34 protein-coding genes and 2 pseudogenes are annotated in these 48173 nt (G+C 41.1%); 22 read left to right on the top strand and 14 right to left on the bottom strand.

The genetic code is table 11. The features are described from left to right. The first annotated feature begins 414 nt into the window (after positions 1 to 414). From EKM81_RS05950 to EKM81_RS05965, 4 genes and pseudogenes are all read left to right on the top strand, one after another. Positions 415 to 876: a hypothetical protein gene (locus tag EKM81_RS05950; RefSeq protein WP_125649791.1), complete on the top strand. Its 462-nt coding sequence runs from the start codon at positions 415 to 417 to the stop codon at positions 874 to 876. A gap of 982 nt (positions 877 to 1858) precedes the next feature. Beyond that, positions 1859 to 3193 (top strand): TPM domain-containing protein, encoded by a 1335-nt coding sequence (locus tag EKM81_RS05955; protein ID WP_125649794.1) that lies wholly within the window; start codon positions 1859 to 1861, stop codon positions 3191 to 3193. A gap of 162 nt (positions 3194 to 3355) precedes the next feature. Beyond that, positions 3356 to 4201: an aldo/keto reductase gene (locus EKM81_RS05960; protein WP_125649878.1), complete on the top strand. Its 846-nt coding sequence runs from the start codon at positions 3356 to 3358 to the stop codon at positions 4199 to 4201. A gap of 20 nt (positions 4202 to 4221) precedes the next feature. Further along, positions 4222 to 5083, top strand: a pseudogene (locus EKM81_RS05965) (aldo/keto reductase). Between the two features lie 914 nt (positions 5084 to 5997). Here EKM81_RS05965 and EKM81_RS05970 read toward each other — a convergent pair. Beyond that, positions 5998 to 7455: an NCS2 family permease gene (locus EKM81_RS05970; RefSeq protein ID WP_125649797.1), complete on the bottom strand. Its 1458-nt coding sequence runs from the start codon at positions 7453 to 7455 to the stop codon at positions 5998 to 6000. Between the two features lie 270 nt (positions 7456 to 7725). Continuing rightward, a complete protein-coding gene (locus tag EKM81_RS05975) occupies positions 7726 to 8412 on the bottom strand; it encodes a YjjG family noncanonical pyrimidine nucleotidase (RefSeq protein WP_164509223.1) in 687 nt (228 codons plus the stop codon). A 523-nt stretch (positions 8413 to 8935) separates the two neighbouring features. Here EKM81_RS05975 and EKM81_RS05980 point away from each other — a divergent pair. The 8 genes and pseudogenes from EKM81_RS05980 (at position 8936) to istB (ending at position 19654) form a co-directional block, all read left to right on the top strand. Then, positions 8936 to 11062, top strand: coding sequence for a glycoside hydrolase family 3 N-terminal domain-containing protein (locus EKM81_RS05980; protein WP_125649803.1), 2127 nt, complete (start codon positions 8936 to 8938; stop codon positions 11060 to 11062). 71 nt (positions 11063 to 11133) lie between these two features. Then, positions 11134 to 12045, top strand: coding sequence for an ABC transporter permease (locus EKM81_RS05985; RefSeq protein WP_225420197.1), 912 nt, complete (start codon positions 11134 to 11136; stop codon positions 12043 to 12045). A gap of 17 nt (positions 12046 to 12062) precedes the next feature. Further along, positions 12063 to 12932 carry a carbohydrate ABC transporter permease gene (locus EKM81_RS05990; RefSeq protein WP_125649810.1) on the top strand — a complete coding sequence of 290 codons (870 nt, stop codon included), beginning with the start codon at positions 12063 to 12065 and terminating at the stop codon, positions 12930 to 12932. A gap of 30 nt (positions 12933 to 12962) precedes the next feature. Beyond that, positions 12963 to 14597, top strand: a complete 1635-nt coding sequence (locus tag EKM81_RS05995; RefSeq protein WP_125649813.1) for a type 2 periplasmic-binding domain-containing protein — start codon at positions 12963 to 12965, stop codon at positions 14595 to 14597. 951 nt (positions 14598 to 15548) lie between these two features. Further along, positions 15549 to 16565, top strand: coding sequence for a LacI family DNA-binding transcriptional regulator (locus tag EKM81_RS06000; protein ID WP_125649815.1), 1017 nt, complete (start codon positions 15549 to 15551; stop codon positions 16563 to 16565). A gap of 38 nt (positions 16566 to 16603) precedes the next feature. Continuing rightward, positions 16604 to 17545 carry an ROK family protein gene (locus EKM81_RS06005; protein WP_125649818.1) on the top strand — a complete coding sequence of 314 codons (942 nt, stop codon included), beginning with the start codon at positions 16604 to 16606 and terminating at the stop codon, positions 17543 to 17545. A 142-nt stretch (positions 17546 to 17687) separates the two neighbouring features. Beyond that, positions 17688 to 18907: pseudogene (gene istA, locus EKM81_RS06010) on the top strand (IS21 family transposase). Positions 18908 to 18916: 9 nt separating this feature from the next. Next, the gene (gene istB, locus EKM81_RS06015) at positions 18917 to 19654 is read left to right on the top strand and encodes an IS21-like element helper ATPase IstB (protein ID WP_031263932.1); all 738 of its coding nucleotides are present in this window, start codon (positions 18917 to 18919) and stop codon (positions 19652 to 19654) included. A gap of 292 nt (positions 19655 to 19946) precedes the next feature. Here the strand turns inward: istB and EKM81_RS06020 are convergent, their stop codons facing one another. Next, positions 19947 to 21035: a DUF871 domain-containing protein gene (locus EKM81_RS06020; RefSeq protein ID WP_125649820.1), complete on the bottom strand. Its 1089-nt coding sequence runs from the start codon at positions 21033 to 21035 to the stop codon at positions 19947 to 19949. Between the two features lie 31 nt (positions 21036 to 21066). Continuing rightward, positions 21067 to 21966: an N-acetylglucosamine kinase gene (locus EKM81_RS06025; protein WP_125649823.1), complete on the bottom strand. Its 900-nt coding sequence runs from the start codon at positions 21964 to 21966 to the stop codon at positions 21067 to 21069. Positions 21967 to 22186: 220 nt separating this feature from the next. Between EKM81_RS06025 and EKM81_RS06030 the strand changes: the two genes are divergently transcribed. The 6 genes from EKM81_RS06030 to EKM81_RS06055 all read left to right on the top strand — a co-directional run bounded on the left by EKM81_RS06030 (position 22187) and on the right by EKM81_RS06055 (position 28428). Continuing rightward, on the top strand, positions 22187 to 22945 hold the full coding sequence (locus EKM81_RS06030; RefSeq protein ID WP_125649826.1) for an alpha/beta hydrolase: 759 nt from the start codon (positions 22187 to 22189) through the stop codon (positions 22943 to 22945). Next, a complete protein-coding gene (murQ, locus tag EKM81_RS06035; protein ID WP_125649829.1) occupies positions 22945 to 23841 on the top strand; it encodes an N-acetylmuramic acid 6-phosphate etherase in 897 nt (298 codons plus the stop codon). Before EKM81_RS06030 ends, murQ begins: the two co-directional genes overlap by 1 nt. A gap of 1044 nt (positions 23842 to 24885) precedes the next feature. Next, positions 24886 to 25746, top strand: coding sequence for a MurR/RpiR family transcriptional regulator (locus EKM81_RS06040; protein ID WP_125649832.1), 861 nt, complete (start codon positions 24886 to 24888; stop codon positions 25744 to 25746). A 200-nt stretch (positions 25747 to 25946) separates the two neighbouring features. Then, positions 25947 to 27269 carry a PTS sugar transporter subunit IIC gene (locus tag EKM81_RS06045; protein WP_125649835.1) on the top strand — a complete coding sequence of 441 codons (1323 nt, stop codon included), beginning with the start codon at positions 25947 to 25949 and terminating at the stop codon, positions 27267 to 27269. Positions 27270 to 27285: 16 nt separating this feature from the next. Beyond that, on the top strand, positions 27286 to 27549 hold the full coding sequence (locus tag EKM81_RS06050; RefSeq protein ID WP_125649838.1) for a diacylglycerol kinase: 264 nt from the start codon (positions 27286 to 27288) through the stop codon (positions 27547 to 27549). A 402-nt stretch (positions 27550 to 27951) separates the two neighbouring features. Continuing rightward, positions 27952 to 28428, top strand: coding sequence for a hypothetical protein (locus EKM81_RS06055; protein ID WP_125649841.1), 477 nt, complete (start codon positions 27952 to 27954; stop codon positions 28426 to 28428). A 260-nt stretch (positions 28429 to 28688) separates the two neighbouring features. On the opposite strand, the gene EKM81_RS11580 is transcribed toward EKM81_RS06055, so the two are convergent. The 4 genes from EKM81_RS11580 to EKM81_RS06075 all read right to left on the bottom strand — a co-directional run bounded on the left by EKM81_RS11580 (position 28689) and on the right by EKM81_RS06075 (position 34815). After that, on the bottom strand, positions 28689 to 30050 hold the full coding sequence (locus EKM81_RS11580) for an EndoS/ChiA family endoglycosidase (protein ID WP_125649844.1): 1362 nt from the start codon (positions 30048 to 30050) through the stop codon (positions 28689 to 28691). Positions 30051 to 30546: 496 nt separating this feature from the next. Beyond that, positions 30547 to 31494, bottom strand: a complete 948-nt coding sequence (locus tag EKM81_RS06065; RefSeq protein WP_164509225.1) for a polysaccharide deacetylase family protein — start codon at positions 31492 to 31494, stop codon at positions 30547 to 30549. A 177-nt stretch (positions 31495 to 31671) separates the two neighbouring features. Next, entirely contained in the window at positions 31672 to 34215 is a 2544-nt protein-coding gene (locus tag EKM81_RS06070; RefSeq protein ID WP_125649850.1) for a YhgE/Pip domain-containing protein, read from the bottom strand. 33 nt (positions 34216 to 34248) lie between these two features. Continuing rightward, the gene (locus EKM81_RS06075; RefSeq protein WP_125649853.1) at positions 34249 to 34815 is read right to left on the bottom strand and encodes a TetR/AcrR family transcriptional regulator; all 567 of its coding nucleotides are present in this window, start codon (positions 34813 to 34815) and stop codon (positions 34249 to 34251) included. A 284-nt stretch (positions 34816 to 35099) separates the two neighbouring features. Here EKM81_RS06075 and EKM81_RS11175 point away from each other — a divergent pair, with 284 nt between their 5' ends. Continuing rightward, entirely contained in the window at positions 35100 to 35324 is a 225-nt protein-coding gene (locus tag EKM81_RS11175; RefSeq protein ID WP_164509226.1) for a hypothetical protein, read from the top strand. Between the two features lie 599 nt (positions 35325 to 35923). Here the strand turns inward: EKM81_RS11175 and EKM81_RS06080 are convergent. The 6 genes from EKM81_RS06080 to EKM81_RS06105 form a co-directional block, all read right to left on the bottom strand. Further along, positions 35924 to 37021, bottom strand: a complete 1098-nt coding sequence (locus EKM81_RS06080) for a cysteine desulfurase family protein (protein ID WP_057822824.1) — start codon at positions 37019 to 37021, stop codon at positions 35924 to 35926. 53 nt (positions 37022 to 37074) lie between these two features. Then, a complete protein-coding gene (gene nadA / locus EKM81_RS06085) occupies positions 37075 to 38169 on the bottom strand; it encodes a quinolinate synthase NadA (RefSeq protein ID WP_125649856.1) in 1095 nt (364 codons plus the stop codon). After that, positions 38166 to 39002 (bottom strand): carboxylating nicotinate-nucleotide diphosphorylase, encoded by an 837-nt coding sequence (gene nadC, locus EKM81_RS06090; protein WP_125649859.1) that lies wholly within the window; start codon positions 39000 to 39002, stop codon positions 38166 to 38168. The genes nadA and nadC overlap by 4 nt, the downstream gene beginning before the upstream one ends. A gap of 2 nt (positions 39003 to 39004) precedes the next feature. Further along, entirely contained in the window at positions 39005 to 40486 is a 1482-nt protein-coding gene (nadB, locus tag EKM81_RS06095) for an L-aspartate oxidase (RefSeq protein ID WP_125649862.1), read from the bottom strand. 240 nt (positions 40487 to 40726) lie between these two features. Continuing rightward, positions 40727 to 41482, bottom strand: coding sequence for an NUDIX domain-containing protein (locus EKM81_RS06100; RefSeq protein WP_125649864.1), 756 nt, complete (start codon positions 41480 to 41482; stop codon positions 40727 to 40729). A gap of 62 nt (positions 41483 to 41544) precedes the next feature. Beyond that, positions 41545 to 42372, bottom strand: a complete 828-nt coding sequence (locus tag EKM81_RS06105) for an AraC family transcriptional regulator (RefSeq protein WP_125649867.1) — start codon at positions 42370 to 42372, stop codon at positions 41545 to 41547. Between the two features lie 598 nt (positions 42373 to 42970). Here EKM81_RS06105 and EKM81_RS06115 point away from each other — a divergent pair. The 3 genes from EKM81_RS06115 to EKM81_RS06125 all read left to right on the top strand — a co-directional run bounded on the left by EKM81_RS06115 (position 42971) and on the right by EKM81_RS06125 (position 48038). Continuing rightward, complete coding sequence (locus EKM81_RS06115) at positions 42971 to 44728, top strand: ABC transporter ATP-binding protein (protein WP_125649869.1); 1758 nt, start codon at positions 42971 to 42973, stop codon at positions 44726 to 44728. Next, positions 44709 to 46502 carry an ABC transporter ATP-binding protein gene (locus EKM81_RS06120; protein WP_125649872.1) on the top strand — a complete coding sequence of 598 codons (1794 nt, stop codon included), beginning with the start codon at positions 44709 to 44711 and terminating at the stop codon, positions 46500 to 46502. The genes EKM81_RS06115 and EKM81_RS06120 overlap by 20 nt, the downstream gene beginning before the upstream one ends. 906 nt (positions 46503 to 47408) lie before the next feature. Further along, a complete protein-coding gene (locus EKM81_RS06125; protein WP_164509227.1) occupies positions 47409 to 48038 on the top strand; it encodes a WxL domain-containing protein in 630 nt (209 codons plus the stop codon). Positions 48039 to 48173 lie beyond the last annotated feature (135 nt).

Raw genomic sequence — 48173 nt, forward strand, 5'->3', positions numbered from 1 at the left:
AGATAAATCAGTTTTTGCTAGGCCCAGAATAATATCTAATTTCTGTGCGGCCGTATATTTAGTTCTAGGCATAAAAAATCCCCTTAAAATTGACAAATGAATTATATTATTTCAATTGTCAACCTTAAAGGGACTATAGCAACCAGTTCTGTTTCAACACCTTCACCAGGGTTTTAAAGGTTTTGAATTTTTCGGTTTTCAATTGGTTCAAATCAATGCCGGCAGCGTTCCACAACCAGCAAGCCCGCAATGGCGTCAGAACCAGTTTCGTTTCAACACCCATACTAAATTTTAGCAATTTCGAATGTTTAACTAACAAAAAGTAAAAGTTTTTGAACTGGAAACCATTAATTTTGGCCTAGTTGCGGTAAAATGAAAGTGCGGGAAACGGTACCAAATACTGAGGAGGTTGTTATGATGCTTGATACAGATCCTAAATTAGCCGTCACTGGTTGGCTAGCAAAAGAAGATCCAGAAATGCTAGCTGAAACTGATCGACTATCATTCTTTTTATATTTATATGAATTATTGGCTAAAAATGATGGCATTGCCAGTGATTTCACTGGCTTCACTTTAGAACCACTTTTGAATCAGCCACAAATCTTAGGTTATCGGGATGCTTATCGCGCCGATCCGGAAGGTTTCGAGAAGAAAGTCTTGGCTGCTTATCAACAGCAAGAATTGCGAGTTAATAAGAGCTTAGCGACGATGGCTTATGTGCTAGTTAAAAATAATCCTTTAGCTTATTTACAAGATTTTGTTCAAGGGTTTGATTTCTGGAAGAATTGGCAGAAAAATCATCGGCCAAGTACGAATTTCTTGTTATCAAACCACGACCAAGAACGGATTACCCAGTATTTCCTGAAAAATAAATAAATTCTAGCTGATGGAGTGTCCAAACAGTCTTGGCATTTGCTGGGCGATTAAAATTTGAATTGGTTTTAGGCGGAATGGCAGATAACTTCGTTTCGGCCGGCGGGGTGTGGAACGGTGTGGGCGTTGATTTGAGCTTATTGCTCGCGCAACAATCTCAAATACAAGCCTTATTGTAAGTGCTAAAGCACCAACAATAATTTCACGCCTGACACCCCGGCGGGCCTGCACTACGTTTTGAGCTAAACTGGTTCAATTTAGATTAGTTCGATTAAACGGCAGGACTAGCAAAGTTAGTGTTGCCCAGCAACCAACTGTGGAAATTGACAAATTCAGTACCATTATCAGAGAAATAGATTGTAGAAACTGACTAAGCTTGTTTGACAAAATTTCTGGTTAATTCAGAGACTGTCAAGCAAGCTTATTTTTGTGCACTGTTTAGTTGTCGCCACAATTCGAATTTAGTTGATTTAACCCATAATAATTGCCTTAACATCTAGCAATGATGAAAAGCACTAACTCAACTCCAGACGGAATGGAGGGCGTGGTTGTCAGCCAATCGGGTTTTATTTGCGTAGGAGCTTGCGAGAAGCAGTCAAATTTGACTTGCCGCTTTAGCGGTTAGACAAAGGCTCGTATTTGAAACAATTGCGGTTTTCAATTGGTTCAAATCGATGCCGGCCGCGTTTCACAACCAACAAGCCCGCAATGGCGTCAGAACCAATTCTGTTTCGACGCCTTCCCCAAGGGTTTAACGGTTTTGAACTGCGGTTTTCAATTGGTTCAAATCAATGCCGGCAGCGTTCCACAACCAGCAAGCCCGAAATGCAGTCAGAACCAATTCTGTTTTTACATCTCTACTGGTTTTGAACTTTGTACTGCAATCGTAAAGGAAAGGACATTTTTTGCGGGTATCAGTTGTCTTAACAGATTTTCCAGGCGATAATATGGGTAGCAAGTATCTGCGTGATAAGGGGGAGTAGCTATGTTAGTTAGACGGAAAATTAACTGGTTGGTGCTGTTATTGGGTCTAGTTGGTTGCTGGTTGTGGTTGGCACCCCAACCAGTGGCGGCGGCGAATCAGACGGCTTGGGTCAATGATCAAGCTAAGGTTTTGTCACAACGGACAGTCGCTGAAATTGACCAAATCAATCAGGAGACTTTTGCTAAGGTTAAGGGCCAGCCGCAGTTGGCAGTGATAACGGTGGACCATTTGCCTGATAACCAAGACATCGACGATTATGGGGTCGCGATGTTTGAGAAGTACCAAGTTGGCCGTCGCGACTGGGACAATGGCCTGTTACTAACTGTGGCAATCGCAGACCATAAATATCGCTTAACAGTTGGGTATGGCTTAGAAGCAGTGATTCCTGATGGCAGTAAGCAAATGATCGTCACAGCTAAAATTAAAGCTGAGCTGAAAGATGGGCGTTATGACGCCGCTATTCGACACATGATTGAAAAAATCAGTCGTCGAGTTGTGACCCAAGAAGCCGCTATTCGCACCCCAGCTGCCATTCAAGAAAAACGACAACGTGACCAGCGTATTAAGATAGGTGTCTTTATTGGCTTAATACTCTTGATTATTTTAGTGGTGGTGGGCATTGTTGCTTATATTCGTCAGAAGCGGCGGTGGCAAGCCTATGCTTTAACAACCTTGCAGGATGAACACTTTTTACAAAAACATCCTTTGGTTCGTTTCATGCCGTGGCCGGAACGAGTGAAATTAGTCAAGACCACATCATTACCAACAAAATTTACTGACGTTCAATTACTACAGCTAGTTTTTATACCTTATTTGCGCGAACATATTAGCGAAATCTTGGCCGCCAATCCAGTGGCCTTAGAATATCCGGCGGCCGATTATCAAGTAGCAATTAAAGCCGTGACCGATCGACCGTTATATACTGCCAAAACGCTGACTAAATTAGTGACACTACTAAATCCAAAAATTCGGCAGATCAAACCGATGATGTTGCGCTATCAACGGGCCTTTGAAATTTATAGCCAGCAAAAAAAGCTCTCTGCTAAACGTCAACAACAATTATGGGCAATTTTGACTGCTAATGTGGATTACTTTGAGACGGTTACTGATGATGAGGCTTTAACCTTGTTTGCTAAAATGGACCGTTATGTCGATCAAAACGGCCAATTGAAGCCGGTTAAAGATCAGGCTGATTTAATGTTACTACCAGTTTGGTGGACGACTTATCATGACGCCACGCTGAATAGTGGTTCCAGTTCTAGCAGCAGTAGTAACTTTGGTAGCGGTTTTGGTGGTGGTAGTACCGGCGGCGGTGGCTTCAGTGGTGGCTGGTAATTGCATAAAACACATACTTCCAGTAAGCTTAAACAAATCTCGTGACAATTCGTGAATATTTTTGTAAATTACAAGTGATAATGAACCAGTTATTGGGTTCGGCGTCACTTGTTTTTTTGTGGCGTCGTTGATCGACAAAATGGAGGGACTCGCATGACGACAATTAAAAATATTAAATTGAATAACGGTGTGTTAATGCCAATGGAAGGTTTCGGCGTGTACCAAATTAAGGACTTGGCTAAAGCTCAAGACGCGGTGCAATCGGCCTTGAAATTAGGCTACCGTTCAATTGATACCGCCCAAGTTTATGGCAATGAAACGGCTGTGGGGGCAGCGGTTAAGGCCAGTGGGATTCCGCGGGAAGATATTTTTCTGACTACCAAAGTGTGGATTTCCAATGCTGGCGAGAAGCGTGCCTATGCTTCAGTGCTTCAGTCATTGAAAAATTTGCAGACAGATTATCTGGATTTGGTGTTGATCCATCAACCTTATGATGATTACTATGGCACTTATCGCGCTCTAGAGACGTTGTATCACGAACATAAAATTCGCGCGATTGGCGTTTCCAACTTTGCCCCGGATCGCTATGTGGATTTCGTGAAACACGTCGGCGTGACGCCAGCAATTAATCAAGTCGAAACACATGTCTTCAACCAGCAGAAGTTTGCCCGAAAATGGCTGCAAAAATATGGCACGCAAATCGAGGCCTGGGGACCATTTGCGGAAGGTAAACATGAGTTCTTCACCAACCAAACCCTGACCAAAATTGGCGAAACTTATGGCAAATCGGCTGCGCAAGTGGCGTTACGCTTCTTGATTCAAGAAGATATTATTGTGATTCCTAAATCTGTGCATCCGAAGCGCATGGCGGAAAATTTAGCTATCTGGGATTTTGAATTAAGTGACGAAGACATGGAGAAGATTGAGAATATGGATGAAGATCAAACTTTCTTCAATGATCATCGTGATCCAGCCTTTGTCGAAGAACTAAACGATCTTAAATTGTAATGATTTCTGGGGGGATAATCATGACGGCAATTAAAAACGTGAAGTTAAATAATGGTGTGTTAATGCCAATGGAAGGTTTTGGCGTTTATCAAGTAACTGACTTGGCCTTGGCTGAAAAGTCGGTCAGCGAAGCTTTGGCTCTGGGCTATCGCTCAATTGACACTGCCCAATTTTATCAGAACGAAACAGCTGTTGGACAGGCGATTTTAAAAAGTCCAGTGGCCCGTGAGGATGTTTTCCTGACGACGAAGGTTTGGCTATCAAATGCGGGCGAGGAAAAGGCGCGCGCTTCAGTCATGAAGTCTTTGCAAAACTTGCAAACTGATTATTTGGATTTGGTGCTGATCCATCAGCCTTATGGTGACTATTATGGGACTTACCGCGCCTTGGAGCAGCTGTATCATGAGGGGGTCATTCGGGCCATCGGTGTGTCAAACTTCTTGCCAGATCGCTATGTGGATTTGGTCAAGAATGTGGAAATCATGCCCGCAGTGAATCAGTTGGAAACTCACGTCTTCTATCAGCAAACGGTAAACGGTGGCGCGGGAATGGTTGCATAAATATGGTACTCAGTTGGAAGCGTGGAGTCCTTTTGCAGAAGGGGAGCACGGCCTGTTCACCAATCCAACCCTGACCAAAATCGGCCAACAATACCGCAAGACGGCGGCCCAAGTAGCACTGCGTTTCTTAGTTCAAAGTGGTATTGTGGTCATTCCGAAATCCGTGCACCAAGACCGCATGGCCGAGAACTTGGCGATTTGGGACTTTGAATTAAGCACTAACGATATGGTCAAAATTCAAGCCCTTGACGAAGAAAAAACGGTTTTCGAAGATCATCGCGATCCTAAATTTGTGGAGCGAATTAATGGTTTCCACATTTAGTTACTGGCTGAGTTAGCAGCTATTTTGAAATTGTACTCAGACTACCCTGATTAGAGTGGTTGCTACTGGGCGATTTTAAGTTGCAAGTACAGCAGTTTTATGAATCTTTATCTGAATTGGCTTTAGGCAGTATGGCGAACAACTCCGTTACGGCCGGCGGGGTGTGGAACGGTGTGGGCGTTGATTTGAGCTCATTGCTAACGCAACGATCTCAAATACAAGCCTTATCCTAAGCGATAAATCGCCAAGGATAATTTCACGCCTGACACCCCGGCGGCCTACACTGCGTTTTGAGTTAGGATAGTGCGATTTAGATTAGGTAGATTAAACGGCAGTGCTGGCAAAGTTAGTTATCGCCCAGCAACCGACTGATGAAACTAACAAAACTCAGTATCACTATTTGGAAAAACAAATCGTAGGAACTAACAAAGCCTACTTAGCATTTTATCTGGAAAATGCCAAGTAGGCTTATTTTTGTGCTCTATTTAGCTGTTACGACGATTCGAATTAAGTTGATTAGTCTCACTGTAATGGCGTCAACATCTAACAATGATGAAGTGCACAAACTCAACTCCAGACGGAATGGAGGGCGTGGTTGTCAGCCGCCAAATTTGTCTTATTGCTTTAGCAATTAGACAAAGGCTCGTATTTGAAACAATTGCGGTTTTCAATTGGTTCAAATCGACGCCGGCAGCGTTCCACAACCAGCAAGCCCGCAATGGAGTCAAAACCAATTCCGTTTCAACGTCTTCACCAGATTTTAATGGGTTTTGAACTTTTCAGCTTTCAATTAGTTCAAATTGATGTCGGCAGCGTTCCACAACCAGCAAGCCCGCAATGGCGTCAGAACCAATTCTGTTTCAATACCATCACTAGTTTTTAACGGCTTTGAACTTAATTTTAAGATCAGAAATTTACAGCAAAGCCAACAGGACAAAGTTGACCACAAACAGCAACGAAACAATCCACAGAATTGGATGAACTTCTTTGCGCTTGCCCGTCACTAACTTGATCAAACAATAAGTGATAAAACCAGCAGCAATGCCGTAAGAAATGTTGTAGCAAAGCCCCATAAAAATCGACGCCATGAACGCCGGAATTGCTTCGGCCAAATCGTCCCAGTCAATATTTTTGAACGCACCCATCATCATAATCCCCACCGCAATCAAGGCTGGCGCAATCGCCTGAGTTGGGACAATGGCAATCAATGGCGCAAACAAACTGCTGAGTAAGAACAAGATAGCAGTGACGACACTGGTCAAACCAGTCCGACCACCGGCACCAATCCCAGCGGTACTTTCCACATAAGTCGTGGTGTTACTAGTACCGACAATCGCGCCGATCGAAGTGGCAATCGAATCAGCGAACAAAGCTTTATCCATTTTTGAAGAAAAACCATGGCCGTTTTCCAGAGCTTGCTCATCGGCATCGGAGAAAATGCCAGTGCGGCGGCCAGTTCCAATGAAAGTACCCAGCGTGTCAAAAGTGTCAGAAAAACTAAAAGCAAAAATGGTCATTAAAACTAATGGCAAGCGGTCCAAACTACTGAAGAGTGAACCCATGCCCTTACTACTGAAAGCCGCGCCAAAAGTCACGCCAAGTTGTTGGAATGAGTGGGCCAATGAATCGGCCGAACTGATTTTTAAATTAGTAATGCCGAAAGGAATGCCTAATAAAGTAATCGCAAAAATACTGATCAAAACGGCACCGGGCACTTTTTTGACGAGGAGGACAATAATTAAGGCTAAACCAATGAGCGCCAATAAAGCACCTGATTGCGAAAAGTTAACCAGCGCCGGAACGATCCCACCGCCAGAAACGATGCTTTGAATGCCACCTTTGTAAGTGGTTTGCGCCGCATTAAAAGCCTGCCCATTAACGCTAGTAATACTGTTGGCATCACTAGTAAATTGCAGAAAACCAGCGTTCTTAATACCAATGTAGGCAATAAAAACGCCGATCCCGCCACCCATGGCATGTTGCAACGATTCAGGAATTGCGGTGATAATCAATTTTCGCACCCGAGTAATCGTAATCAAAATATTGATCAAGCCACAAATGAAGACTAAGGCTAAACCTTCCTGCCAAGTAAAGCCTAAAGCAAAACAAACCGTGTAAGTAAAGAAGGCGTTCAGGCCCATACCTGGCGCCAACGCATAAGGTACGTTAGCGAAGAGCCCCATCACCAAAGTCCCAATACTTGCAGCAATAATTGTCGCTAGAAAAACTGCCTGGCTCGGCATGCCCGTCAACGACAGAATTTGCGGATTAACAAATAGAATATATGACATTGCAAAAAATGTCGTGACCCCAGCCATGATTTCGGTGCTAACTTTCGTTCGGTTTTCCCGTAACTTAAAAAAGCTTTCCATGAATAATGTTCCCCTTTTTCAAATGATAGACTTATTCTAACGAAGAAAAAGAAAATAATCAACACGATAAACGAACTATTTATTCTAATGATGATTTTTTGTTCTGAAATTAATGAAGAAAAAGTTAAACAGTACTATTGCAGGAGAATTCAGTTGATTCATAAATAATTGCTAAACACTATCAATACCAAGCAAAAAGCTCGTTGACATAATAAAAAATGTCAACGAGCTTTTGTGAGTCTAAGCGACCAATTTATTAAATCACGAACATTATTTGTTTAACAAACGTGGCAGCTGGTCCAGTGAATTGACCTCATAAGTCGGTTGGTAGGCCGAGTGGTTGCTCTGATGTTCCGCGTTTAACCACAAACTGTCCAGATGCGATAAATTGGCGCCGCGAATATCGGCAGTCAAGGAATCGCCAATCACTAACATTTCTGCCGGGTCAACTTCCGGCAACGTTTGTTTAACCGCATTAAAAAATAACGGATCAGGTTTACTATGGCCGATGTCTTCGGACAAAAAGACATGTTCAAAATAGGGTGTTAAGTGGGAGCCGGCCAATTGTTGGAATTGTTTGAAACGCGAACCATTGGAAACCACGAAGAGTCGATAATTGGGAGCCAATGCTGCTAGAACTTCCTGGGCGTGAGGCAATAAGGCGTGCTCCTTGGCAAATAACACTTCAAAGGGATCGGCATACAGCGCATTGTCAGTGGTGATGCCATAGTGGGCAAAGTATAAGCGGAAGCGATTAGCCAATAATTCTTCAGTGGTAATCTGTTTGTTTTCCAGCTCTTCCCACATTTCGTTGTTTAATTGGTGCCAATAATTAATTTGCTGATCAGTAAAGGCAAACTCAAAATTCACCGGTAACTTAGTTAAGGCCACTTTGGCGTTCAATTCAGTGTCAAATAGCGTTTTATCAAGGTCAAATAATAGAGCAGAATAATTCATGAGCAGCCTCCCAGCAAAAATTAAATTGATATTCATTCGATTGTATCATAATCAATTAATTGCGCCTATCGAATCTGGTAATTTAAATTCACTTAGTCTTTCCTAGTAAAGGATTGGTTTCAGTCATAAAATTGATGGTTTCAAATAGTAAATCGACTTTTGGTTGTTGGTCAGAATCTAATAAGTTTAAATTCGAGAAGTAGCACGCATAGGAGAAGTGTCATCTGTGTGGAGTTATGTATTAATTATGCTATAAACTGTTTTTTTATAATAATTTAAACGTATTAATTGTCATTTTAAAGGCAATGATGAGGAATAAATTCTTTCATTTTATATTTTTTTTATTTTTATTGTTGCTAATTAAGCTAATGGATGATATTATTTGTTTTGGAAAGCGCTTCCTGGATAAATTTTTTGACGTCATAATATGTATTTTTGCGCTATTATCATACATTCCGTAGTGATGGATGTTTTTTTTGAAAATAATTAAAACGTTTTAATAAATAACTAAAGGAGAATATGTTTGGATAAAAGCAAGCTGAACCAATTACTCGTTCAAATGTCGCTGGAAGAAAAAATTGGGCAGTTAACTCAGTTTACTCCTCAGTATTTAGGAAGAGAAAACGGCGAATTGACTGGGGTTTTAGGCGATTTTGAGGTCGAACAAGTTTATTTAGATAGTTTAGGATCTATTTTAAATGCGGATAGTTTTGAAGATATGGTTGAAATTCAACGGGAACATCTTAAACATGATCGCTTAAAAATCCCCTTGGTTTTCATGAGAGATATTATTCATGGGTACCGAACTATTTTTCCAATTCCTTTGGGATTGGGTGCGACGTTTGATCCTGATTTGATTGAGGAAATGGCTCATCAATCCGGATCAGAAGCTGCTAGTGAGGGTGTACAGGTTACCTTTTCGCCAATGGCGGACTTGTCTCGTGATGCTCGATGGGGACGCGTTATGGAGGGTACTGGTGAGGACTCCTTTTTAAATGCCAAAATGTCAGCTTCCATGGTCAAGGGCTACCAAGGACAACCTGGAATTTTAGCGCATGATCCATCTAGAATTGCAGCCTGTGTCAAGCATTATGCTGGATATGGAGCCGTTTTAGCAGGCCGGGATTATAGTACTGTTGATTTTTCAAGAATAACGCTCTATCAAGACTATCTACCTGCATTTCAATCTGCGATTGAGGCTGGAGCAAAGTTAGTGATGCCAGCATTCACTTTGTTTGAAGGTGTTCCTGCAACTGCTAGTAAGTATTTACTTAAAGAAGTTTTACGTGAATATTTGAAATTTGACGGTGCAACAATCTCTGATTGGGGATCTGTTGATAAATTCATTACCATGCATATTGCTGGCAATCAACAGAGAGCATCTGAACTGGCTCTTAATGCAGGTCTTGATATGGATATGATGTCCGGGGCTTTTGTTCGTGGGCTAAAACAAGCCGTTGCAGAGGGCGCAGTTGATGTAGCTGACATAGACACAGCAGTTTATCGAATGCTGGAATTAAAGAATGATTTGGGCCTGTTCGAGGATCCCTACCGGCAGTTTGGTGAAAATCATGCTACCAATGAAGTTTTTGGAGAGAAAATACGAGCCAATGCACGCAAAGTAGCAACTAAAAGTATTGTGCTTCTGAAAAATAAAAACGTTTTGCCTTTGGATACTAAAATACGAATTGGTGTTACTGGGCCGTTAGGAGATTCTCAAAAAATTCTTGGTGCCTGGAGTTCTCTTGGAAAGCATAGTGATGCAGTTTCACTAGCGACTGGGTTGCAAAAGCAATTTGATCATGTAGAACTAATTCCACTGCCAACTTCAAGTGATCCTGCAGATTATGCGAATATTGATGTCATTGTAGCTGGTCTTGGTGAACGCGAGGATGATACCGGTGAATCAGCTTGTAAAACAAATATTGAATTACCAGAGGATCAAGTAGTCCTCCTGAAAAGATTACAACATACAGGAAAAACTATTGTGGGCGTCATTTTTGCTGGCCGGCCACTAGTTCTGACTAATGTTGTTGGTTTACTAGATGCAATATTATATGCTTGGTTTCCAGGAACTGAAGGTGGTAATGCATTGGCTGATTTGATTAGTGGAGTAAGTTTACCACAAGGAAGATTGCCAATGACTTTTCCGAGAGCAAGTGGGCAAGTTCCAATTTACTATAATACGCCAAGAAATGGCTCACCAGCTAATGATCAAAACCCTTCAAAATTTACGTCTCGATATGTTGATTGTGAAAATGCACCTCTATTTTCTTTTGGCTACGGCTTGGGTTATGGGGATGTTCATTATGGTACTCCAACAATTGATAATAAAGTGTTAACGGATAATCGTGATATTAAAATTGAAATAGCGCTTAACAACACCTCAATGTATGGATCAATTGAAACGATTCAATGTTACGCTGGATCGTCAATCACTGAGATTGTTCGCCCAGAGGTCGAGCTGAAACATTGGCAACAAGTTGAAATACCCGCTGGTAGTACTAAAAAAATCACTTTTACGATTAGTTCCGACGATTTGGCATATGTTCATAGTGATTTAAACCGAGAGGCCGACAAAGGAGCATTTATCGTCAGAATAGGAAGTAGCGCTACTAATTATCAAGAACTTTCATTGGTTTATCGCTAACTGAAATAAAGGTGTCGAATTTGTATAGAGGAGTGAGTTAAATGGAAAATTTCCCGTTAGAAGAACAGCCAATGAAAAAAAGCCTTTTTAAAAGATTACACGACCAAATATTCTACCAATCAATGATTTGGCCAGCAGTAATTTTAATGATCCTATTTAATTTTATACCGATGTATGGCCTGATTATTGCCTTTAAGGATTATACAGTGTTAGACACAATTGGTGGTGCACCGTGGGTAGGACTTAGCTATTTTAAGGAGTTTTTCAAAGATCCCTTATTTTGGAGCGTGATGAAAAATACTGTTGGGATTGCCTTTTGGAAGTTACTGATTGGTTTTCCCGGTGCTATTATTCTCGCAATTTTAATCAATGAAGTTGCCAATGCACATTTCAAAAAATTTGTTCAAACGATTTCTTATTTACCGCATTTTCTTTCATGGGTAATCTTGGGTGGCATGGTAATTACTTGGTTATCGGATTCAGGGTTCATTAATAGTTTACTGATGGATTTAAATTTAATCAGTAAACCTATTGAATTTATGGCCGACACTCATAAATACTGGGGAATTGCGGTGCTCTCAGACTTTTGGAAGGAAGTTGGCTGGGGTACAATCTTGTATTTGGCGTCTATGACTGCTATTGACCCATCACTGTATGAAGCCGCTAAGATGGACGGCGCAACAAAGTTTCAGCAGGTTATCCATATTACGATTCCAGGTATTCGACAGATGATTTCATTGAACCTAATTTTGTCAATTGGCGGATTATTAGGATCGAATCTTGATCAAACCTTAGTATTACAAAACTCACTAAATTATTCATCCAGTGAAGTATTGAATTCGTATGTCTATAAAATGGGTATCAAACAGGGAAACTTTTCATATGCAACAGCGGTAGGAATCTTTGTTTCGATTATTTCATTATTATTAGTTCTTTTAAGTCGTTGGGGTACACGTAAAATTTCCGATAAAAGTGTCTTTTAGAAAGGGGATGCACCTAAGTGAGAAAAACAAAAGAGGAAAAGGTTTTTAATATTATCAATTTGGTTTTTATGGTTTTCTTTACGGTTATTATTGCATTCCCATTGATTAACATTGTGGCACTGTCTTTTAATGACCCTATGGATGCTTTAAAAGGTGGCATTTTTCTTTGGCCCAGGAAATTTACTTTCGAGAGTTATCGAACAGTTTTAGAGAATCATGCAATCTATCTTGCATTTGCAGTATCTATTGGTAAGACGATTGTGGGCGTTTTGTTACACACTTTTATTACTGCTATTACGGCATATGCACTAACTCGCGAGGATTTGATAGGTCGTAAATTCTTTGAGGTTATGGGCATTTTAACAATGTTCGTCAGCGGTGGAATGATTCCAACATTTCTTGTTTATAAATCATATGGTTTGTTAAATAATTTTTGGGTTTATATTTTACCGGTATTATTTAGTTTTTATGACGTTATTATTATGATGAATTTCTTCCGCGGTATTCCACGATCATTAGAAGAGTCGGCCGAAATTGATGGTGCAACACCATTTGTAATTTTTGCTAAAATCATTATTCCATTATCTTTACCGGTTATTGCTACAATCGCGTTATATCATGGTGTTTATCAATGGAACGATTATATGACGGCCAATATTTACGTAAACAATGAAAAACTATTTCCGTTACAACAATTATTGTTTAAGATTGTTTCCGAAAACTTATCACCGACAGTAGCCACCGGCACAGCAGTTGTTCGCGATACGACATCGCAGTCTATGCAGCTTGCCACTATGGTAATCACCACAATTCCTGTCGTTGCCGTATATCCGTTCCTCCAGAAATACTTTGTTAGTGGTTTGACTTTAGGAGCAGTAAAAGAATAAAAAATAAGCAGTTTAAGGGAGCAGAGACAAATGAAAATGAAGAAGATTTTGGTTGCCAGCATTGCTGCATTAATGGGTGTTACAGTATTAACGGCATGTGGCAAGAGTAATGAGTCGGGTTCAGGAGATAATCTGCCTAAAGCGAGATTTAAAGCAGATCCCAAAACACCTAGCTGGAAGAAAGATAAAAAGCATCCTGCATCATTGACTTGGTACGTCAATTTTGATTGGTACAAACGTGCGGAATGGGGAAAAGATACGGTTTCTGCGCAGATAAAAAAGGATATGAATATCGATGTTAAGTTTGTTGTGGGTAACGATGACAAACTAAACACAATGATGGCATCTGGGAAATTACCTGATTTGATGACTTTTGATCGTAATTTAGCTGTTGCCAAAGATGCTAAGAAATTTGCGCTACCATTGAACAAATTATCAGATAGATATGATCCATATTTTGAGAAGAGTGCTGCAAAACCAGGAACGCTAAAATGGTATACGGAATCAGATGGTAATATTTATGGATATCCAAGCTTTTCAACGGATGCGGCTGACTACAAGGCAGGAAATGTTGTGGGAGATCAGGCATTTATCGTTCGTAAAGATATTTATGAAAAGATCGGCAAGCCAGATATGACTACACCTGAGGGCTTCTTAGATGCACTTCGTCAAGCAAAGGAAGTTTCACCAAAAACTGATAATGGGACTGCGGTCGTACAGTTTGCAGCAACGGCCTTAGATATTCAAAATGGCGGTGATGGTGCTTTTGGGAATACGCTACAAGACTTTTTGAATATTCCAGTCACAAAGAATGGTAAATGGTATGATCGCGATTCTGATCCACAGTATATAGCTTGGTTAAATATATTCCGGCAAGCATATAAAGAAGGATTAATGTCTAACGGTCAGTTTGCAGATAATGACAATACGATGAAAGAAAAATTAAGCCAAGGAACATATTTCGCCTATCTACACTCAAATGTTAAAGGCTTGAATGAATTTATGGGTGATAATAACACGCGTAATGCCAAAGAAACATATATTGCTGTTGATGGGCCTAAGAACAGCAAAGGCCAAGATCCAAAATTCGCCGGTGGTTCTATTAGTGGTTGGACGAATACATTTATTACTAAGAATACCAAGGAACCACAAAAAGCAATGGAATTATTAACATACCTTGCATCAAAATATGGCACAATGGTCACTACATTTGGTGTTGAAGGCAAGACTTATGAAATGAATAATGGTAAGGCTCAATTTACTGAAGATATTGAAAAATTACGAAATACTGATGTTGCTACTTATGATAAGAAACAAGGTATGGGTAGTTATTGGGAAGTTTCTAACGATCCTTATGCAATTTCAAAGGGTGAAACGCCAGCAAATACGATTTTACAAATGGTTCAATGGTCAAGTGATAAACTAGCACCACGTTTTGAAATTGAAAATATTGATCCAACACCAGGGACATCTTTAGCACGTAATTTAACGGCACTTAACACGGATCGGGTTCAAACAATGGTTAAGGTCTTAAAGGCTTCTGATGACAAGGAAGGTCAAAAAATTTGGAAAGAGTATTTAACCCGTCGCAAGAATAATAACTGGGATAAAATTGTTCAAACGCGTAATGATCAAGTTGCAAAGAACATTAAAAAATTAAAATAAGAATTAAGTAGAGGTATTAGTATGTTGCGAATAGACAGTAAATTTTATAATGGGATGGTCGCAATTTATCGGTTACTAGTTCTAAATGTGCTAGTTATAGTTTTTAGTTTACCTGTTATAACAATCGGTGCTTCGTTGAGTGCATTCTATACGGTCTTATCTGCTGATCAGGCACGAGGATTTATTCGATTATTTATTGAATCATTTAGAGAGTCCTTTGCCAAAACGTTGCTACCATTTGGATTTACCTTGATGTCTATTATTTTTGCAATTTTACTTTATCACTCTACCACGCAACAAAGTAATTTTTTTAATTTAATGCGGATGATTTTTATCAGCTTCCTAATTTGCTATAACTTGAATGTTTATATTATTCAAAGCTATCTAAAGACGAGATATGTGTACCAACTTTTAAGAACTAGTTTCGTTTTTACTGCGCTAACTCTAATGAGAACGATTTTGTATCCGGCATTGATCACAATTGCTGCATGGCTGATGGTCAAATATCTTGGAGAGTTTATTATCGTTATTATATTTGCGGCGTTCTTGGCAATCTATTTTCAACTTATTAAGAAGCCCTTAGTAAAATATTTAAGTATATCGTAATGAATAATTTTTAATACGTATTGAATCTGATAATAATTATGAATGTTGAAAGCTCTATATAATTCAACCTTGAATTATATAGAGCTTTTACTAAAGTTTCGATCATTATTTTAGTGAAAGTATATTTGTGAAAGAGATTATGTAGGAAACTATATTCTGTTGGCGATAATTACTATAAGTTGGTGGTTGGTTTGCCGAATGGTGGAATTGACGGTTAGCGAATGGTAGTATTAATAGGTGGATGACGGCCTATTGGCTGTCATTTTCTATATTTATTGGTTACTTTCGGATCCAAAAAATAAGGGTCATGAATAGTAGGATATTATACAGAATGAGTGATGTTTAGTGAATAATTTAAATAGAAAAATAACGATTAAAGATGTTGCTAAACGAGCCCAAGTTTCTATTGCAACTGTCTCAAATACTTTGAATAATGCAGAAATAGTGAAACCTGAAACTCGTGAAAAAGTCGTACGAGCGGCTCAAGAATTAGGTTATATACCTAATTTAATGGGAAGGCAACTTCGATCTGGTGAAACTAAGATGTTGGGAATATTTACCGACAGTATTAGTGGACCATACTTTAATACGCTGATTGGTGCAATTGCTAATGAAGTGGATAGATTAGGCTATGGGATGCATGTAATTGTGACGAATAGCCATAATGCAGTGATGGATTCCGTTTTAGGTGGAATCGTCGATGGTGCCATTATGTTTGAGCATCGAATTGGGCAAATGGATATTACCCAAATAAAGAATCATGGTCTGCCAACAGTTCTAATTGATCGAGTTGACTCTGGTAAGAAGATGAGTAGTATTACATTTGATTCGATGAAGATGGGACATGATGCTACCAAGTATTTACTAAACCTTGGTCATAAAAGAATTGGATATGTTGACGGTTTTAGTAATAATTATGATAGTAATATGCGTAAAGCCGGATTTCGACAGGCTATTAATGAAGCAGGGCTTGATATTAATGATATGCCAATTCTACACGGAATGTATGAAGAAGAAATAGCGTACAATGCCGTTAAAATGTATTTATATCAGACTAAGGGACAATTGGTAACAGCATTTATTGCTAGCAACGATCAAATGGCGCTAGGCATCATAAAGGCTATCCAATCATCAGGCTATCAGGTGCCAGATGACTTCAGTGTTATTGGTTTTGATGATATCGAGTTAGCTCAATACTTCCGTCCTTCTCTGACGACGGTTCGTAATTCAATTGAACGTCAGGGTGTTATGGCTGTTCATGAACTGATAGATATGATTCATGGCGTCGACGGTGGTAAAAAAGAAATTCTGCCAGGTAAATTAATTATTCGGGAATCAACCTCAATAGCTAAATCAGATTGAAGATGTACTTCGTCAAATAATAATTTGGTGGTAGTACTTTGAATGAATATGTAAGTTTTGATATTGGTGGCACAACGATTAAATATGCAATGGTAAATGATACGGGGCAGATTTTTGAAAAGTCGTCATTTAGGACAGTTGATGATGCTTCCGTCTTAATAAAGCAAATGCTTGAGGTAATTAATCAATTTAAAAAGAGACATCAAATTAGTGGTATAGGTATTTCAGCACCAGGGATTATTCGAAAGGATGGCTATATGATAACTGGTGGTTCAATTTCCAGTTTAAATAATTATCATCTAGCGAAGGTTCTGAGCGACAAGGCCAAGTTAAAAGTCACAGTTGACAATGATGCGAATGCTGCGGCAATTGCAGAAAGTTGGCTTGGCGCTGCCCAAAATATTGATAATTATCTTACGATTGTGCTGGGTACCGGAATAGGCGGTGGAATTGTAATAAATGGTCAAGTATACCGTGGTGCGCATGGTATGGCAGGAGAATTTGGGTGGAATATTATTACTCAGCCTGATTTGACTCGTAGTCTTGAAAGCTATTCTCTGAATTGGCGAGCCTCCGTTGTTAATGGCTTAGTCCGCCGGTTCAATGAAAGCCAAAAACAATTTGATGACAGTCATGATGATATAAAAGATGCTCGAATTATTTTTGATTTAGCTCTAACCGGTAATTCTGTAGCCAAAAGGGTTGTTTCTGAATTCGTAGAGGATGCAACGCTGTTGATTATTAACTTATTTGCGAATTTTGATCCAGATAAAATCTTAATTGGTGGTGGCATAAGTTCGAATCCACAATTTATGAATATTTTGCAAGCGTCAGTGGATGAATTTATTCGTCGCCATGAAAGTCTGAATCGTATCAAAAATGATGCTCTTGGAAGGCTGGAAACTGCGAAGTTGCACAATGATGCGGGGCTTATCGGGGCTGCGTATCAAATCAAACAACAAGTACTAAGTGATAAATAAGGGGGTCTTTGTCAAGTCGTATTGGTGAAGATAATATGTGTGCATGGCGGTTATAAAATGTAGGAAAATGGCGGCGTAAAAATGTCGGTTTTCCTACATTTTTTGATATTATGAATCACATTGACTTTAGGAGGTTTTCAATGTGAGACATGATGTCCGCGAAGGAGTGAAACAGTACGTGAATAATGATATCAAGCCTAATTTTACGGCTCTTGGAAGACAGTTTGGGTAGATTATCGTACAGCTAAGAGAGCATATGAGGAGGCCCAAGGGAGTATGACCCTGCCCTTGATCAAATATAAACGGCCTAGCTTACTGGATGGCTATAGAAGCATTATCGAGGAAAAACTAGAGCTACATTGTTCTGCCAAGGCCATTTACAAATTCATTCAGAAACGGGGCTTTCAGGGAAAGTACACTATCGTTCGAGAATACTGTGCCAGTATTCGTAAGGAACGAACTCATAAAGCAACTATTCGTGTTGAACATACGCCGGGCCTATCGGCCCAAGTCGATTGGAAAGAAGAAATGACTTTATACGACAGGAATGGGCAGCCGCACCGTTTCAACATTTTTCTTTACGTCTTACCCTTTTCTAAATTGAAATATGTCACTTTGGTCTTTGAACGCAGTCAAGATACGTTGTTTCAATGCTTAAATGACGCGTTTGAGGCAACTGGTGGTGTTCCTTCCGAAATTTGGTTTGACAACATGAAGCAAGTTGTTGATCATACCAAATCAAGCTTTGGCAAAGCGATATTTAACGAGCGTTTTCGCCAATTTAGCCACGATGCTGGCTATAATCCAATTGCTTGTCGAGTATTTCGTCCACAGACTAAGGGTGTCGTCGAAGCATTAGCAAGAACAATGGAGCGACTTCGCCCGTACAATTATGAGTTTGAAGACGGTGTAGAACTCATTGGTCTGGTCAATGATCTCTGTGAAGATTTAAATTATGAGGTTTCGCAAGCCACCAACCAGGTTCCAATGGATAAGTGGCAGAACGAAGAAAAAGAGTACCTACATGAACAGCCAGCCAACCTGTTAAATCCATTCTTTGAGGAAGATATTACCCGTATCGTCTCTAAAGAATCGATGGTTAACTTTCGTAAATGTAAGTACTCCGTTGATCCACGCTACATTGGTCGCACAGTCGATATCGAGCTGACCGATAATGAGCAGCGTATCCAAATTTATTATAACGGAGAAATGATCCGTTCGCACAATATAACGACCAATCAATTTAATTACGATAAGCAAGATCGTGTCCGCATATTGGGGTCCGACCTCTTAAAGGGACAAAGTGAGCAGGATATACAGGCATACATCGCAGAGCATCTTAGCGAATATGACCAGGTTTAGGTGATGATAATGACTAGTAAATTTCAGGAGCTACTAACTAACTTAGAGTCCCTAGGACTCACCAAAATGGTTGCGTATCTACCAGAATATGTTGACCAAATTAATCAACAACAACTATCGTTTACTGAGGCAATGCTTACACTGACGAGCACTGAGCTTGAATGGAATCAAGAACAATCGATAGAACGAATCGTAAAGCGGGCACACTTTCCGCAGAAAAAGACACTAAAGGGATTTGATTTTAACTTTCAACCCAGCATTAACCAGCAGGAAGTAGTTGGGTTTCAAGATTTGGCGTTTTTAGAAAAGAACGAGAACTTGATTTTTATTGGTAGTCCAGGGGTCGGTAAGACCCATTTAGCCATTAGTATTGGAATTGAAGCCTGTCGCCAAGGAAAAAGAACGCTCTTCATCAACTGTCATGAGCTTCTCCTTAGGTTGCGAACAGCTAACGAGAAGGGCACCTTAGAGCGCTGCATTAACCGTTATGCTCGTTATGACCTTTTGGTCATTGATGAGATTGGTTACCTACCCATTGATCACGATGAAGCTAACCTATTCTTCCAGCTTATCAACGCACGATATGAGCGTCATTCGACCATTATTACTAGTAATAGTGATTTATCTGGCTGGGTAGAAATCTTTCAAAATCCGACCGTAACGGCGGCGATTCTTGACCGCCTAGTTCATCATGTCCATGTCGTCAAGATTACCGGAAAGTCTTATCGACTAAAAGGCGTCGGTTGACCGCCCAAAACCTACATTTTTAAACCGCCATAAACCTGCATTTTATCACCGCCCTTGACATATGGAACACATTTACTTCGGTAGATGTGTTTTTTATTTGTAAAATGTTCAGGTAATTCATGCTTAGTGGCCTTGAATGAAAAGAGAATTTACAAAACGAGTTCTTTGATTTTTACCTATAGTCTTTAATAAACTTGTTCCCAACAAAAAAGCCAGCATCACTGCTGACTTTTAACAATAAATTATTTAGTTTAATCGTGCTCCGACCAACAAATGGCTAGGCGTAACTAATCTAGTCCAAGAACTTGAACTTGCTCCAAGGCTTGATGAAGTCGAGTAAGATCAATTCGTCTTTGCTAATGCTACCGATCTTGTTCTTACGAGTATCAGCATGAGGTTCCAGAACTAATTGCAATTCGTTCTTGTAGATGCCGAAATCATCGTTGCCAATGACCACATCACCACGTTTGAATTCGTGGGTGTTGTCATGAGGCTTGTTAGGAACAGCCTTGTAAGTGACCCGTGGCATCGTTGAGCGAATAACCAAAGTGTTCATATCGCCACGACGGAAATGTTGTGGTGTCAGCGCAATGGTCTTTTCAATATCATTCACTTCTGGTACGAAGTCGATATGGAATTGAACTTGGTAACGGTTCAAGGCAGCCATGGCCGCTAATTCAGCTTCAGAAGCATAAGCATTGCCGATAATCACATCGTCGATCATGCCGGTTGCAAATAAATGTTTCGTTTGAACTTCGATTGGTAAACGGCGATCCATTTCCAAAGTAGGTAAGCCATCGTTCACGTTCCAAGGACCCATGTTCCCAACTTGGCTAGCAACGAAAGCAGCCGTGTGAATGCCAAAGTCACGGAAACGTTTGCTACATTTCATGAAGAAATCATATGGCAAAGCCGTCCCAACTTGGGGATAGAAGTTGTGGCAACCATAAATAAATGGTGTGTTTGCTTGGTAGCTAATAATATTGTTTAAATAATCAACGTTGTTACTCATGTTTAATTCAATGATCAAGCCATATTTGTTATAAGAAAGCATGGCCTCAGTGGCACCGTCGAATCCTTGATCCAAACGAATCCCAGCCACATGTAAATCGTGGAAGAATTCAAGATCATCATAGCTGATTCCTAATTGATCAAAAATCCGTGGGGAAACATCAATGATTGTTTGGTAGCCTAAAGCATTACCAACATCAACAATCTTTTGATATTTGGCTTTCGTTGCTTCTACCGAATCTTGAACCTCAAGCATACTCATGAAAATCCGAGTAAAACCATATTTGTGACCTAATTCGAGGTATTCTTTATTTGCCTCAAAGTCACTGTGGTCAGGATAAATTGATAAACCTAATTGCCGCATTGTCATAAATGACACGCTCCTTTAATATTTTTTGAATCTAAGCATTAACTTGATGCCAGCGAGACCAAAAGATTGCCCCACGTCCATTATTAGTCGAAACGACGATTGGTTCAAGCTTAGAATGAACATTTTGCAATTTCTTTAGCAAAGTTTCGCGGTAAAATGAATTATGCACCAAAACCGAGCCAGAAAAAGCGATTTTTTCCGGAATTGGCTGTTGGTAACGAGAAATTAAACCGAGCACTTCATCAGCTAACGCATTGGCTTGCGTAACCAAAGCATTAGTGGCGGCTTGATTGCCAGCCGCGGCTGCTTGGGCGATTTTAACTGCGACGGCCGCAATTTCCTTACGGCTAAGTTGGTAATAATGTTTCACGGCCTGTTTAGGATCAGTGGCGCTAAAAGCTGGCAATAAAATTGCAGCTAATTCGCTGTCGCGGCCTAAATCGTAATCCTTTAGCAGCATTTTCATGGCTTCAGCGACGATTTGGTAAGCACTGCCAGTGTCACCGAGCAGTTGACCCCAACCGCCATAACGCCACATTTGCTGATTTTGGCGGCCGTAAACAACTGAACCAGTCCCAGCAATCACTAAGGTACCATCGTGGCCTTCCAGACCATTGAGCAATGCTAACTGCGCGTCACTGATGACATAGGTAGGAAGTTGCCACTTGGCTGTAAAATCAGCAGCAACTTGGGCGCCATTACCAGTCGTTTCAACGCCAGCAATGCCCATTAAAATGTATTGACAATCGTCGCGCCCTAATTTTTGCAGTAGGGTGGTAACGACGGTGGTCAAATTACTAATTGTTTGTGGTTGGTCGAGGAAAATATTACCTGGACCACTTTGCGTTTGCGCGAGGATTTCACCGGCCAATGTGAGCGCTTGCCCGACAATGTGGGTGCCACCGCTATCGACGCCAATGACATAGGTCATAATTAAAGTCTCCCTTGCAGAAATGAAATAAAATTTCTAAAAAATTGCTGACTTTTAAAAAGAAAAATAATTGTAATTCGGTCTGATTCCGATAATAAAAGGAATCCCACAAAGTTAATTATAAAGTTTTGGAAAAAATTTTCAATAAATAATTGAAAAAAGTGAATTTTTGTTTTATAAATATAACTAGGATAGATGAATGATAATAAGAGGATAAAAGATGGCATTTTTAAATTTGTATCGATCATCGCAAAAACTGGCTAACCAAATTGGTGTGCAAGCTATTTTACCCGATCAAATTCAAGCTGATGAGAAATTACCAGTGATTTGGTTATTTCATGGGCTGGGTGACAATGGCACGACTTGGCAACGGAAAACAAATATTGAACAGCTAGTTGGGCAGCAACGTCTGGCAGTGATCATGCCAGATATGGCCCGTAGCTTTTACACGAACATGGCTTATGGTGGGGCTTACTGGGATTATCTAACTGAGGAGTTAATGCCACAAATGCGTCACTATTTACCATTAAGTGCAGCACCGCAAGATAATTATCTCGTTGGTAATTCAATGGGTGGTTATGGTGCGCTGAAATTAGCGTTCACTTATCCAGAAAAATTTCGAGCTGTCGCGGCAATTTCACCAGTGGTTGATTTGAGTGTGGTGCCCAGCATTATGCCTGATTACCAGGCAGTTTTTGATGCGGAAGGCATTACGGCGCCAGCCAATCAATTATGGGTTTTAGCACAGCAAGCGGATTTGGGCAAGCTGCAACAACTCCAATGGTATCACGCGATTGGTGACGATGACTTTATGAAACAACCAAATGATCAGTTTAATCAATTTTTAACCAGTGACTTAGGACTCCACGTGACCTATCACACTGGTGCTGGTAACCATGACTGGACTTATTGGAATCAACAAATCGAGCAAGTTCTACGGTGGTTACCGTTGGAACAACAAAAGGGGCACAATAAATAATGGAACGAATGACAGAAAAACGCAATGACGCCACGACTCATATTGACACTATGTCGACGACTGAAATTTTGCAAACTATCAATCAACAAGATCAACAAGTACCAATTGCGATCAGCAAGGCACCAGTGATTGCCGCAATTACCCAAGTTGTTGACACCATCGTCTCCGGCATTAAGCAAGGTGGCCGATTATTTTACATGGGCGCTGGCACTAGTGGTCGGCTGGGGATTTTGGACGCTGCTGAATGTGTTCCAACTTATGGCACTGATCCCGAATTAGTTCAGGGCCTGATTGCCGGCGGTGCTAAAGCCGTTACTGAAGCCGTAGAAGGTGCTGAGGATTCTGCGGAATTAGGCGCCAAAGATTTGCAAGACCGCCATTTGACAGCTAACGATTTTGTTTTGGGCATTGCCGCTAGCGGCACCACACCATATGTGATCGGCGGCTTGGATTACGCCACTAAAGTCGGTGCTCATACCGGTGCTTTAAGTTGCAACGAAAATTCATTGATCGGCCAGCATGCTGAAGTGGCGATTGAAGCGGTTGTTGGTCCGGAAGTCGTAACTGGTTCCACGCGGATGAAGGCTGGCACTGCCGAGAAATTGATTCTAAACATGATTTCTACTACTACTATGATTAAATTAGGCAAGGTTTATGGCAACTTAATGGTTGACGTTAAACCAACTAATATCAAATTGGTTGATCGTGCTAAACGAATCATTCATGAAGCAACTGGCGTCTCAATGGCAGAAGCCGCTAAGTTCTACGAAGCTGCCCAACATCAGCCTAAGGTAGCAATCGTGATGATCAATGGTGACGTCGATTATGCCACTGCTGAAAAAGTTTTACGAGAAAATCATGGTTTTATTGCGGCAAGTCTGCAAGCATTACGCTAATCATCAGGGGGATGGTTTTTGCCAATTGGCGAAGACTATCTCTTTTTTTAACGGCGCGGTGCTGCGGTTTTCTCAGTTGAAGTGGTGGCTACTGGGCGATGATGACATTGTGGGTACTGTAGTTGGTGCTTCTTAATCTAAATTGGTTTTAGGCAGCATGGCGGACAACTCCGTTCCGGCCGGCGGGGTGTGGAACGGTGCCGACGCTGATTTAAGCCTTTGTTGCACAAAGTCTTAAATACAGGTCTTGTTCTAAGTGCTGAAGCACCAAAACGTGTTCAAAGCAGCAAACGGCTATGATTAACTGAAATAATTGCTCGATCTGGTTGCACCAGCTCAAGCAATTATTTGCAGTTACTCTACGCCTAAAGCCCGCTGCTCCTCACACTCTAGCATAATTTGGCGCCTGACACCCCGGCGGCCTACACTGCGTTTTGAGTTGAGTTAGTCTATTTTAGATTGGACAGATTAAGCGGCAGTACTAGCAAAGTTAGCGTGGCTCAGCAACTACCAGTATAAACTAACAGAATGCAGTACCACTGCTAGAAAACAGATTGTAGTACCTAACAAAGCTGCTTGAAATCTGGCTTAACTAAGATCGAAATCATGCTAAATAATCATTAAACGCGCACTATTCAGTTGTTACCATAATTCAAATCAAGTCGATTAATCCCACAACAATTGCCTTAAAATCTAACAACGGTGAAATGTGCTCACTCAACTCCAGACGGAATGGAGGGCGTGGTTGTCAGCCGCCAAATTCTCGTTAGTGCTTCAGCACTTACGAGAAGACCTGTATTGGAGACTTTGCAAAGCAAAGGCTTCAATCAGCGTCGGCAGCGTTCCACAACCAGCAAGCCCGCAATGGAGTCAAAACCAATTCCGTTTCAACACCGTCATCAGGGTTTTAATGGTTTTGAATTTTTGGTTTTGAACTTTGCATTTTAATCCACAATTTGAATATTTCGCGGGACAGTACTTTTTTTGATGGCAAAACTGGTAGAATTAAAGAGAATAATGGTGAGCAAGTAAGGAGCTAGGAAAATGTCAGTTAAGGGTCGTATTTTAAATGCTAAATCGGAATTATCAGCTGCCGAGGTTAAAATCGCGGATTACGTCTTGGAGAATCCGCAAACAGTGATCAAGATGACAGTGACGCAGTTGGCCAAGGCTGCCGGTTCCAGTCCAGCCTCGGTGATTCGGCTAACGAAGCGTTTGGATATTGGTAGTTTTACGACGCTGAAAATTTTGTTGTCATCAGATTTGACTAAAAATCAAGCTGATCCTAAAGTCCACGATGACATTCTTCCCAACGAGCAAATTGGCTCGATCAAAGAAAAACTGCTGACGAGTGCTTTGCAATCGATTCGGGAAACAACTGACCAAGTCAATGAGGATGAAGTACAGAAATTAGCTAAGGCAATCACTGACTCGAAACAGTTGTTTCTGTTTGGAATTGGGGCTTCTTATTTGGCTGTTGAAAATATTTGCCAGAAATGGAATCGAATTGGCTATCCGACTGTTGCCGATAATGATTTGAATGCGTTACTACCAAAAGTGGTGAATGCTCATGAGAATGATATCTTGTGGATCATTTCCAACTCGGGAGAATCGCCGGAGGTTTTAGTGGCAGCAGAAACGGCGAAACAAGCCGGGATCAAGGTGGCTTCACTAACCCGTTTCGGCAATAATAGTTTGGCTAAATTATCTGATATTGCTGTTCATACTTCACAACCCAAGGAAAGTCCGAATCGAATTGCGGCGACGAACTCTTTATTGGCCCAGTTTATGTTGATTGATATTATTTTCTACTATTTTGTTAGTCGTAACTTCGAGGAAAGCGCTAACTCATTAGACTTATCTCATGAAGTGATTCATGATTACAAGGCTAAATTGTGGCATTAATTTAAGATTGGTCTATAGTAAAAAAGGTGGGTCATTGGCTCACTGTAAAAAATAATGCCAAAATTAAATATTTTTCACGGAATATATTGAAATATAATTTCATGGTGCTATAATAACTTTTGAAGGCGGATACAAACTTCAAAGGTTATTATTTTTTTAGCTATTATTTATTAACATTTTTTAGGAGGAGTGATTTTTCCATGAATAAGTTTATGAAGTGGGTCGAAGACAAACTTGTCCCACCAATGGCAAAAATCGGGAACCAACGTCATTTATTAGCCATTCGTAATGGTGTTGTTTCCACATTGTCACTAATTTTAATCGGTACTTTCTTCATGGTCTTCGTTAACTTGCCTATTCCAGCTTGGAAGGCAGCATTAGCACCATATACCGAAATGATTGTTATGCCATACCGGGTTACTTTAGGTTTGATGGCAATCTACGCAACTTTCGTAATGGGTTCTGATTTGGCGAAGTCTTACAAATTAGATGGTGTAACTGGTGGTATCCTTTCATTAGGTGCATTCTTCATGTTACAAATGCCAACTAATATTTTGACACCAAAGAAAGCCCCAATGGGTTATGTTTTACCAATGAGCTCATTAGGTGCTTCTGGTATGTTTACTGGTATTTTATCAATGATCGTGGCCGTTGAAATTTATCGTTTCTTCCAGTCACATAACATCACGATTAAAATGCCTGACCAAGTTCCCCCTGCAGTTGCTCGTAGTTTCGAGGCCTTGATTCCATCCGCCGTTATCATGACCTTGTTCTGGTTGATCCGTGACGTGGCTAAAATCGATGTTAACTCATTGTTACTCGACTTATTCCACCCATTAACGAACATCTTAGGGAATAACTTATTAGGTGCTTTGTTACCAATGTTATTGATTCATATCTTATGGTCATTTGGTATCCATGGTATGAGTATTGTCGGTTCTGTTGTTCGTCCTATTTGGTTGATCATGTTAGACGACAATGCCAAGGCATTAGCTTCAGGTACTGCTGCTACTAAATTACCTTATATCGCACCAGAACAATTCTACCAATGGACAGTTACTATTGGTGGTGCCGGTGCAACCGTTGTTGTTGCCGCATTGTTCTTGATTGTCTGCAAGTCGAAATTCTTAAAAGAAGTCGGCCGGTTCTCAATCGTTCCTGGGATTTTCAACATTAACGAACCAATGATTTTCGGTGCGCCAATGATGTTAAACCCATACATGTTCATTCCATTCAACGTTGTCCCATTAGTCTTAACAACTATTAGTTACTTTGCCGTTAAACTTGGTTTAGTCAATGGCTTCACTTCATTACAAGCTTGGACTTTACCAGCACCAATTGGTGGTTACTTATCAGCTGGTAACGATTGGCGGATGATCATCTTGATCTTAGTCAACTTAGCTGTTGCGACAATCATTTACTTCCCATTCGTTAAAGCATACGACAAACATATGCTTGACGTGGAACAAAATGGTGACGATACTAAAGATGGCGCCGCTGACGTTGCTACTACGAACGCATAATTAAACGAGGTGTATCATGCTTTATTGGCTAATTGTTTTTGTCGCTTTTATCATATTGTTTTATGCCAGCAACCGATTACTCGCGTGGCTGAAAGGTAAAGGGATCAAAATTAATCGTTGGATTTGGGCGGTTGCTTCCTTCTTAGTGATTATTATTCCTAAGTCGATCTTCCCAAACATGAATAATATTGTTCTCGGTGTACTCTATGTCTTTTGCGCAGTTTTTGCGCTGAACTTTATGATTGAACAACACGATTGGTTCGTAAAGTCTAAAATTTAAAGTTTTAGTGATACAGATTCACATCAATCATCCAACCTATGTAGTGACAAAAGAGTGGAAACTTTTGTCAACTAACCCAATGAGACCTGCAGACTCCAACTGCAGGCCTCTTTTTTATAGTTGCTCGGGGCGATGGTCAGACTGCGTAGCGTAATTTCAAATAACTGCCTGAGCGGTGAAACCGATCGGGCAGTTATTTAAATTAGGCCTAGCAGTCTATCGCCCCGAGCACGATTCAGACCAAGTTGTGAGGTCGCCGCACTTTTGGCATCAATAATTACAAAAATAAACGTTCTCTGTTAGCTATTGACTAACGAGCGATATTACTTGACGGTGTTAAATGATTGAGATTAAACTTCACTTATCAGATGGTTTCGGCAGCGGTGTACCCGAGGAGCGGTAATGATGAAACGTAAGCTGGTTATCTTGTGGCTACCACTTGTTCATGCACTGGTCTTGATTGTGGCAACGATAATTTTCGTGCGTGATAATTCGCATATTGTCAGCAGTGGTCCTGATTTAAGCTTGGCTGATAACTTGAAGTTTGATCCCACGAGAATTGGTGAGTATCAACTACGTGGTGATCCGCTGCATATTAAAGATCCATTAGTATTGATTTTGCTAGCTGTGGGCGTCATTTATATGCTGGTTTTAATGGTGATTGTTTTTCGCACACGAATGATTGATTTGTGTTTGCCTGTAGCGTTGTTGTGCCTGCTAATTCCTGTGTTACCGCCGTATACTGACAATGTTATTATGAAGTTAATCGTCGCTGAATTGTTCTATTTGCTGAGTTTGGCCTTGTCAGCATTTTTCCTAAGCGCCTCGGTTAAATTCACTGATATTAATCGCCCACACTGGCTGGTGGGTGATAAGTGAAGCTGACTAGTAAATGTTACCGGTGGGAATTGGACTGGCATTATTGCTGGCTCACGGTCATTAAAATTAGCAAACTTCACAATTTCGTCACATTTAATTCTTTAAAGCGCCATTTTTGCGACACGATTAGTTCATAGACAGAAGTTATAGTATTAAGTATAGAAAGTTAATCGTCAGGCTGCTTCAACAGAAGTCGATTGAACGTGTGCCCACGCGGTTGGTCGCTGACACGATGACTTTTCTAACAAAACCTAAATACCCTAAAAATTGCTAGTTTTCTTCATTTTACTCCTCCCTTTAAAATGAATTAAAAAACCACTTCCTGCCCAGAAGTGGTTTTTTTGTGGTGCTTGAACAATATCCCAATTTAGAACAGTCGTATATTGACCGTAGTCAATCGCACCGTTATAAATGTAGAGTTTAAGATTTTTACCAGGAATTGAGGGCACTGTCTGGCCAGTAGCGACGGTGAGAATACTAATGGGTTGCTCAGAAATCACCGCTTCCTGATCGTCGTTATCGTAACGAAATTGCGCATGCAAAATTTGGTTACCAGAAGAAAAACTTGTCACCTGCGACAATAAAACTTGAATAGCAGGTTTATCACGGCGATGATCCTGAATCTCAAGTAAGGCATCAGTGCCATTATCAGAGGTGACCGTTCCCGTGATGGGTATCCCAACTTGAGAATAATTCTGGACACCATAATCAATGTCATGCGCCTTAGCAGTAATTTCTCCGCTAGTGAAATTAATTTGTAGCGGATTTCCAGAATAAGAGTCTGGAAGATTCATTTCATCGGCATCCTGCCCAACTAATCGTGGTGTGGTCGTGAAATCTAATTCAGCATTATCATTAGCAACAAGATCAATTTCGTAAGTGTGAGTTTTTATCGTACTGAAATCAATATTGGTAATGACAACATCCGCTACAGTAGGGTCATCTTGTACGAAGAGAACTACATAGTTTCCTTCATCCTTGTCAAAAAGATCAACAACATTTTCAAATGGTGCCATATAAGAAGCGTTGCTGTCATATAAGAAAAGCGTACCATTATTGGCTTTAGGACCGATATATTTTGAGAGCGCCTTGATAACACCATCGGAGATTTTAACTTGCGCGGCGGTTGGCTGTGACTCCATGTCAATATCCAAACCATCAAGCTTCCAAGGTGTCATTAATTCTTCAATCAACGCTTGAGCGTAGGCATCAAATTCAGCGTCAGTCGGGAAATCGCCAGCGTATTCAATCTGTAGTAATTTACTATAGTCAAATCCACGAACCAACTTCACACCACGAGCATGTAAATTATCAGCATACTCACCCTTAAGTTTATCAAAGTATGGTTTGGCAAGCTCTTCTTGTTCCTTAGGCACATAGCTAAACACGTTAACGATATTAACCCCATAAGGAATATCGTCCATGGTCAACCAGTTGGGATCAGTGATGCTAGTGTTCACACCTTGCATCGTTTTGTCACGCCAGGCACGATAGTAGACCATGAAATTCTTGTTGACCTGTTGTGGCGCAGTTGTTTGCCCATGGACAGTTTGTGGCTTGCCCATTAATAACCCTAACAGCCCGCAGAAAGCAATTAGGCCGAGTAACCCTTTTTTCTTCATGTTTGGTTCCCCCTAGATGAAATTAGTTGTGATCAGCAGTCTGTAACCGCTATCAATCGCCTATAGTCTAACGGGTAATTCAGCAAGAAACAATGAAATTTTTAAAGGTATTTAATTATTTGGTGAAAAAGTACATTGTCAATATTACCAGTCATTTACGCAGTTACAACGGTGTTATAACGATTGGTTGCATGAACAAAGTATAGAAATGATAGACCAACTTAACTGGTTTTGGTCTAGATGCTAAAACGGCTTTTATTTGTTATCGGAACAAGATTAACAGGTTGCTTAATCAAAATTGGTTCATACCAAAGATAAGAAAGTTAGCGTGCAGTTAGGTCCTAGTTGCGCTGACTATCTGCCAAGATTAAGTCGCCGACCAAAAAAGATTGGCTGGTAAATCAAAGTACCGTTAACTAAAAAACTCGTGTCACAATCTGTCTAGGTAAAACTAGCGATTGTGACACGAGCTTTTTGAGTCGACTTAGTTTGTTATTTATGACAAAATGCCAAACTGATAACCATGAGTCTTATAATAGGTGATTACTTCAGGTAGTGCTTGCAGCGTTAACTCTTTATCAATTGCATCGTGCATCAAGATGACCTTAACTGGGCTAGTAGGAAAAGCAGTCAGCGAGTTAGCGTGATATTGTAACATTGCCGCGACTGTCTTAGGGCCGCTATTACCGAGCGCATCACCAACGGCGCCATTCCAATCCATCCAAGTAACACCTAATTGTTTGAGTTGGGCGTCAGCTGGTGCCAGATTCCGCCAAGACATGTGACCACCAGGATACCGCCAAACTTTTGTCGTGAAGTCATTGCCGAGAATCTGGGTCATGAGCGTATTAGTTTGTTGATACTCTCGAACGATTGCGGCGGCGTTAGCAACGCGATTAGGATAGAGCAGGTTGTAATTATGATCATAGCTATGAACGGCAATTCCGTGACCAGCCTGATACTCCTGCTGCAGCATATTCTGATTGGCAGCGTTGGTCAGCGTGTTGCCAACTACGAAGAAGGTGGCGTGGACTTGTTGTTCAGCTAGGGTTTGCAGAACTCGCGGCGTCATCGTTTGATTAACGCCATCATCGAACGTTAAGAAAACAGTCGGTTGGGTAATCGTTGTGGGTTGGCCAGTCATCGCCGTTTGCACCTCGGCGGCTGAATAAGCATAACTATCCGCACTGACAATATGATTGGTAGCCGCGCGATTTTCAGTAACGTTTGTTGGTGAATTGTCTTGGGTTTGCGCATCAACATCAGTGCTGGAACTGCTAGCAGCTGTTGCCTGACTGCTACTAGTTGCGCTGTTGCCTGAACTGGACTCACTACTAGTTGTTGCCGTTGTTTTTTTGGATTTTTGCGTACTAGTGGTCGAGCTCACATTAGCTGATCCTTGGACGGTTGGCTTTTTCGGTGACTGGCAACCGCTCAGAATCATTAAAGTGCTAAGACTGAGTATTAGTAGTAGTCTAGATTTCTTCAATTTTTTGGTTCCTCTCCCTCGATGTTACTTTCAGTTTAACTAATTTAGACAAGTTAATAAAGCTCTATTTTTTAGTCAAAAGCGAGCTGCAAAAAAACGACCTCATTTTGTGAGGTCGTTTTCGTTTAAAAACTATTTTTCAACAGCTTGTAATTTTTGATTGTCGTCTAATTGGGAGATACCCATAAGTCCCTTCTTTTGCAAACGATGCATGACTAACCAGAGTAAGCCTAAGAAAATTACGGCAACAAGAATCATGTAGAAGATACCATAACCAACAGTACCACTAGCAATCCCACTAGTAATTGCCTGACGGAAACCAAGGATTGAATGCGTCATTGGTAAGAATGGATGAATGACATTGTAGAAGTGGTTGGTAATTTCCATTGGGAAGGTACCACCAGAACCACCTAATTGCAACATCAAGAGTACCATGGCGATGAAACGACCTGGGTTATCCAGCCACATTGACAAGAACATGACGAGATACATCGAGGTCATCGCGAACAACCAAGCGATGAAGTAGAAGAGGGCCACATGTTCAACATGCAAACCGCCGACCATGATCAAGGTTGCTTCTACAACAGCCATCCCAGTGGCAACAATCGCACCAATAGTAATCTTACTGAAGAACCATTGTGTTGGTGTGCCATCGCGACGAGAAACTTTACGAATTGGATAAGCAAAGTTGAAGACCAAAGCACCGACATACAATGCTAATGACAAGACGTAAGGAGCTAAAGCATGACCATAATTGGTTACTTTACTGTAATAAGTGTGCTTTGTCTTAGTAGGAGCAGCAAACATATCAGCAGTCGCACTAGTTAATTTGATGCCGTTAACTTCTTTAGCACCACTAACTAATGATTTCGCTAACGTCTTAGAACCGCCCTTAAGCTTGCTAGCACCACCAGTTAATTCCTTGTTGTTATCAGTTAACTGCGTCGTCCCATCAAGTAATTGTTGGACACCACTAGTTAAGGCAGGTAATTGACTGTTCATGGTTGTCAAACCACCAGCAACTTGGCTAGCACCACTAGTTAACGCACTACCATTAGCAGCTAATTGCTGACCACCAGCATTTAATTGACTAACACCAGAAACTAATTGTGCCGTACCGTTGTTTAATGAAGCGTTGTTAGCAGTTAATTGGTTGGCACCTGATTGAAGTTGGCTAACGCCATCAAGAAGAGCAGGTACGTTAGTGTTTAATTTAGTAAGGCCAGCGTATAAATCTTGTGATCCAGTAGCCATAGCATTTCCGCCGGCAACCATCTTATTCTCTTTGATAGTTGAGTTGAGCTTAGCTAATGTACCAGCAAGCAGTTGCGCACTAGTCATCTGCGCGTTTGAATCTGTTGTTAATTTTTTGGCGCCAGCATCTAATTCATCTAGATAACTCAGCAATACTTTAGAGCTATTACTTTGATCAGTCATGATATCCTGGAAATCCGTTGACATTCCACTAATATTTGTTGCTAAAGCAAGATATTCAGAAGAATTTTTATCAAGTCCTGATGTTGCAAGAGCTGTGCCCGCATCTTGGGCGTGTTTAGTAAAGCTGTCAACCTTACTTTGTGCATCGGAAGTTGATTGATTGATTCCTGCTTTAATCTGAGCGATACCACCAGAAATCTCGGTACCAGCCTTAGCAACTTTTGCAACGTTGGTTGGCACGGCTTGTGCTCCTGGAGCAAGTTTATCAATGGCACCCGCAATTTGATTGAATCCAGCAGTATAAGTTGGTAAATTGTCACTCAATTTTTTACTACCATCAACTAGTTGCTGCACTCCGTCTGGTAAGGCACCCGCTTGAGTACTCATCTTATTAATTCCTGCAGCCAATTGGGAAACGCGACCAGTATAAGTGCTAACACCACTTTGCAAGGTGCCGACAGAACCGTTCAAAGTACTGATCCCAGAAGCAACTTGGTTAGTCCCGGCAACATAAGTACTAACGCCACTGCTCAACTGGTTGGCACCAGTGGTTAATTGTTGCACACCACTTGATAGTGGGCTAACCTTTAAGCTCATCGTTTGGATACCATCATGAACTGTTGAAACGCCGACAGTATAAGTGTTGATCCCATCATCCAAGGTAACTAAACCATTATTGATTTGAGTCGCACCTTTACCAGCAGTCTTCATACCTTTACCAACGACTTTTACTTGTTCGAACAAAGCGCTGGCATAAGCGTTAGTCACATTAGCACGAATTTCTTTATCTAATGTGTCAACCCCGATTCCGGAGATAACTTGACTTAAGTAGTTCAATGAATCGTTGGTCTTGTAAGTCAATTGCATTTTCTTAGGATGAGAACTTAAGACAGTAGCTGCATTCTTAGAAAAATCCTTAGGAATCGTGACAACGGTGTAATATTCGTTGCTCTTCAAGCCATCAGCGGCTTTCTTAGCACTGACGAATTTCCAACCTAATTGTTTGTTTTTCTTTAGTTTATCGACGGTTTGTTGACCGACATTCATTGAAGTACCGTTATAAGTAACGGCCTTATCTTCGTTAACAACTGCAACTGGCAGATCTTGTGTATCACCATAAGGATCCCAAACTGATTTTAAGAAGAAAATCGAATATAGGAACGGGATAATCATAATAACCAAAACAGATAACAAAATAAGTTTGTTTTTCTTAATAAAACCGAATTCGTCCTTAATCATAAAACCTAACACTTCCCTCAATTACTAATTACTTTAATCTAAAACTTCGCCTAAATATAAATCGACCAATTGCTGGAACGATTGTTGTTGCTTGGCTTGAACCTTGGTCAAAAAGCCCATAATTTCCAAAACTGTATAGCCTAGAACACTGCTAATGAAAGCTTCTTCGTAAGCATCATTGGTCATCTTCTTGAGCTTGATGTGTTGTGTCACCCGACGTAACAGGTTTAAAACACGGCCAGTTTCCAAAACGAAAGGACTATCCTCGGGATAACGATGGACGTAATAAATCAGCTGAACTAATTGACCCTTTGATTCGAAATAAGCATGAGCGATATCGGCATAGCCACGCAAAGCTTCTTTGCCAGAAATGCCAGTTAAACTCTCGGCCATTTTCAAATACAAGGTCTTCATAAAGTTAGTCCCAATATCTTCAATCACGGCATCAACATTCGCATAATAGTTATAGAGCGACTGTGAACGGACATCCAACGCCTTAGCCAAACTACCAAAAGTTAGTTGGGGAAAGCCTTGATTGCCGATGATTTCTTGAGCTGTGGCCATAATTTTCTCTTTACTTAGATCGTGCTGTTTACCCATATTGTTATCACCCACCTTCAAATCCCATGTGCCACTTTCTGACTACGTTGAGAAATTATATTACAACAACTATCATTAGTCAACCTACAACTTGTAGTTTTTTACCTGCTAAACGTTCGCAAACGAAAATAATTCTTATCATGATCAGAACTTACAATGATTGCGGTCTAGACAGGTGCCGTGGTTATTATTATGACAGCGCTCTCTACTTGCTGGCAAAATTCTTGCTTGCGTGTTAATGGACAATAAAAATAGTTTATATTTTTTTAGAAATAAGCAACTTGATGACGGTCAAGTTTGTTGATTTAAATTTAGTTTTAGATGGAATTAGCGGATTAAATCTAAAGTTAGTTTGGGGCAAAATAACAGACAACTCCGTTGCGGCCGGCGGGTTGTGGAACGTAAATAGTGCCAAGTCTTCCTCAATTTGTGGAGGTGGTTGCTGGGCGATTTTTAGGGCGTGGAACGGCGTGGGCGTCGATTTAAGCTTTTTCTACGAAAAATCTTAAATACAAGCCTTATTCTAAACGGTAAACCGTTAAGAATAATTTCACTGCTTCTCGCAAAATCGCTCGTACGCAAAGAAAGCCCCTTACCTGACGCCAATCGCCCAGCAACCAACAGATAAAACTAACAGAACTGAGCACCAATGTAAGAAAACCAGCTTGCAGTGACCAACAAAGCCTGTGTGACAATCTTTCGAGACAAAACCGAAAGATATCATACAGGCGTTTTTTGTCTAACTATTCAACTATTATTGCTGAGTGAATTAAGTTGATCAATCCTACTAACACTGCCTTAACCACTAACAACAGTGAAAATCACTAACTCAACTCCAGACGGAATGGAGGGACCGGGTTGTCAGCCAATGGTTTTTATTTGCGCACGAGCTTGCGAGTAGTAGCCAAATTTGTCTTACTGCTTTAGCAGTTAGACAAAGGGTTGTATTTGAGATTGTTGCGTAGCAATAAGCTCAAATCAATCCCGGCCGCGTTCCACAACCCGCAGCCCGGAATGCAGTCAGAACCAATTCAGTTTCAAAAACTTCACTAGGTTTTAGTGCTTTTGAACTTGGGTCTGTAATTGGCATCAATCAATGTCGGCCGACTCAACAGTACTGATTTAGTGCTGCTACAACTTGATCGACCTCAGCCAAAGTGTTTTCTGGACCAAAAGATAAGCGCAAGTAGCGCTCACTTTCGGCGGCGGTCAATCCTAAAGCAGTTAAAGTAGGATCAGGGCGGGGGTCCTTAATGCTACAGGCACTGACTGTTGATAAACAAATCCCTTGCTGACCAAGACGTGTGGCTACTTCTTGGCCAGTTAAGTGGGGTAGTAGTAAACCGCAGATTCCAGGATAATCACTGTCGCGGCCAATGCGACGGCAGCTAGTTGCCAGCCCTTGATACAATCGCTTTCTCAGCAGTTGTAGTTGTTGCAATGTCTGGGGCATGTTGGCCAGACTATCCGTTAGCGCTGTTAACATACTGATAATTCCGGGGGTGTCCAGTGTGCCGGGGAGGAATCCTTGCTGTTGGAAAACATTTTGAAATTCAGGTGTTGTCGGATAAGTTGGTGCTAAATAAAGAAAACCATTATTTTTAGGGCCATTAAATTTATGAGCACTAGCACTAAAACCAGCGACTTGGCTTAGGTTCAATGGTATTTTACCGATTCCCTGCACGGCGTCAACAAATAAAGGCAATTGTCGATTTGCCGCCACTGCTTGTAAGCTGGCAATTGGTTGCCGGACGCCCACAATTGGATTTACGGCCTGAATGACAATCAAACCAGTATTTTCGGTGATGGCAGCTGTCAGTATTGCTGGGGTCACTTGGCCCTGTTGATCAACGGGCAACTTTTTGATTTGGTAGTGTTCCTGTTGGGCTAATTTTGGCAAAATCTGATAAACCGAGGCGTGTTCTAAGGGACTTACTAGAATTTCTCGCTGCCGCATGCCTTGAGCCAATGCCGCAATGCCAAGCTGATTAGCTGCAGTACCACCGCTAGTGAAAATAATCCCCTCTGGATTTAGCTGAAATCTAGCTGCCAACTTGGTGCGTGCTTCTTGAATTAATTGACCAGCAGCATTGCCGGCCTGATGGAGACTTTCGCTATTAGCAAAAAAGTTTCTGGCTACTGCTTGATAAACTTGTAAAGCTGCCGAACTCATTTTAGTTGTGGCAGCATGATCGAAATAAATCATTGTACGCCTTCTTTCAAGACAACTTAACTACTATGATTCGAAATTAGGGTTAATTAGCTTAAGGACAACATTCGGTCAAGGGCCTTTTTAGCACCACTGGCGATTTCGGGATTGACGGTAATCACGTTTCCTGGTTGGCCACTGGCTAATTGGTCCAGCGCCCATGCTAAATGTGGCAAATCAATCCGATTCATAAGAATACAGGAACAGGAGAACGGGTTGAGAAACATCAGCTGTTTCTCGGGATACTGCTTAATCAGGCGACCAACCAGGTTGTTATCAGTGCCAATCGCAATTCGGGCGCCACGAGGAGCTTGTTGAACATAATCGATAATTGCAGCAGTTGAACCAACTTCATCAGCCGCCGCGACGACTTCGTGAGCACATTCGGGATGGACGATGACTTTGATTTCGGGATATTGCGCGCGCAAAGCCGCTATTTGTGCAACCTTGAATTGTTGATGGACTGAGCAGTAGCCGTCCCAAAGAATGACACGCAACGCGGCCGGGTTGGTGGCTTGCAAGCGATTAGCGCGGGCTTGCCAGAGGCCAATATTTGCTGGCGTTAAACCTAAAGCTAGCGCGGTGTTACGTCCTAAATGCTGATCTGGTAAAAATAGCAGCCGTTTTGCACGCTGTAACGCCCAACTGACAATTTTTTTAGCATTGCTGGAAGTGACGACCACACCCCCATGATCGCCAACAAACGATTTAATGGCAGCGGTCGAATTCACGTAAGTAATTGGTAAAATGTCATCATCAAATTGACTGGTTAGCAGTGACCACGCCTGAGTCAGCTGAAACGAGTTGGCCATATCTGCCATGGAACAGCCAGCCATGGGATCAGGCAAGATGACTTGTTGTTGGTCACTGGTGAGAATATCCGCCGTTTCTGCCATAAAATGCACCCCGCAGAAAACAATGGTTTTAGCTTGTTGGTTGGCAGCAGCAATTTGCGCCAGTTTCAAAGAGTCACCACGGGCATCAGCAAATTGCATCACTTCATCTTTCTGGTAATGATGGGCAACAATCAGTAAATCTGCACCAAATTGCTGTTTGATTTTTTGGATTCGGGCAACTTGTGCCACCGCAGGTTCATCGTAATAACGATTAAAAGCCAGTTTGTCTTTTAAGTCAGTTAGAATCATTTCTTGGTCACTCCCAGTAGGTTAAAACTTAGATCCAGCGGGCGAACATCATTGGTCAGACTGCCCATAGAAATAAAATCCACACCGCAATGACGATAGCTTGCCAGGTTGGTGGCATCAATACCGCCAGAAGCCTCAGTTCTTGTGGTAGCGGGCACTAGTTGCTGCCAGGCCTTGATTGTGGCCGGGCTTTGATTATCAAACATAATAACTTGTGCGTGTTGCTTAATTGCTGCCAGTAACTGGTTTTTTGTTTCAACCTCTACTTCAATTTGTAACAAAGGACCAGCAGTGGCTTGGGCCAATTTAAGCGCTTTGCTTACACCGCCAGCAGCAGCCAAGTGGTTGTCCTTCAACATTAGGCCCTGATCTAGACCAAAGCGGTGATTGACCCCACCACCGCAACGAACGGCGTACTTGTCGAATAAGCGTAGTCCTGGCGCAGTTTTGCGCGTGTCAGTAATTTTGATGGTGGGGTCAGCCAGGAGAGCGACTGCCGCTTGAGTTGTTGTCGTAATGCCGGACAAGCGTTGCATCAAATTCAAAATAATGCGTTCGCCAGCAAGAATGGTGGCCGCGTCACCAGTGGCGCGACCGCAAATCGTGCCAGGCTTGACGGGGGCCCCATCAGGTAATAACGGTTGGTAGTCAGCATTACCAAGCAAGTCGTAACAAGTCTGAGGGATTTGCTGGCCACAGAAATAACCACTAGTTTTAGCAATGAATTGGCCTTGGACTTGCTGGCCGCCAAACAGGCTGGCACTGGCATCACCAAAGCCCATGTCTTCATTAATAAAAATAGTTAAAGCTTGGCGCAATAAAAAAGGATTCATCTTTAGGACTCCCTTACTAAATAATTGGCACCGAGATTGGTTGGTTCTGCTAAAGCAGACTTGGCAATTAATTGTGCACAGAGGCCGAGGTTGACGACGGTCAGTTGTGAATCAGTTAATTGCGCTGGACACAACTTACTCAGCTGATAGGGTGCTAACCAGTTTAGAAAATCATGAAGCGCTGCTGGCTGCCGAACAATCCCTAACTGCTGCCAAGCTCGCTTCTGTAATTCCGTTAAACTTGGCACGGATACTTGTGTTATGGGACCTGATCTTTGCGGCTGTAACGCCAAAGCCGTCAAGTTAAGTGGCTGTAATAAGTTAGGACCGTCTTTAATCGTTTGACTAGCTTTAGCCGCACTGACTAAACAATCCAATAATGAATTGCTGGCTAAGCGATTAGCACCATGCACCCCGTTACAAGCAACTTCACCAATGGCAAAAAGCCCTGGTAGCGAAGTTTGACCATTTAAATCAGTTCGAATGCCACCCATCATGAAATGTGCACCAGGCTGGACAGGAATTCGTTGAGTTTGTCGAAAAGGGATTTGCCGGCGATCTAGATTAGCCGTAACGCCGATAAAACGCTGTTCAAAATTACTGACAGGACTGATATCAAGGAATAGTTGATGCCCCTGGGCTTGCCAAGCAGTTAATTGGCGGGCTACTACATCACGCGGTGCTAAATCTTGCTGAGGAAAAGTCGCCATAATGCGGTGGTTATTTTCGTCAACTAAATGCGCGCCAGCACCACGGATTGCTTCAGTAATAAGGCCATCACAATGGTGGTTGATCATTAATAGTGTGGGATGAAATTGCACATAAGCCATGTCAGTTATCGCAACCTGAGCGCGTTGTGCTAAGGCGAAGCCATCACCAGTAACTGTTGCATCATTCGTCGTATAAGGATAAAGATTGCCCAGACCACCAGTTGCTAGAACCACTACATCAGCTGGCAGAATTTCAGTTTTCTGTGTATTTGAATGTCGTACTAGCACACCGCAACACTGATGTTCCTTGACGATTAGTTCGAGGACGGTTGTTTGAGTGAGCCAGTGAATTTGTTGCACTTGTTGTTGGACGAAACTAGTTAAAGCAGCACCAGTTTGATCGCCGTTAGCATGTAAAATACGATGATGGCGATGGGCACCTTCTAACCCAAAGTCCAACTGCCCATTAGCTTGGTGATCAAAGGTCATGCCTTGCTTAATCAGTTGGCTGATCAAACTTGGACCAGTCGTTACTAGCTGCTCAACAGCGGCTAAAGAATTATGATACTGACCAGCAGCTAAGGTATCCTCAGCATGTTGTGCCGGTGAATCATTAGTGGCCAGAGCAGCTGCAATGCCTCCTTGGGCTAACATGGAATCACTATCATTGCGGGTACCTTTGGTAATGATGATCACGTCGCAGCTAGTTTGTAATTGGGTAGCTAAATAACACCCAGCTAAACCAGCGCCGATAATTAATACGCGTCGTTTCATTTAATAGTCACTTCTTTAGTGTTCTGAACAAAACGCTTGATTTTGTCAGCACAAATTTTTTTATTAAAGTAAAAAGTACTTAAATTTATTTAAGCAGCTTCTAAAATAAATCTGAACAAAGTTGCTAAAAAAGTAAAAAATACTTTTAATAATCAAGACCTATCATATCGTACCTGGTAAGTAATTACAAGCTATCATCACGGTTTAGTTTTTTGAAAAAAATAGAATAATTATTGTCAGTTAATTCTGGGGCTTTAGACGATACAAACGAGCTGGCCGACCGACTCGCAATTGACTAGTGGTACCAGCTTCGAGGAAAAGATGTTGGTGTGTTTTCTTGAAATTAGAATTATCGATTGCTGTCAATGAAGTTTTCCGGAAAGCTGCATAAATGGTCCGCGCCTCGCGTAAAGTAAAACTGGGGCCCAAAATCATTAAAATATTCGGTTGGTAATCTAATTTATTTAAAATACGCTGACAAGCAACGGTAAGAATCCACTGATGATCGAACGCTAACTGCTGGTCACTGGGTGTTTGGGGCAAATCTTGATAATACTCATCAGCCGTTGTGGTCGTGGTTTGGAATAAACAGTCCTGATTACTCAGCTGGTAAGCAGCTTCAAGCGGTGTGAAAGCAAACCAGCGAACATCAAGTGCACCATAACCGGCTTGTAAGGGCGTCATTTCCGGTAGAAAAGTCATATAAGCTAACGACAAGGCCCGTTCGCCAGTTGTCCGATGTTGATTCGTAAATGTTGCTAATTGTTCAGTATGGAATTCTGCTAAAGTTAGCCCAATTTTTTCCTTGATTAAACGCAGGGCAGCATGGTCGGCGCTTTCATTGGCACGCATGAAGGTCTCTGGCAAAGCCCAGTTGTTTTTAAAAGGATCATGCGCACGCTTCACCAGCAACACTTGAATTTGTTGGGTTGCTTGATTGAAACTCCAAATAATGTTTGTAATGGTAATTAACGGACGTTCAAGAATATTCGCCATTAGTTTCACTCCAATTAAATCCTAAAGTCATTTTATTAAGCACCAATCCGCGAAGTTAGTAGCTATTTATCTTCGATTTGGGAAGGGGAAATGCCATAGTACTTCTTAAATAGCTTACTGAAGTGATAAGCATCGTCGTATCCTACGGCGGAAGCAATTTCCTTTACCGTGGTATCTTCATTTTTAAGCAGCGCATGGGCATTTTTCAAGCGAATTTGAATTAGATAATTAATGGGACTCATGTCAGTTGCCTCTTTGAAAATTCGAGAGAGGTAGGCAGGACTGACGTAATTATCTTGCGCCAGTTCTTCCAAAGTAATATCTTCAGCGTAGTGATTCTCCAGAAAATAAATCACGTTTTCCACGAGATGATTCTGCTTTTTCTCAGTTTTAGAAAGGAAGGGCTTGATGTAGTTATCTTGCCGAATTGTCAGCCCTCGTAAAATGGATACGAGAATCTCAATGATAATGCCCTTACTGATCAATTGGTAGCCATCGTCTTGTTGATCGAGCTCCCTAACTAATTGCCAAGCTTTGTCGATGATTTTATATTGATATTCACCAATTTCCAATTGCGATTTTTTGGTTGGCAAAAAATTCCGCGGCAAGCCATGCAACGAAATATTCTTAATACCGATATGCAGTTGGTGAGAATAAGTGCCCACTTTTTGGCACTCACCATGGCGCACTTGAGGATTAAAAAGTAAAATTTCACCAGCGTGAATTTCGGTCCAATGATTGTCAACAAAATAGTGGGATTGACCCTCAAGTAAAATACTAATTTCTAGAAAATCGTGACTATGAATTTCGTGGGCAGATTGGACTTTGTTCCAAGTGTCGAACATGTATAAAACGTCAGGATTAAAAGTGCGGGCATCGGCATAACTCATAATTAAATATTTGAACTCCTTAAATGTTAGAAATGGAAACTTGGTCAATGAAAAGGTTTTGGGCGGAATTGGTTCTGACTCCATTGCGGGCTGCTTGTCGTGGAACGGTGCGGCCATCGATTTGAGCTTTTTCTACGAAAAATCTCAAATTCGAGGCTTATTGTAAGTGCTAAAGCACCAACAATAATTTCGCGCCTGACGACAAGATCCCTCCATTACGTCTGGAGTTGAGGTAGTGCCCTTCATCGTTGCCAGTGGTTAAGGCTGTTATTGTAAAATTAATCAACTCTCCCAGACTGATATTAAATTTGAATAGTAAAACCAAGATAGTCTACTTGATAATCAATCTCTAAATCGCCCAGCCACCACCAACCCCTAACTGGGGAAGTCTTGGTACTATTTTAGTTTTAGACCACAAAATCAAGTTTGATTTTCAGAAAAACCAATCAATTCTGTATTCCTTTTCATTACTGCTAAAGTCATGACTAAAGCGATTTCGGTAATGTTAAGATAATACATTCATTTTACGAGTAATTGCCATTTAAATCTAGTTAAAAACCGCCATAATAGACACTTGAAGATTGGAGGCTTCTTACAAATGAACAACTTTCAGTGGATTTGGCAGTATGTCAAAGCTAATCGCAAAAAATTAGTGATTGCAACTATTTTCTTTCTAATCAGTACCGCTTTGATTCTGGTCAATCCATATTTGATGGGGCAAATTGTCGATAAGGTCATTGACAATCATCAAGGACGCTTACTGGTGCCTTTGCTGTTGATCATGATTATTGTGACGTTGGTCCGGACGGTGACCCGCTATATTTACCAATTATTATTCGAACAAACCGGCCAAAATACGTTATTTGATCTGCGCGAAGACATGTATCGTAAGCTACAAGAGTTGGACTTTGATTTCTTTAATCATACGCGTGTTGGGGATATTATGACGCGAATGACTGGGGATACCGATGCGATTCGCCACTTTGTTTCTTGGGTGAGTTACCAAGTGTTGGAGTGTGTCTTTTACTTTGTCGTTTCCATTGTGGTGATGAGCATGATCAATTGGAAATTGACGTTGGCATTGGTCGCAGTCACCCCGTTAATTTATATTTTGACGCAGAAAATGGCGTCAGCGCAACATCCAGTATTCTTTGAAATTCGGCAAAGTTTCGCGCGGCTGAACTCGATGGTTGAAGAGAATATTAGCGGTAACCGGGTGGTTAAAGCTTTTGTTCGCGAGGATTTCGAAATTCAAAAATTCAATCATTTCAATGAAGACTATAAGCAACGCAACATGGATGCAGCCAATGTTTCCAAACGTTTCCTACCTTGGCAAGATGGTGTGGCCAACAGTTTATCCGTAATTGCCTTAGTTTTTGGGGGCTATTTGGTTATTAAAGGTGAGATGACCTTAGGTGATTTAGTCGTCTTCAACGGTTATCTCTGGATGTTGAATCAGCCAATGCGGATGAGTGGTTGGTTGATCAATGATGTTGAACGCTTCTTGGCTTCTTGTGTTAAGATTCGGCAAATGTTAGCATCCAAGCCTAAAATTGAAGTGCGTAACGCCCAAGATCAATTACGGGTTAAAGGCAAGGTTGTCTTTGATCATGTTAGTTTCCACTTTGAAGATGATCCTGAACATGCCGTGTTGACAGATATTAATTTTAGCGCTGAGCCAGGGCAAACTGTTGGTATTATTGGCGAAACTGGCTCTGGTAAAACGACTTTGGTCAACCTGATTGGTCGTTTCTATGATCCAACTAGTGGCGAAGTGTTGATTGATGATAAAAATGCCCGCGATTACCCAATACGGCAATTGCGCGACAATATTTCGATGGTCATGCAGGACGTGTTCCTGTTCTCAAACACAATTGCCGACAATATTTCTTTCGGCCGACCTAATCTGGATCAACAATATGTACAGTCAATGGCACGGATTGCTGATGCTGACAGTTTCATCGTGAAAATGCCTGATGGTTATGACACCGTCGTTGGTGAACGTGGTGTCGGTTTGTCCGGGGGTCAGAAGCAACGGATTTCTTTGGCCCGCGCTTTAGCAAAAGATCCGTCAATTTTGATTTTGGATGACACTACTTCGGCCGTTGATATGGAAACTGAAACAAAGATTCAGCAAGAATTAGCTAAAATGACGACTAAGAAAACAACCTTTATTATTGCTAACCGGATTTCATCAGTTCGTGAAGCTGACTTGATCATGTTAATGGAAAAAGGCCATGTGGTTGAACATGGGACGCATGATCAATTAATGGCACAGCACGGCAAGTATTATGATGTTTTTCAGAAGCAGTTAGGTTTAGAAAAGGGGGAGCAAATTGGCCCGCAATCAGTCTAATCAGGATGAGGAATTAACCAAACAATTTAATTGGCATGACTATCAACGTCTAGCTCAATACCTCAAGCCTTACATGAAACGAATTTATTTAATTTTAATCGTGATTATTTTGGCGAACGTCGCCGGGATGTTAGGCCCGTACTTTACCAAAATAACGATTGATACCATTATTCCTCAGAAAAATTATCGCGATCTTTGGATTATGGGTGGTCTTTTCACTGCTTCTCTATTCTTCATTGGTTGGTGTTTACGTTACCGAATTTACGCGATTACTGAATTAGGTCAAGATGTGCTGAAAGATATGCGTTTGGATATCTTCCAACATCTGCAGAAATTGTCATTCTCTTATTTTGACAGTCGCCCGCATGGCAAAATTTTGATTCGGGTAGTTAACTACATTAACACCTTGAGTGACTTGCTAAGTAATGGTTTGGTCAACTTGATTTCTGATATTTTCAACGTAATTATCACCTTGATTTTTATGTTTGCCATTAATGCAAAATTGACTTGGTACAGTTTGATTTTGATTCCAGTGTTGATTTTAATGGTCTGGTTCATTCAAGATCGGCAACGGAAGGCTTACCAAATTCTCAGTAATAAGCAGTCTAACTTGAATGCCTACATCCATGAAAGTATTTCTGGGATCAAGGTTACGCAATCATTTGCCCGGGAAAAAGAAAACTTCCGAATCTTTGAAGAGGATAATGAAGCTTATCGTTCTTCATGGATGCACGCCGTTAAAATCCAATTTCTATTGTGGCCTGGGGTCCAAAACATTGCCGTCCTGACCATGTGTTTGATTTATTTCGTCGGGATTCGTCAAATTGGAGTGGATGTTAGTACCGGTACCTTGATTGCCTTCATTGGTTATATTAATAACTTCTGGAACCCAGTCATTAATATTGGTAACTTCTACAACTCCTTGATCACGGCCACCGCATACTTGGAACGGATTTTTGAAACCATGGATGAAGTGCCAAAGATTCAAGATCATCCTAATGCGAAACCTTTGCCACAAATTGAAGGTAATGTGACTTTTGACCATGTTAACTTCCGTTATGAACCGGGCAAGAATATTTTGAAGGATGTTTCTTTCCATGTGGATCAAGGTCAGTCAGTGGCGTTGGTTGGTCCAACTGGCGCTGGGAAAACCACGATTATTAATCTGCTCAGTCGCTTTTATGATGTTAATGAAGGTAAAGTCTTGATTGATCAGCACGATGTCCGCGACGTTACGCTAGGTTCGCTACGGAAACAAATGGGTGTGATGCTGCAAGATACGTTCATTTTCTCCGGGACGATTATGGACAACATTCGTTATGGTAAGCTTGATGCCACGGATGAAGAAGTCGTCGCTGCCGCCAAAATTGTTCGTGCCGATGATTTTATTAGCGAACTGAAGGATGGTTATCAAACGACGGTTGAAGAGCGAGGTAGCACTCTATCAGCGGGACAGCGGCAATTAGTTGCTTTTGCCCGAGTATTATTAGCTGATCCGCGTATCTTAATTTTGGATGAAGCTACTTCAAGTATTGATACCAAGACCGAAGAATTATTACAGTCTGGTTTATTGGCATTACTTAAAGGCCGAACTTCATTCATCATTGCCCATCGACTTTCCACAATTAAAAATTGTGACCAGATTTTCTACGTCGATAACGGCAAGATTATGGAACATGGCACGCATGATGAATTGATGCATGATCATGGTTTGTACTACCAGTTGTATCAATCTCAATATGAGATGCTGAAATTGGAACCATTAGCTGAATAAAAATTATCTATATACTGGAAGCCACCTTTTCGTTGGGTTATGAAAGGTGGTTTTTTGATGACTTAATAATGATTAAATCTAAAGTTGGTTTGGGGCGGAATAGCGGACAACTCCGTTGCGGCCGGCGGGGTGCGGAACGCGGTGGGCATTGATTGAAGCTTATTGCTATGCAACAATCTTCAATACAAGCCTTATCCTAAACGCTAAAGCGCCAAGGATAATTTCACGGCTGGCACCCCGGCGGCCTCCACTGCGTTTTGAGTTAGTTTGGTTCACTTTAGATTTAATCGATCCTAAGGCAGGGCTGACAGAACTAGTTGTCGATCGCCCAGCCACCACTAGGATAAACTAACAGAACTGATTACCACTATTTGGAAAAACAGACGGTGTTTAATTCAAAGCCAATTTGACAATCTTCTTAGGCAGTGGAGCCCAGCTGCTATTGACACCAATTGCTGGGTCCCTGGCTAAAAGGAATAGTTTAATTCAGCGCACCATTTGGAGAGGTAGATTGTTGAAAATATTGATCAGACAAAAGTGGTTTAAATTGTGTGGCCGATGAATCATAGTGATGGTATTCGTGAATAAATAAAAGAATACACAATATTTAATTAAACTATTTGACGATAAAATATACTAAAAAAATCACGATTAATTCCTTGATAAATGGTAATAAAGTCAAATGTTTATGAAACTAAAAATAAAAAGGCCCAATTCACAAAAAAGTCATAAAAACGATTCTTTTTTGATGAAATTTCTTATTGATGGTGTTATTCTATTGCTAAACAAATAATTGAATAAGTAATTACTGATATAAAAAGGAGGTTAATCAGGTCGCTGTTCTTTGGTGTTCAATTATTGGGAGTAATTAATTGTCACTTCAAACAAACAATGGGGGATTCAAACATGAAATTAAATAAAACAATGGCATTATTAGCTGTACTTGCTTTAAGCACATTTTCAACAGGAATTACGGCTACACAGGCCGCTACAGGTGATACAACAAATGAAGTTGCCGATGGGACTAAAGCAAATATTAATTTAACAACCGATCCAACTGATCCAGATAATCCTAGGGATACTGGTAGCATTATTTTAAAGTCAGCACCAACAATTGAATTTGGAACTCAAGTTTTAACTGGTGCAACGAAAACTTATGACGCCGACACCAATCCGACTGATCCAATTAAGGTAATTAACCCAGGTTTTACTTCTGGTTGGACGGTGACCGTTGCGGCAAGTGATTTTAAAAATGCAGATGGGTCAAAGACTCTAAATGGTGCACAACTAACTTTGGACGCTGGTACAGTGGCTAATGCTGACCCAGTTGATACCAAAACGGATGGTGTTTCTTCCACTGGATTAAAACTTAATAGTTCAGCGGCACCGGTTTTTGATGCGACAGCAGGAAATGGCATTGGGACATTCACGAGCACGTACACTAAAACTCAAGCACACTTAACTGTGCCATCAACTGCAACTGCTGATTCTTACGCTTCGACATTGACTTGGACTATTGCTAATACACCTAAATAAAGTGTTTTATTGAGACTAATCAATATTTAATTTTAAAAGTGAATTAAAAACGTGAAGTGGCGCTGGTCCGCGTCAAGTAGACAGTTCAAATAATTAAAGTTTCTATGCAATTTCTTTTACGGCATGATTCCGGTA

Origin of the sequence: Lapidilactobacillus gannanensis (genome assembly GCF_003946675.1) — a bacterium.
In the GTDB taxonomy this organism is placed as follows: Bacteria; Bacillota; Bacilli; order Lactobacillales; family Lactobacillaceae; genus Lapidilactobacillus; species Lapidilactobacillus gannanensis.

What these genes read in the sequence shown, in the direction of transcription:
- EKM81_RS06030 (WP_125649826.1), top strand. Translation starts at nt 22,187, where the DNA reads ATGGCATTTTTAAATTTGTATCGATCATCGCAAAAACTGGCTAACCAA.
- nadB (WP_125649862.1), bottom strand. Translation starts at nt 40,486, where the DNA reads ATGAAACGACGCGTATTAATTATCGGCGCTGGTTTAGCTGGGTGTTAT.
- EKM81_RS06100 (WP_125649864.1), bottom strand. Translation starts at nt 41,482, where the DNA reads ATGGCGAATATTCTTGAACGTCCGTTAATTACCATTACAAACATTATT.
- EKM81_RS06045 (WP_125649835.1), top strand. Translation starts at nt 25,947, where the DNA reads ATGAATAAGTTTATGAAGTGGGTCGAAGACAAACTTGTCCCACCAATG.
- EKM81_RS06020 (WP_125649820.1), bottom strand. Translation starts at nt 21,035, where the DNA reads ATGACAATGCGGCAATTAGGTTTATCAATTTATCCTGACCACAGTGAC.
- EKM81_RS06025 (WP_125649823.1), bottom strand. Translation starts at nt 21,966, where the DNA reads ATGACCTATGTCATTGGCGTCGATAGCGGTGGCACCCACATTGTCGGG.
- murQ (WP_125649829.1), top strand. Translation starts at nt 22,945, where the DNA reads ATGGAACGAATGACAGAAAAACGCAATGACGCCACGACTCATATTGAC.
- EKM81_RS11175 (WP_164509226.1), top strand. Translation starts at nt 35,100, where the DNA reads ATGACGGTCAAGTTTGTTGATTTAAATTTAGTTTTAGATGGAATTAGC.
- EKM81_RS06105 (WP_125649867.1), bottom strand. Translation starts at nt 42,372, where the DNA reads ATGAGTTATGCCGATGCCCGCACTTTTAATCCTGACGTTTTATACATG.
- EKM81_RS05970 (WP_125649797.1), bottom strand. Translation starts at nt 7,455, where the DNA reads ATGGAAAGCTTTTTTAAGTTACGGGAAAACCGAACGAAAGTTAGCACC.
- nadC (WP_125649859.1), bottom strand. Translation starts at nt 39,002, where the DNA reads ATGAATCCTTTTTTATTGCGCCAAGCTTTAACTATTTTTATTAATGAA.
- EKM81_RS05955 (WP_125649794.1), top strand. Translation starts at nt 1,859, where the DNA reads ATGTTAGTTAGACGGAAAATTAACTGGTTGGTGCTGTTATTGGGTCTA.
- EKM81_RS06125 (WP_164509227.1), top strand. Translation starts at nt 47,409, where the DNA reads ATGAAATTAAATAAAACAATGGCATTATTAGCTGTACTTGCTTTAAGC.
- EKM81_RS05950 (WP_125649791.1), top strand. Translation starts at nt 415, where the DNA reads ATGATGCTTGATACAGATCCTAAATTAGCCGTCACTGGTTGGCTAGCA.
- EKM81_RS11580 (WP_125649844.1), bottom strand. Translation starts at nt 30,050, where the DNA reads ATGAAGAAAAAAGGGTTACTCGGCCTAATTGCTTTCTGCGGGCTGTTA.
- EKM81_RS06115 (WP_125649869.1), top strand. Translation starts at nt 42,971, where the DNA reads ATGAACAACTTTCAGTGGATTTGGCAGTATGTCAAAGCTAATCGCAAA.
- EKM81_RS06065 (WP_164509225.1), bottom strand. Translation starts at nt 31,494, where the DNA reads ATGATTCTGAGCGGTTGCCAGTCACCGAAAAAGCCAACCGTCCAAGGA.
- EKM81_RS05985 (WP_225420197.1), top strand. Translation starts at nt 11,134, where the DNA reads ATGAAAAAAAGCCTTTTTAAAAGATTACACGACCAAATATTCTACCAA.
- nadA (WP_125649856.1), bottom strand. Translation starts at nt 38,169, where the DNA reads ATGATTCTAACTGACTTAAAAGACAAACTGGCTTTTAATCGTTATTAC.
- EKM81_RS05995 (WP_125649813.1), top strand. Translation starts at nt 12,963, where the DNA reads ATGAAAATGAAGAAGATTTTGGTTGCCAGCATTGCTGCATTAATGGGT.
- EKM81_RS06070 (WP_125649850.1), bottom strand. Translation starts at nt 34,215, where the DNA reads ATGATTAAGGACGAATTCGGTTTTATTAAGAAAAACAAACTTATTTTG.
- EKM81_RS06050 (WP_125649838.1), top strand. Translation starts at nt 27,286, where the DNA reads ATGCTTTATTGGCTAATTGTTTTTGTCGCTTTTATCATATTGTTTTAT.
- EKM81_RS06040 (WP_125649832.1), top strand. Translation starts at nt 24,886, where the DNA reads ATGTCAGTTAAGGGTCGTATTTTAAATGCTAAATCGGAATTATCAGCT.
- istB (WP_031263932.1), top strand. Translation starts at nt 18,917, where the DNA reads ATGACTAGTAAATTTCAGGAGCTACTAACTAACTTAGAGTCCCTAGGA.
- EKM81_RS06055 (WP_125649841.1), top strand. Translation starts at nt 27,952, where the DNA reads ATGATGAAACGTAAGCTGGTTATCTTGTGGCTACCACTTGTTCATGCA.
- EKM81_RS05975 (WP_164509223.1), bottom strand. Translation starts at nt 8,412, where the DNA reads ATGAATTATTCTGCTCTATTATTTGACCTTGATAAAACGCTATTTGAC.
- EKM81_RS06080 (WP_057822824.1), bottom strand. Translation starts at nt 37,021, where the DNA reads ATGATTTATTTCGATCATGCTGCCACAACTAAAATGAGTTCGGCAGCT.
- EKM81_RS06075 (WP_125649853.1), bottom strand. Translation starts at nt 34,815, where the DNA reads ATGGGTAAACAGCACGATCTAAGTAAAGAGAAAATTATGGCCACAGCT.